The 56,880-nt window shown below is 73.1% G+C and carries 53 protein-coding genes (1 of these 53 only partly in view); 36 read left to right on the top strand and 17 right to left on the bottom strand.

The annotated features are described in order from the left end of the window. From ruvC to ABWI07_RS28220, 8 genes are all read left to right on the top strand, one after another. Positions 1-135, top strand: partial view of a crossover junction endodeoxyribonuclease RuvC gene (ruvC, locus tag ABWI07_RS28255; protein ID WP_235037429.1) — the final stretch only. Its footprint begins 459 nt before the window's first position; the window shows 135 of its 594 coding nt (coding positions 460-594); the start codon falls outside the window, past its left edge; its stop codon occupies positions 133-135. After that, entirely contained in the window at positions 132-740 is a 609-nt protein-coding gene (gene ruvA, locus ABWI07_RS28250) for a Holliday junction branch migration protein RuvA (protein WP_353820304.1), read from the top strand. The genes ruvC and ruvA overlap by 4 nt, the downstream gene beginning before the upstream one ends. Before the next feature lie 90 nt (positions 741-830). After that, on the top strand, positions 831-1,904 hold the full coding sequence (ruvB, locus tag ABWI07_RS28245; RefSeq protein ID WP_353820354.1) for a Holliday junction branch migration DNA helicase RuvB: 1,074 nt from the start codon (positions 831-833) through the stop codon (positions 1,902-1,904). Positions 1,905-2,082: 178 nt separating this feature from the next. Next, complete coding sequence (yajC, locus tag ABWI07_RS28240; protein ID WP_200842437.1) at positions 2,083-2,586, top strand: preprotein translocase subunit YajC; 504 nt, start codon at positions 2,083-2,085, stop codon at positions 2,584-2,586. 41 nt (positions 2,587-2,627) lie between these two features. Then, entirely contained in the window at positions 2,628-4,424 is a 1,797-nt protein-coding gene (secD, locus tag ABWI07_RS28235) for a protein translocase subunit SecD (RefSeq protein WP_308801020.1), read from the top strand. 2 nt (positions 4,425-4,426) lie between these two features. Beyond that, positions 4,427-5,593 carry a protein translocase subunit SecF gene (gene secF / locus ABWI07_RS28230; protein ID WP_149264745.1) on the top strand — a complete coding sequence of 389 codons (1,167 nt, stop codon included), beginning with the start codon at positions 4,427-4,429 and terminating at the stop codon, positions 5,591-5,593. Between the two features lie 9 nt (positions 5,594-5,602). Beyond that, positions 5,603-6,133, top strand: a complete 531-nt coding sequence (locus tag ABWI07_RS28225) for an adenine phosphoribosyltransferase (RefSeq protein WP_200842438.1) — start codon at positions 5,603-5,605, stop codon at positions 6,131-6,133. Positions 6,134-6,235: 102 nt separating this feature from the next. Further along, a complete protein-coding gene (locus tag ABWI07_RS28220) occupies positions 6,236-8,782 on the top strand; it encodes a RelA/SpoT family protein (RefSeq protein ID WP_375708367.1) in 2,547 nt (848 codons plus the stop codon). 62 nt (positions 8,783-8,844) lie between these two features. On the opposite strand, the gene aspS is transcribed toward ABWI07_RS28220, so the two are convergent. Genes aspS through ABWI07_RS28205 form a run of 3 tightly spaced genes read right to left on the bottom strand, consistent with a single transcriptional unit; the run spans position 8,845 to position 12,634 of the window. Continuing rightward, positions 8,845-10,605, bottom strand: a complete 1,761-nt coding sequence (aspS, locus tag ABWI07_RS28215; protein WP_149264746.1) for an aspartate--tRNA ligase — start codon at positions 10,603-10,605, stop codon at positions 8,845-8,847. Next, positions 10,602-11,882 carry a histidine--tRNA ligase gene (gene hisS, locus ABWI07_RS28210; RefSeq protein ID WP_149264747.1) on the bottom strand — a complete coding sequence of 427 codons (1,281 nt, stop codon included), beginning with the start codon at positions 11,880-11,882 and terminating at the stop codon, positions 10,602-10,604. The genes aspS and hisS overlap by 4 nt, the downstream gene beginning before the upstream one ends. Before the next feature lie 11 nt (positions 11,883-11,893). Further along, complete coding sequence (locus tag ABWI07_RS28205) at positions 11,894-12,634, bottom strand: MBL fold metallo-hydrolase (protein ID WP_353820303.1); 741 nt, start codon at positions 12,632-12,634, stop codon at positions 11,894-11,896. 218 nt (positions 12,635-12,852) lie between these two features. On the opposite strand from ABWI07_RS28205, the gene ABWI07_RS28200 reads away from it, so the two are divergent. Next, positions 12,853-13,602, top strand: coding sequence for a peptidylprolyl isomerase (locus tag ABWI07_RS28200; protein WP_149264749.1), 750 nt, complete (start codon positions 12,853-12,855; stop codon positions 13,600-13,602). 73 nt (positions 13,603-13,675) lie between these two features. Then, positions 13,676-14,911 carry a DUF349 domain-containing protein gene (locus ABWI07_RS28195; RefSeq protein ID WP_149264750.1) on the top strand — a complete coding sequence of 412 codons (1,236 nt, stop codon included), beginning with the start codon at positions 13,676-13,678 and terminating at the stop codon, positions 14,909-14,911. A gap of 43 nt (positions 14,912-14,954) precedes the next feature. Here ABWI07_RS28195 and ABWI07_RS28190 read toward each other — a convergent pair whose 3' ends face one another. The 4 genes from ABWI07_RS28190 to ABWI07_RS28175 form a co-directional block, all read right to left on the bottom strand. Continuing rightward, positions 14,955-15,518, bottom strand: a complete 564-nt coding sequence (locus tag ABWI07_RS28190; RefSeq protein WP_149264751.1) for a TIGR03086 family metal-binding protein — start codon at positions 15,516-15,518, stop codon at positions 14,955-14,957. Between the two features lie 65 nt (positions 15,519-15,583). Further along, entirely contained in the window at positions 15,584-16,213 is a 630-nt protein-coding gene (locus ABWI07_RS28185) for a DUF305 domain-containing protein (RefSeq protein WP_353820302.1), read from the bottom strand. Then, positions 16,210-16,863 carry a thioredoxin-like domain-containing protein gene (locus ABWI07_RS28180; RefSeq protein WP_353820301.1) on the bottom strand — a complete coding sequence of 218 codons (654 nt, stop codon included), beginning with the start codon at positions 16,861-16,863 and terminating at the stop codon, positions 16,210-16,212. Before ABWI07_RS28180 ends, ABWI07_RS28185 begins: the two co-directional genes overlap by 4 nt. Before the next feature lie 105 nt (positions 16,864-16,968). Continuing rightward, the gene (locus ABWI07_RS28175) at positions 16,969-17,418 is read right to left on the bottom strand and encodes a hypothetical protein (RefSeq protein WP_353820300.1); all 450 of its coding nucleotides are present in this window, start codon (positions 17,416-17,418) and stop codon (positions 16,969-16,971) included. A 282-nt stretch (positions 17,419-17,700) separates the two neighbouring features. Here ABWI07_RS28175 and ABWI07_RS28170 point away from each other — a divergent pair, with 282 nt between their 5' ends. From ABWI07_RS28170 to ABWI07_RS28140, 7 genes are all read left to right on the top strand, one after another. Further along, positions 17,701-18,963 carry a replication-associated recombination protein A gene (locus tag ABWI07_RS28170; protein WP_200842443.1) on the top strand — a complete coding sequence of 421 codons (1,263 nt, stop codon included), beginning with the start codon at positions 17,701-17,703 and terminating at the stop codon, positions 18,961-18,963. Between the two features lie 105 nt (positions 18,964-19,068). Further along, a complete protein-coding gene (locus tag ABWI07_RS28165; protein WP_149264756.1) occupies positions 19,069-19,485 on the top strand; it encodes a DUF948 domain-containing protein in 417 nt (138 codons plus the stop codon). After that, complete coding sequence (locus ABWI07_RS28160) at positions 19,482-19,802, top strand: hypothetical protein (RefSeq protein ID WP_149264757.1); 321 nt, start codon at positions 19,482-19,484, stop codon at positions 19,800-19,802. The genes ABWI07_RS28165 and ABWI07_RS28160 overlap by 4 nt, the downstream gene beginning before the upstream one ends. A 1-nt stretch (position 19,803) precedes the next feature. After that, entirely contained in the window at positions 19,804-22,473 is a 2,670-nt protein-coding gene (alaS, locus tag ABWI07_RS28155; protein WP_353820299.1) for an alanine--tRNA ligase, read from the top strand. 58 nt (positions 22,474-22,531) lie between these two features. Then, positions 22,532-22,990, top strand: coding sequence for a Holliday junction resolvase RuvX (ruvX, locus tag ABWI07_RS28150; protein WP_149264759.1), 459 nt, complete (start codon positions 22,532-22,534; stop codon positions 22,988-22,990). Then, the gene (gene mltG, locus ABWI07_RS28145; RefSeq protein ID WP_149264760.1) at positions 22,987-24,147 is read left to right on the top strand and encodes an endolytic transglycosylase MltG; all 1,161 of its coding nucleotides are present in this window, start codon (positions 22,987-22,989) and stop codon (positions 24,145-24,147) included. The genes ruvX and mltG overlap by 4 nt, the downstream gene beginning before the upstream one ends. Next, positions 24,144-24,977 (top strand): shikimate dehydrogenase, encoded by an 834-nt coding sequence (locus ABWI07_RS28140; protein ID WP_353820298.1) that lies wholly within the window; start codon positions 24,144-24,146, stop codon positions 24,975-24,977. The genes mltG and ABWI07_RS28140 overlap by 4 nt, the downstream gene beginning before the upstream one ends. 6 nt (positions 24,978-24,983) lie before the next feature. Here the strand turns inward: ABWI07_RS28140 and ABWI07_RS28135 are convergent, their stop codons facing one another. Then, entirely contained in the window at positions 24,984-26,348 is a 1,365-nt protein-coding gene (locus ABWI07_RS28135) for a prenyltransferase/squalene oxidase repeat-containing protein (protein WP_353820297.1), read from the bottom strand. Between the two features lie 159 nt (positions 26,349-26,507). On the opposite strand from ABWI07_RS28135, the gene ABWI07_RS28130 reads away from it, so the two are divergent. After that, the gene (locus ABWI07_RS28130; protein ID WP_353820296.1) at positions 26,508-27,212 is read left to right on the top strand and encodes an HIT family protein; all 705 of its coding nucleotides are present in this window, start codon (positions 26,508-26,510) and stop codon (positions 27,210-27,212) included. Here the strand turns inward: ABWI07_RS28130 and ABWI07_RS28125 are convergent. Beyond that, complete coding sequence (locus tag ABWI07_RS28125; RefSeq protein WP_149264764.1) at positions 27,188-28,126, bottom strand: carbohydrate kinase family protein; 939 nt, start codon at positions 28,124-28,126, stop codon at positions 27,188-27,190. The genes ABWI07_RS28130 and ABWI07_RS28125 overlap by 25 nt on opposite strands. An 8-nt stretch (positions 28,127-28,134) precedes the next feature. Then, positions 28,135-28,626 (bottom strand): NUDIX domain-containing protein, encoded by a 492-nt coding sequence (locus ABWI07_RS28120; protein WP_353820295.1) that lies wholly within the window; start codon positions 28,624-28,626, stop codon positions 28,135-28,137. A gap of 519 nt (positions 28,627-29,145) precedes the next feature. Between ABWI07_RS28120 and infC the strand changes: the two genes are divergently transcribed. From infC to pheT, 8 genes are all read left to right on the top strand, one after another. Then, complete coding sequence (gene infC / locus ABWI07_RS28115; RefSeq protein WP_089316320.1) at positions 29,146-29,694, top strand: translation initiation factor IF-3; 549 nt, start codon at positions 29,146-29,148, stop codon at positions 29,692-29,694. Between the two features lie 182 nt (positions 29,695-29,876). Continuing rightward, complete coding sequence (rpmI, locus tag ABWI07_RS28110; protein ID WP_067468638.1) at positions 29,877-30,071, top strand: 50S ribosomal protein L35; 195 nt, start codon at positions 29,877-29,879, stop codon at positions 30,069-30,071. Between the two features lie 69 nt (positions 30,072-30,140). Next, on the top strand, positions 30,141-30,518 hold the full coding sequence (rplT, locus tag ABWI07_RS28105) for a 50S ribosomal protein L20 (RefSeq protein ID WP_149264766.1): 378 nt from the start codon (positions 30,141-30,143) through the stop codon (positions 30,516-30,518). Between the two features lie 34 nt (positions 30,519-30,552). After that, the gene (locus ABWI07_RS28100; RefSeq protein ID WP_149264767.1) at positions 30,553-31,392 is read left to right on the top strand and encodes a TrmH family RNA methyltransferase; all 840 of its coding nucleotides are present in this window, start codon (positions 30,553-30,555) and stop codon (positions 31,390-31,392) included. 271 nt (positions 31,393-31,663) lie between these two features. Next, on the top strand, positions 31,664-32,155 hold the full coding sequence (locus tag ABWI07_RS28095) for an STAS domain-containing protein (protein ID WP_149264768.1): 492 nt from the start codon (positions 31,664-31,666) through the stop codon (positions 32,153-32,155). A gap of 188 nt (positions 32,156-32,343) precedes the next feature. Continuing rightward, positions 32,344-33,432, top strand: a complete 1,089-nt coding sequence (locus tag ABWI07_RS28090) for a sensor histidine kinase (protein ID WP_353820294.1) — start codon at positions 32,344-32,346, stop codon at positions 33,430-33,432. 133 nt (positions 33,433-33,565) lie between these two features. Then, on the top strand, positions 33,566-34,675 hold the full coding sequence (gene pheS / locus ABWI07_RS28085; RefSeq protein WP_353820293.1) for a phenylalanine--tRNA ligase subunit alpha: 1,110 nt from the start codon (positions 33,566-33,568) through the stop codon (positions 34,673-34,675). Beyond that, entirely contained in the window at positions 34,675-37,155 is a 2,481-nt protein-coding gene (gene pheT, locus ABWI07_RS28080; RefSeq protein WP_353820292.1) for a phenylalanine--tRNA ligase subunit beta, read from the top strand. Before pheS ends, pheT begins: the two co-directional genes overlap by 1 nt. A 52-nt stretch (positions 37,156-37,207) precedes the next feature. Here pheT and ABWI07_RS28075 read toward each other — a convergent pair whose 3' ends face one another. The 4 genes from ABWI07_RS28075 to ABWI07_RS28060 form a co-directional block, all read right to left on the bottom strand. Then, complete coding sequence (locus ABWI07_RS28075; protein ID WP_353820291.1) at positions 37,208-38,002, bottom strand: ABC transporter permease; 795 nt, start codon at positions 38,000-38,002, stop codon at positions 37,208-37,210. After that, a complete protein-coding gene (locus tag ABWI07_RS28070; protein ID WP_149264773.1) occupies positions 37,999-38,766 on the bottom strand; it encodes an ABC transporter permease in 768 nt (255 codons plus the stop codon). Before ABWI07_RS28070 ends, ABWI07_RS28075 begins: the two co-directional genes overlap by 4 nt. Further along, the gene (locus tag ABWI07_RS28065; protein ID WP_149264774.1) at positions 38,763-39,710 is read right to left on the bottom strand and encodes an ABC transporter ATP-binding protein; all 948 of its coding nucleotides are present in this window, start codon (positions 39,708-39,710) and stop codon (positions 38,763-38,765) included. The genes ABWI07_RS28070 and ABWI07_RS28065 overlap by 4 nt, the downstream gene beginning before the upstream one ends. Positions 39,711-39,778: 68 nt before the next feature. Further along, positions 39,779-42,505, bottom strand: a complete 2,727-nt coding sequence (locus ABWI07_RS28060) for an ATP-binding protein (RefSeq protein ID WP_353820290.1) — start codon at positions 42,503-42,505, stop codon at positions 39,779-39,781. 264 nt (positions 42,506-42,769) lie between these two features. On the opposite strand from ABWI07_RS28060, the gene ABWI07_RS28055 reads away from it, so the two are divergent. Continuing rightward, entirely contained in the window at positions 42,770-44,386 is a 1,617-nt protein-coding gene (locus ABWI07_RS28055; RefSeq protein WP_353820289.1) for an ABC-F family ATP-binding cassette domain-containing protein, read from the top strand. Between the two features lie 55 nt (positions 44,387-44,441). Here ABWI07_RS28055 and ABWI07_RS28050 read toward each other — a convergent pair whose 3' ends face one another. The 3 genes from ABWI07_RS28050 to ABWI07_RS28040 are packed head-to-tail and all read right to left on the bottom strand — an operon-like array spanning position 44,442 to position 46,752. Further along, a complete protein-coding gene (locus ABWI07_RS28050) occupies positions 44,442-45,293 on the bottom strand; it encodes an ABC transporter permease (RefSeq protein ID WP_235037430.1) in 852 nt (283 codons plus the stop codon). Further along, complete coding sequence (locus ABWI07_RS28045) at positions 45,290-46,258, bottom strand: ABC transporter ATP-binding protein (RefSeq protein ID WP_149264777.1); 969 nt, start codon at positions 46,256-46,258, stop codon at positions 45,290-45,292. Before ABWI07_RS28045 ends, ABWI07_RS28050 begins: the two co-directional genes overlap by 4 nt. Beyond that, on the bottom strand, positions 46,255-46,752 hold the full coding sequence (locus ABWI07_RS28040; RefSeq protein WP_353820288.1) for a MarR family winged helix-turn-helix transcriptional regulator: 498 nt from the start codon (positions 46,750-46,752) through the stop codon (positions 46,255-46,257). The genes ABWI07_RS28045 and ABWI07_RS28040 overlap by 4 nt, the downstream gene beginning before the upstream one ends. 164 nt (positions 46,753-46,916) lie before the next feature. Here ABWI07_RS28040 and argC point away from each other — a divergent pair, with 164 nt between their 5' ends. The 9 genes from argC to tyrS all read left to right on the top strand — a co-directional run bounded on the left by argC (position 46,917) and on the right by tyrS (position 56,389). Then, positions 46,917-47,945, top strand: coding sequence for an N-acetyl-gamma-glutamyl-phosphate reductase (gene argC, locus ABWI07_RS28035; protein ID WP_353820287.1), 1,029 nt, complete (start codon positions 46,917-46,919; stop codon positions 47,943-47,945). Further along, entirely contained in the window at positions 47,942-49,099 is a 1,158-nt protein-coding gene (gene argJ / locus ABWI07_RS28030) for a bifunctional glutamate N-acetyltransferase/amino-acid acetyltransferase ArgJ (RefSeq protein ID WP_353820286.1), read from the top strand. Before argC ends, argJ begins: the two co-directional genes overlap by 4 nt. A 23-nt stretch (positions 49,100-49,122) precedes the next feature. After that, on the top strand, positions 49,123-50,037 hold the full coding sequence (argB, locus tag ABWI07_RS28025; RefSeq protein ID WP_149264803.1) for an acetylglutamate kinase: 915 nt from the start codon (positions 49,123-49,125) through the stop codon (positions 50,035-50,037). Then, positions 50,034-51,233 (top strand): acetylornithine transaminase, encoded by a 1,200-nt coding sequence (locus ABWI07_RS28020; RefSeq protein ID WP_353820285.1) that lies wholly within the window; start codon positions 50,034-50,036, stop codon positions 51,231-51,233. Before argB ends, ABWI07_RS28020 begins: the two co-directional genes overlap by 4 nt. Continuing rightward, the gene (gene argF / locus ABWI07_RS28015) at positions 51,230-52,147 is read left to right on the top strand and encodes an ornithine carbamoyltransferase (protein WP_353820284.1); all 918 of its coding nucleotides are present in this window, start codon (positions 51,230-51,232) and stop codon (positions 52,145-52,147) included. Before ABWI07_RS28020 ends, argF begins: the two co-directional genes overlap by 4 nt. A gap of 8 nt (positions 52,148-52,155) precedes the next feature. Further along, positions 52,156-52,692, top strand: coding sequence for an arginine repressor (locus tag ABWI07_RS28010; RefSeq protein ID WP_149264804.1), 537 nt, complete (start codon positions 52,156-52,158; stop codon positions 52,690-52,692). A gap of 148 nt (positions 52,693-52,840) precedes the next feature. After that, positions 52,841-54,259 (top strand): argininosuccinate lyase, encoded by a 1,419-nt coding sequence (gene argH / locus ABWI07_RS28005; protein WP_200842439.1) that lies wholly within the window; start codon positions 52,841-52,843, stop codon positions 54,257-54,259. Between the two features lie 53 nt (positions 54,260-54,312). Further along, positions 54,313-54,978 (top strand): DNA-3-methyladenine glycosylase, encoded by a 666-nt coding sequence (locus ABWI07_RS28000; protein ID WP_502912862.1) that lies wholly within the window; start codon positions 54,313-54,315, stop codon positions 54,976-54,978. Positions 54,979-55,111: 133 nt separating this feature from the next. Beyond that, the gene (tyrS, locus tag ABWI07_RS27995; protein ID WP_149264784.1) at positions 55,112-56,389 is read left to right on the top strand and encodes a tyrosine--tRNA ligase; all 1,278 of its coding nucleotides are present in this window, start codon (positions 55,112-55,114) and stop codon (positions 56,387-56,389) included. Positions 56,390-56,880: the final 491 nt, after the last annotated feature.

The following is a 56,880-nucleotide window of genomic DNA, read 5'->3' as shown; positions in this document are numbered from 1 at the left end:
CTGGCCATCTGTCACGTGTGGCGCGGGGGAGCGCAGCGACGGCTCGCGCACGCGCAGCGGTCGCGGATCGAGGAGGCGGCCAGGGCCGAACGGGAACGGCTCGCCGCCCGGAGCAGAGGAGGAAGCGTCCAGTGATCGCCTTCGTCAGCGGCCGGGTGGCCGCCGCGGGCCCCGACGGGGCGGTGATCGACGTGCACGGCGTCGGCCTCTCGGTGCAGTGCACCCCCGCGACGCTGGTCGGCCTGCGGGTCGGCGAGCAGGCCCAGGTGCCGACCTCACTCGTCGTCCGCGAGGACTCCCTCACCCTGTTCGGGTTCGCCGACGACGATGAGCGCACCGTCTTCGAGCTGCTCCAGACCGCCAGCGGCGTCGGACCCCGCCTCGCCCTGGCGATGCTCGCCGTCCACTCGCCGAACGCGCTGCGCCGCGCCGTGTCCACCGAGGACGTGAACGCGCTCACCAAGGTGCCCGGCATCGGCAAGAAGGGCGCCCAGCGCATCGTCCTGGAGCTGCGGGACCGCCTCGGCGGCCCGGTCGGCGACGACGGCGGCGACCTGCGCACGCCCGCCCGCGCCGAGCCGTGGCGCGAGCAGGTCCAGATGGGCCTGGTCAACCTCGGCTGGTCGGCCAAGGACGCCGACGCAGCCGTCGACGCCGTCGCCGCGGACCTCGACGGCGGCGAGACGCCCCCGGTCGCGGCGCTGCTCAGGTCGGCGCTGAAGAAGCTCAGCAAACAATGAGCGGTAGCGAACCGGGGGGTGTGGGGGGTCGCCCCCCACGGAGGGCAGGCCATGAGTGAGAGCGAGTCCGGGGAGGCGTGGGGAGCGGGGATGAGCGGGACCGACGAGAGCGAGCGGCTGGTGTCCGCGGACGCCGACGGGATCGAGGAGCAGCAGATCGAGGCCGCGCTGCGGCCGAAGAAGCTGGACGACTTCGTCGGGCAGGAACGGGTCCGCGAGCAGCTCTCGCTGGTGCTGCACGGCGCGCTGCGGCGCGGCCGGACCCCCGACCACGTGCTGCTGTCCGGCGGGCCGGGTCTCGGCAAGACCACCCTCGCCATGATCATCGCGGCGGAGCTGGGGCAGCCGCTGCGGATCTCCTCGGGGCCCGCGATCGAGCGGGCCGGCGACCTCGCGGCCGTGCTGTCCACCCTCGCCGAGGGCGAGGTGCTGTTCCTGGACGAGATCCACCGGCTGGCGCGGCCCGCCGAGGAGATGCTCTACATGGCGATGGAGGACTTCCGCGTCGACGTCGTCGTGGGCAAGGGCCCGGGCGCGACGGCGATCCCGCTGGACATCGCCCCCTTCACGCTGGTGGGGGCCACCACGCGGGCGGGCATGCTGCCCGGCCCGCTGCGCGACCGGTTCGGGTTCGTCGCGCACATGGACTTCTACGAGCCCGCCGAGCTGGAGGTCATCGTCCGCCGGTCGGCCCGGCTGCTGGGCGTGGAGATCGCCGACGACGCCGCCGCCGAGGTGGCCGGACGCTCGCGCGGCACGCCCCGGATCGCCAACCGGCTGCTGCGCCGCGTCCGCGACTACGCCGAGGTCCGCGCCGACGGGGTGATCACGCGGGAATCGGCCCGCGCGGCCCTGGCGTTGTACGAGGTGGACGAACGGGGCCTTGACCGGCTCGACCGTTCCGTCCTGGAGTCGCTGATGCGCAAGTTCGGCGGCGGGCCGGTGGGCCTGTCGACGCTCGCCGTGTCGGTGGGGGAGGAGCCCGAGACCGTCGAGGTCGTCGCGGAGCCGTTCCTCGTCCGGCAGGGCCTGCTCGCCAGGACGCCGCGCGGACGGGTCGCCACGGCTGCCGCGTGGGCGCACCTCGGGCTTCCCCAACCGCCGACCGCGCCGATGGCGGGCACCCTGTTCGACCTGGACGGGAACGCCGACGGAGCGGAATAGTGATCATCTGGTAACGGGTTGGGAACTTCCCGGCGACGCCGATCGTCGCCTCGTTGCCGGGGTCTCGCGTACTCTCTAGACTCCGGGACTTGGTTCACCGTCTCCAGCCGGCGGTCCCGTTGCACGTGACCGGTCTGGTCACAGGCTGGGCAATCGACATCGGAAGGATGCCCCAGTAATGGGCAGCGACATGATTCTCGCGGCGAACAACGGCGGTAGCGGGGCCTTCAACCTGCTCCTGCTCCTCGCCGTGCCACTGGTCTTCTACTTCCTGCTCATCCGGCCGCAGAGCAGGCGCCGCAAAGAGCAGATGCAGATGCAGAACGCCATGGAACCGGGCGCCCGCGTCCTGACGACCAGCGGTATCCGCGCGACCGTCGTGTCGGTGGACGACGACGGTGTCGTGCTGGAGATCGCCGACGGCGTCGAGGTCCGGTTCGTCAAGCAGGCGATCATGCAGGTCCTCAAGGACGACGACCCCGAGGAGCTCGACGACGAGCACGACGAGGCCGTCGAGGACGCCGAGGACGAGGACGGCGACCGCGTCGACCTGTCCAAGGACGGAGCCGAGGTCGACCTGTCCAAGGACGGCGAGGCCGCGGCCAGCGCGGACGAGGACGGCGAGCCCGAGTCCAAGCCGAAGGGGAAGGCGAAGGTCGAGGCGGGCGACAAGCCCGCCTGACCCCCTCTCAGGCGACGATACGACGGGAAGTACGACGACAAGTGGCTCCGCCCAAGAATGCTCCCAAGCCGGGGCGCACGCTCCTCGCGCTCTTCGCGGTCATGGTGGTCCTGGCAGGTCTGGCGGTCTGGCAGGGGCAGACGAAGCCCAAGCTGGGCCTCGACCTCGCCGGCGGGACGACCGTGACCCTCACGGCCAAGACCCCGAACGGCAAGAACCCCCCGGCCGACCAGATGAACCAGGCCGTCAAGATCATGACGAAGCGCGTCAACGGTCTGGGGGTGTCCGACGCCGAGGTCGCCAAGCAGGGCAGCAACAACATCGTGGTGAACGTCCCCGGTGAGGGGCAGGGCCGCGTCGTCAACCTGATCGGGACGACGGCGAAGCTGCAGTTCCGCCAGGTGTTCGCGGTGGCCGACGGGCGGCCCGCGAACGGGGCGGCGCCCGCCCCGTCCCCCAGCCCGTCGTCGAAGGGGAAGGACGGGGGCAAGAGCCCCTCGCCTTCCGCGTCGGCCTCCCCGTCCGGGAGCGCGTCGCCGTCGACGTCGGCGACCCCGCGCGGCCGGGCGCTGTCGGGGGCGCTGGCGGCCCCGACGCCGAAGCCGTCCGGGTCCGCCGCGGCGTCCCCGGCTCCGTCGGCGTCGTCGCCCCTGGGCCAGCCGTCCGGGCAGCCCAGCGCGCCCGCGCAGGACTACCCGGGCGTCACCGACAAGGCCGTGATCAGCCAGTTCGAGGCGCTCAACTGCTACGGCGACGACCGGCGGGCCCCGGGGTCCAACGACCCGAACCGCAAGTTCGTCGCCGCCTGTGACCAGGACGCGGAGAAGGGCCAGGTCACCAAGTACATCCTCGGCCCCGTCCAGGTCCTGGGCGAGAACGTCTCCTCGGCGAGCGCGATGCCGCCGAACGCCCAGCAGGGCCAGGCCAGCTGGTCGGTCTCGCTGAAGTTCGACGGCAAGGGCGCCCGCGAGTTCGGCGCGGTCACCACCGCCGCCTCCCAGGCCTACCAGCAGAACCCGTCCTCGCCGCAGGCGCAGGTCGCGATCGTGCTGGACGGCCAGGTCGTCTCCGCGCCCAGCATCCGCGAGGGCCCCATCACCGGCGGCACCGCCAGCATCGACGGGCCGCCCGACAGCTTCAACCAGCAGTACGCCACCGACCTCGCCAACGTGCTCAAGTACGGGGCGCTGCCGCTGGAGTTCAAGCAGAGCTCCATCGACGAGGTGTCGTCCACGCTGGGCTCCGACCAGCTGACCGGCGGACTGATCGCCGGCGCGATCGGGCTCGGCCTGGTGGTGCTCTACTGCCTGTTCTACTACCGGGGCCTCGGCCTCGTGGCGGTGTCCAGCCTGGTCGTGGCGTCGGCCATCACCTACGAGGCGGTGGTGATCCTCGGTGAGGGGATGGGCTTCCGGCTCTCGCTGCCGCACATCATCGGTTTGATCGTGTCCATCGGCATCACCGCCGACTCGTTCATCGTCTACTTCGAGCGGCTGAGGGACGAGCTGCGGGCCGGGCGCAGGCTGCGCTCGTCGATCGAGAACGCCTGGAAGCGGGCACGGCGCACCATCCTCGTGGCCGACGCCGTGACCTTCCTCGCGGCGCTCGTGCTGTACTTCCTCGCGGTCGGCGGGGTGGCCGGGTTCGCGTTCGCGATGGGCCTCACGACGCTCATCGACGTCATCGTGGTGTTCTTCTTCACCAAGCCGATGGTCGCGCTGCTGGCGCGCACCAGCTTCTTCGGCCGCGGGCATCCGATGTCCGGCCTCGACCCGAGGCGCCTGCACAAGGCGCAGGACACCGCCCCAGCCGCCCGCACGACGAGCCAGGAGGCCTGAGCATGGGAACGCGTGCGGCCATCTCCCGGATCTACCGGGGCGAGATCAGCGCCGACATCGTCGGCCGGCCGAAGATCTGGTACACGATCTCCGGGCTGCTGCTGGCGCTGTCGATCGCGGGCCTGCTGGTGCAGGGACTCAACTTCGGCGTCGAGTTCAAGGGCGGCTCCGTCTTCACCTTCAAGGCGCCGAGCGCCTCGATCGAGCAGGTGCGCGGCGCCGTCGCCGACGGCGGCCCGCACCAGGTGATCGTGCAGAAGGCGGGCGGCGACTGGCGGGTCACGACCGAGAGCCTGTCCTCGAGCGAGGTCACCGCGGTCAAGACCAGCGTCGCCAAGGAGCTGACCGTCCCCGCCGACAAGGTCAGCACCCAGGTCGTCGGCGCCTCGTGGGGCGGTGAGATCCAGAAGAAGGCGTGGCAGGCGCTGCTCGTCTTCATGATCTTGATCATCGCCTACCTGTCGGTGGCGTTCGAGTGGCGGATGGCCGTGGCCGCGGTGGTCGCGCTCGTCCACGACCTCGTGATCACCGCCGGCATCTACGCCTGGTCGGGCTTCGAGGTCACCCCGGCCACGCTGCTCGGCTTCCTGACGATCCTCGGCTACTCGCTGTACGACGCCGTCGTCGTCTTCGACATGATCAAGGAGGTCACCAAGCCGCTCGGGCCGACCTCCAAGATCACCTACAGCGAGGCCGCCAACCAGGCGCTCAGCAGCACCCTGGTGCGCTCGCTGAACACCTCGCTGGTGGCGATCCTGCCCGTCGGCGCGATCCTGTTCATCGGCACGACCCTGTTCGGCGCGGGCACGCTGAAGGACCTGTCGCTCGCCCTGTTCGTCGGCATGATCGTCGGTACGTACTCCTCGATCTGCGTGGCGACGCCGCTGCTGGTCCAGTTCAAGGAGCGCGAGCCGAAGTACAAGCAGCTCCGGGAGAACATCGCCCGGCGCGAGCAGAGCGCCAGGCGGACGTCGAAGGCGAAGGTCAAGGCCGGCGCCGGGGCCTCCGCCGACACCGCGGAGGACGACCCGGCGGACGACCCGGAGGACGAGGGCGATCGTCCCGCCACCGACGTCCGCAGCGCGGTGACCGTGCGCAAGGTCGTGCAGACGGGGTCGCGGCAGCAGCCGAAGCGAGGGTCGCGGCAGCAGCGCCGCGGCGGCAAGTAGGCGGGGAACGTGGGAGTGGACCTCAACAAGCTGATCCAGGAGCGGATCCGCGACGTCGCCGACTATCCCAAGCAGGGGGTGATGTTCAAGGACATCACCCCGCTGCTGGCCGACCACGTGGCGTTCGCCGGAGTGGTGGACGCCGTCGTCAACCACCACGGCCGCGGCACCATCGACAAGATCGTCGGAATCGAGGCCCGCGGGTTCATCCTCGCCGCGCCCGTCGCCTACCACTTCGGCGCGGGCTTCGTCCCGGTGCGCAAGAAGGGGAAACTGCCCTCGGCGACGGACGCGGAGACCTATGATCTCGAGTACGGGAGCGAGACGATCGAGATCCATCTCGACGCCTTCGAACCCGGCGACCGGGTGCTGATCGTCGATGACGTCCTGGCGACCGGGGGGACGGCCAGGGCCGCCGCCGAGCTGGTCCGGCGGGGCGGCGGCGAGGTCGTCGGACTTTCGGTCCTCCTCGAGCTGTCGTTCCTGAACGGACGCGACAAGCTGGGGAATCTGGACGTTCATTCCCTGGTTACGGTCTAGTACGAAATAGGCGCCGGATACACTGACCCCATCAGGGTCCGGTGGGGACGGGCGCGACCCTCGGCACGCGAGTGCGGCGCCCGGATGGACTAGGGAGGCTGGGTGCCAGGTGAGGTGGTATCGACCGACGCGGTGAACGCCGCCGCCGAGGAACGGCGCGCGCCGCCACCGCCCGACGTCCGGCCGCCCGAGCCCGACGACTCCGCCGCGCGGACGTCCAAGCCCCCCGCGCAGACGTCCGACTCCGCTACGCAGACGTCCAAGCCCGCCGCGCAGACGTCCGAGTCCGCCGCCCCGCCCGCCCAGCCATCGAGATCCGATGTTCCCCCAGCCAAAGGCCCAGGCGCCGCCCCGGACGCCGACGACGCGTCCGGGTCCGCCGTCCCGTCCAGGCCCACGCCGGCCACGATCCCGCCGTCCGCCGCCCGGGTGCGCCGCAGGCTCGCCAGGTTGGGCGCCCAGCGCGGCCCCGCTATGAACCCGGTACTCGAACCTCTGATCAAGACGGTCCGCAACACGCACCCGAAGGCGGACCTCCGGCTCATCGAGCGCGCCTACGACGTGGCCGCGCACTACCACCGCCACCAGAAGCGCAAGAGCGGCGACCCCTACATCACGCACCCGCTGGCGGTCGCCACCATCCTCGCCGAGCTCGGCATGAACACCGAGACGCTCTGCGCGGCGCTGCTGCACGACACCGTCGAGGACACCCCCTACACCCTCGACCAGCTGAGCGCCGAGTTCGGCGACGAGATCGCCGCCCTGGTCGACGGCGTCACCAAGCTCGACAAGGTCAAGTACGGGGAGGCCGCGGAGGCCGAGACCGTCCGCAAGATGGTCGTGGCGATGTCCCGCGACATCCGCGTCCTGGTGATCAAGCTCGGCGACCGGCTGCACAACATGCGCACGCTGCGCTACATGCCGCGGCACAAGCAGGAGAAGAAGGCCCGCGAGACCCTGGAGGTCTTCGCGCCGCTCGCGCACCGCCTCGGGATGAACACGCTGAAGTGGGAGCTGGAGGACCTCGCGTTCGCCACGCTGTACCCCAAGCGGTTCGACGAGATCGCCCGCCTGGTGTCCGAGCGCGCCCCGCGCCGCGACGTCTACCTCCAGGAAGTGATCGAGAACGTCTCCACCGACCTGCGCGAGGCCCGGATCAAGGCCACCGTGACGGGCCGGCCGAAGCACTACTACTCGATCTACCAGAAGATGATCGCGCGGGACGTCAGCTTCGACGACATCTACGACCTGGTCGGCATCCGCGTCCTCGTCGACAGCGTCCGCGACTGTTACGCCGCCCTCGGCTCGATCCACGCGCGGTGGAACCCGGTCCCCGGCCGGTTCAAGGACTACATCGCGATGCCGAAGTTCAACATGTACCAGTCGCTGCACACGACGGTGATCGGCCCCGAGGGCAAGCCCGTCGAACTGCAGATCCGCACCTGGGGCATGCACCGCCGCGCCGAGTACGGCGTCGCCGCGCACTGGAAGTACAAGGAGGAGACGGTCGGCGGCCGCAAGGCCGGTGACATGCAGTGGCTCCGCCAGCTCCTCGACTGGCAGAAGGAGACCGCCGACCCGGCCGAGTTCCTGGAGTCGCTCCGCTTCGACCTGTCGGTCTCCGAGGTGTTCGTGTTCACCCCGAAGGGCGACGTGATCGCGCTGCCGCAGGGCGCGACCCCCGTCGACTTCGCGTACGCGATCCACACCGAGGTCGGGCACCGATGTATCGGCGCCCGCGTCAACGGCCGCCTCGTCCCCCTCGAATCGACCCTCGACAACGGCGACACCGTCGAGGTCTTCACCTCCAAGTCGCCCGACGCGGGCCCGAGCCGCGACTGGCTCGGCTTCGTCAAGAGCGCCCGCGCCCGCAACAAGATCAAGCACTGGTTCTCCAAGGAGCGCCGCGACACCGCGATCGAGTCCGGCAAGGACGCCATCGCCCGCGCGATGCGCAAGCAGAACATGCCGCTGCAGCGGATGATGTCCGGGGAGGCCCTCCTCGCTCTCGCCCGCGACATGCGCTACCCGGACGTGTCGTCCCTGTACGCGGCCGTCGGCGAGAGCCAGGTCTCGGCGCAGCACGTCGTCCAGCGCCTCGTGGACGCGCTCGGCGGCGTCGAGAGCGCCGAGGAGGACCTCGCCGAGATCGCGCTGCCGACGCGCCGCAAGCGCACCCGCCCGGCGGGCGACCCGGGCGTCGTCGTCGCCGACGACCCGGACGTGTGGGTCCGGCTGTCGCGCTGCTGCACTCCCGTCCCCGGCGACGACATCGTCGGCTTCGTGACCCGCGGCCACGGCGTCTCGGTCCACCGCGCCGACTGCGCCAACGTCGAGAGCCTGAAGTCGCAGCCGGACCGCCTGATCGACGTCAAGTGGTCCCCGGGCGAGGACTCGGTGTTCCTCGTCGCGATCCAGGTGGAGGCCCTCGACCGCCCGCGGCTGCTGTCGGACGTGACCCGGGTCCTGTCCGACCAGCACGTCAACATCCTGTCGGCGTCGGTCACCACGACCCGCGACCGTGTCGCCGTCAGCCGCTTCACGTTCGAGATGGGCGACCCGAAGCACCTCGGCCACGTCCTGAAGGCCGTCCGCTCCATCGACGGCGTCTACGACGTCTACCGGGTGACCAGCGGCGCCCCTCGCTAGGAGCGCCGGGAGCAGAGAAAGGGGGCGGTCGCATCGCTGCGGCCGCCCCTTCTTCGTCGAGGTCAGTTCTCGGCGGGTTCGTCCTCGGGGATGACGTCGACGCCCGCCTCGGCGCGCTGCTCCGGGGTGATGGGGGTGGGCGCCGCGGTCAGGGGGTCGTGGCCGGACGCGGCCTTCGGGAAGGCGATCACGTCGCGGATGGACTCCTGGCGGGCGAGGAGCATGACCACCCGGTCCCAGCCGAACGCGATGCCGCCGTGCGGGGGCGGGCCGAACTTGAACGCCTCCAGCAGGAAGCCGAACTTGGACTCCGCCTCCTGCTTGGAGAGGCCCAGCACGTCGAAGACGCGCTGCTGCATCTCGGCGCGGTGGATACGGATGGAGCCGCCGCCGATCTCGTTGCCGTTCAGGACTAGGTCGTAGGCGTCGGCGAGGGCCGGGCCCGGGTCGTCCTGGAAGGTGTCGGCGAACTCGGGCTTGGGCGCGGTGAACGGGTGGTGCACCGACGTCCAGCCGATCTGCTCGCCCTTGTCGTCCTCGACCGGCTCGAAGATCGGCGCGTCCACGACCCAGACGAACTCCCAGGCGGACTCGTCGATCAGGCCGCGGCGGCGGCCGATCTCCAGGCGCGCGGCGCCGAGGAGCTCCTGGGTGGAGTGCCGCTTGCCGGCCCCGAAGAAGACCGCGTCGCCGGGGGAGGCGCCGGTCTTGGCGGCGAGGCCCTCCTTCTCGGCGTCGGAGAGGTTCTTGGCGACCGGGCCGCCGAGGGTGCCGTCCTCCTGGACGAGCACGTAGGCGAGGCCGCGTGCGCCGCGCGCCTTCGCCCAGTCCTGCCAGCCGTCCAGCTCCTTGCGGGTCTGGGACGCGCCGCCCGGCATGACGACCGCGCCGACGTACGGGGCCTGGAACACGCGGAACGACGTGCCGGCGAAGTACTCGGTCATGTCGGTCAGCTCGTTGCCGAACCGCAGGTCGGGCTTGTCGGAGCCGTAGCGGGCCATCGCGTCGGCGTAGGTGATGTGGGGGATCGGGCGGGGGATCTCGTACCCGGCGATCTCCTTCCACAGGCGCGCCACGAGGTCCTCGCCGACCTTGAGGACGTCGTCCTGCTCGGCGAACGACATCTCGATGTCGATCTGGGTGAACTCGGGCTGCCGGTCGGCGCGGAAGTCCTCGTCGCGGTAGCAGCGGGCGATCTGGTAGTAGCGTTCGAGGCCGCCGACCATGAGGAGCTGCTTGAACAGCTGCGGCGACTGCGGGAGCGCGTACCAGTGGCCCGGCTGGAGCCGGACGGGGACGAGGAAGTCGCGGGCGCCCTCCGGCGTTGACCGGGTGAGGGTGGGCGTCTCGACGTTCACGAAGCCGTGCTCGCGCATCACCTCGTGCGCCAGGAACGAGGCCTCCGAGCGGACCTTCATCGCCCGCGCGACGCTCTCGCGCCGCAGGTCGAGGTAGCGGTACTTGAGGCGGATCTCCTCGTTGACGTTGACGTCGCCCTCGATGGGGAACGGCAGCGGCGCCGCGTCCGACAGCACCTCGATGTCTGCGGCGGCGACCTCGACCTCGCCGGTGGGCAGGTCGGGGTTCTCGTTGCCCTCCGGCCGCACGCGGACCTCGCCGACGACCTTGACGCAGTACTCGGCGCGCAGGTCGTGCGCGGTGTCCTCCTCGCGGAAGACGACCTGCGCGGTGCCGGAGGCGTCGCGCAGGTCGATGAACGTGACGCCGCCGTGGTCGCGGCGGCGGCCGACCCAGCCGGCCAGCGTTACCTGCTGCCCGGCGTGCTCCTTGCGGAGCGTCCCCGCCTCGTGGGTGCGGATCATTTGGAGAGCCTTTCCTTCAACGTCGTGGTGAGGTCGGTGAGCGGGACGGCGGTCTGCTCGCCCTCGGCCAGGTCCTTGACCTGGGCGACGCCGTCCGCGATATCTCGCTCCCCGAGGATCACGGCGTACCGGGCGCCCGAGCGGTCCGCGTCCTTCATGGCGCCCTTCAGCTTCTTGCCGCCGAACGCCATGTCGGCGGCGATCCCGGCGCGGCGCAGCTCGGCGACGAGCGCGAACACGCGCCGCTCGGCGGCGTCTCCGAGCGCCACGCCGAACGCCTCGCAGCGGGGCTTCGCGGCGAACGCGGGGCCCTCCGCGTCCGACGACTCGGCCTCCAGCGCGAGGATCGTGCGGTCCAGGCCGAGGCCGAACCCGATGCCGGGCAGGGGCGGGCCGCCGATGTCCTCCGACAGCCCGTCGTAGCGGCCGCCGCCGCCGATGCCGGACTGTGCGCCGAGCAGAGGATGGTCGAACTCGTAGGTGGTGCGGGTGTAGTAGTCCAGCCCGCGGACGAGGGTGGGCGTGTCCTCCCACGCGATGCCGAGGTCGGCGAGCAGTTCCCGGACGCGGTCGTGGTGCGCCTTGCACGCCGGGCACAGGTGGTCGGCCATCAGCGGGGCGCCCGTGAGCTGCTCGCGCACCTTGGGGCGCTTGTCGTCCAGCACCCGCAGCGGGTTGATCTCGACGCGGGCGCGAGTGTCCTCGTCCAGGTCGAGGCCGCGCAGGAAGTCCTGCAGCAGGGCCCGGTAGGCGGGGCGGCACTCCTTGCAGCCGAGCGAGTTCAGCAGCAGCCGCACCCGGGTCAGGCCGAGGGACCGGTACCAGTTCCACGCGATCGCGATCGTCTCGGCGTCGACCTGCGGGTCCTCGCTGCCGATCGCCTCCAGGTCGAGCTGGTAGAACTGCCGGTAGCGGCCCTGCTGGGGGCGCTCGGCGCGGAACGCGGCCCCGGTCGTCCACACCTTCACCGGCAGCGAGCCCTTGTGGAGGTTGTTCTCCAGGACGGAGCGCAGCACCGACGCGGTGAACTCGGGGCGCAGCGTCAGCGACCGGCCGCCCCTGTCCTCGAAGGTGTACATCTCCTTGGACACCACGTCGGTGGACTCGCCGACGCCGCGCCGGAACAGGTTCGTGTCCTCGAACACCGCCAGTTCCAGGTAGCCGTAGCCGGCCAGCCTCGCCTGCTCGGCGAAGGCCTCCCGGATGGCGTAGAAGAGGTCCGCCCGCGGCGGCACGTATTCGCTGACCCCCTTGGGGGCCCGGAAGCTCGAACTCATGATCTTTTAGGTCAGAATCCCTTGTCAGGTCCGTCCGCGGGGACCGCCCGGTTCCCCAGGGGGGACGACCCCCCTGGACCCCCCGGCGAAAGCTCGCTCAGGAACGGATTGGTCGCGCGCTCGCGGCCGATTGTGGTCTGGTCGCCGTGCCCGGGCAGGACGGCCGTCTCGTCGGGCATGGTGAGGCACACCCGGGACAGGCTGGCGAGGATCTGCTCGTACGACCCGCCCGGCAGGTCGGTGCGCCCGATGGAGCCGGCGAACAGCAGGTCCCCGGTGAACATCACGTCCGGGACCTCCTGCGTCTTCGGCGTACGGAACGTCACCGACCCGGGCGTATGGCCCGGTGCGTGGTCGACGGTGAAGCTCATCCCCGCCAGCTCCAGCACCGCCCCGTCGGCCAGTTCGCGCACGTCGTCGGGCTCGGAGAGCTCCAGGCCGCCGAACAGCTGCTGCCCGGGGCCCAGCGACAGGCCCTTGGCGGGGTCGGTCAGCAGGTCGCGGTCGTCGGGATGGACGTAGGCCGGGACGTCCTTGGCGCCGCAGACCGGGGCCACCGACCAGACGTGGTCGAGATGGCCGTGCGTCAGCAGCACCGCGACCGGCTTCAGCCGATGCTCGCGCAGGATCCCCTCGATCCCGGCCTCGGCGTCCTGGCCGGGGTCGATGATCACGCACTCCTCACCCGCGGCGGGCGCCACGACGTAGCAGTTCGCGGCGAACGATCCAGCGGGGAACCCGGCGACGAGCACGGTCGTCCTTCCTTAGAACCATCCCTGTGGGCGTGTTCGAGGGTACCGGCGCGGCCATGGCCACCGCGAACGAGATAGGGCGGCCGACGTGTCGCGGGCCCGACCCGCCGGGGCGCGGGCGGGCGGGAGGCGCTCCCTGAACGCGGAGGCGCTTTTACTGCCGGGTACCGCTACTATGCGCTGCACGTTCACCTGATCACACCGGAGAGGCGAGGCACGTGGCGGCGAAGGACCGCAAGAAGCAGCTCGCGCGGCAGCGCTACGAGCGCCAGCAGCAGCGGCAGGCGCAGGAGGCGGCGCGGGCGCGCCGACTCAAGATCATCACCGCCGCGGCGGTGGTGGCGGTCATCGTGGTGGGCGGCGCCGCGTTCATGGTGCTCAGCAAGGACGACAAGTCCACGGCGGCGGGGCCCAAGTGCACCTACAAGGCGGCCAAGCAGGACGGCGCGCCCCAGGGCATCGGCACCCCTCCGGGCAAGCCCGCCTACTCGGACGTCGTGCAGACGACGATGAAGACCAACCAGGGCGACGTGGAGATGCAGCTGTACGGCAGCAAGGCGCCGTGCACGGTGAACTCGTTCGCGTACCTGGCGCAGAAGAACTTCTTCGACAAGACCACGTGCCACCGTATGACGAGCGGCGGCCTGAACGTCCTGCAGTGCGGCGACCCGACCGCGAAGGGCACCGGCGGGCCGGGCTACCAGTTCGCCAACGAGAACACCGAGGGCGCCACGTACACCGAGGGCACGCTCGCCATGGCGCACAGCAGCCTGCCGGACTCCAACGGCAGCCAGTTCTTCATGGTCTACAAGGACTCGCAGCTCCCGCCGGACTACACGGTCTTCGGAAAGATCACCAAGGGGCTGGACGTGCTGAAGAAGATCGCCGCCGCGGGCTCGGACCCGAAGGGCGACGGCGCGCCCAAGAAGAAGGTAGAGATCCAGGACGTCACGATCGCCGGGAAATAGGCGAACGGGATACTAAGGTGTGGAGGGTCCGGCCGCCGTGAGCGCGTCCGGACCCGCGATTCAGGAGGCAAGGGTGTCCAGCGCGACCGATCCCTGGGGCCGGGTGGACGAGGACGGCACCGTCTATGTCAAGACGGCCGACGGCGAGCGGGTCGTCGGGTCCTGGCAGGCCGGCGCGCCCGAAGAGGCCCTGGCCTACTTCAAGCGCAAGTACGACGCTCTGGTCACCGAGATCGGCCTGCTGGAGCAGCGGGTCCGCACCACCGACCTGCAGCCGGCCCAGGCCCAGCAGAGCATCGACCGGCTCCGCGAGGCCGTCGCCGAGGCGCACGCCGTCGGCGACCTCGACGCCCTCCTGCGCCGCCTCGACGGCCTGTCCGAGCAGGTCGGGCGGCGCCGCGAGGAGGTCAAGGCCCAGCGCGAGCAGCACCGGCACGAGGCGCGCGAGGTCAAGGAGCGCATCGTCGCCGAGGCCGAGCGGATCGCGGTCGAGGAGACGCACTGGAAGAACGGCGGCGAGCGCCTGCGCCAGCTGGTCGAGGAGTGGAAGGCCGCCGACCGCATCGACCGGCCCACCGAGACCGCGCTGTGGAAGCGGCTGTCGTCCGCGCGCAACGCCTTCACCAAGCGCCGCAAGGCCTACTTCGCGACCCTCGACGACCAGCGCGAGGAGGCCCGGCGGGACAAGGAGCGCCTGGTCGCCGAGGCCGAGGCGATGTCGGGTTCCACCGACTGGGGCGAGACGGCCGCCGCGTACCGCGACCTGATGCGCCGCTGGAAGCTGGCCGGGCGCGCCTCGCGGGACGTCGAGGAGGACCTGTGGGCCCGCTTCAAGGGCGCCCAGGACACCTTCTTCCAGGCCCGCAGCGCCGCGTTCGCCGAGCGCGACGCCGAGTTCCGCGAGCACGCCGAGGAGAAGGAGAAGATCCTCGCCGAGGCGGAGCGGCTGCTCCCGGTGCGCGACGTCCGGCAGGCCCGGCAGGCACTGCGCGCGATCCAGGAGCGCTGGGAGGCCGCCGGGATGGTGCCGCGCGACCAGCGCGACCGGCTGGAGGGGCGGCTCCGCAAGATCGAGGAGGCCGTCCGCTCCGCCGAGGAGAACGAGTGGCGCCGCACCAACCCCGAGGCCCGCGCCCGCGCCGAGGCCACCGTCAACCAGCTGCGCAGCTCCATCGAGCAGCTGGAGAAGCGGCTCGGCAAGGCCCGCGAGGCCGGCCGCGCGAAGGACGTCAAGGAGGCCGAGGAGGCCCTCAGCGCCCGCCGCGCCTGGCTGGAAGAGGCCGAGCGCACCCTCGCCGAGTTCTCCTGACCTCCGAGCCGTCCTCTCCGCCGCTGGGCCGCTCTCCCGCTCTCTAGGCCGTGCGCCCCAGGAAGGCGAGCATGCGCGTCTGCTCGTCCGCGCCTCGCGGGGCGGGCAGGGGCGGGGCCAGGTGGCCCTCGGCCCGGAGCGAGGCGGCGACCACCTGGGCGGTGGCGAACGCGTGGTGGACGAGGTCGGGGTCCAGGCGGGCCGGCTGGCCCGTCGCCCGCGCCAGGTCCCAGGCGTGCACCAGCGGCTCCAGGATGTACCCCTCCAGGAAGTCGCCCAGGGGCAGCTCGCCCAGCCCGCCGAACGGGATGGGACGGTCCAGCGCGTCCGGGGTGAGGGACGCCGCGCACTCCTTGCGGGCGGCCCGCCAGCTCATCAGGACGTCGCCCGGGACGAAGCGCGCCGGGCCGGAGTTGACGTCCGGCTCGGGCTCTCCCGTGGCAAGCGCCCGGACCAGGAACTGGCCGCCGGTCACGTGCCCGGCGACGTCCCGGGCGGTCCACCCCGCGCAGGGCGACGGCGCGTCCCACCCGTCGCGGGGGACGCCGGCCACCAGGCCCTCGAAGAGGTCGAGGGCCCGGTGGTAGCCGCTGAGGTTGTGAGCCATGGTGGTCAGTGACCCGCGATCCGACGGCGCTGTCAAGCGCTATGGCGAAGCCGGCGGTCGCCCGATCACACGGCGGCGGCCCCGCGCTGCCGGAGCATCGCGTTCATCTGCGTGATCTCCGCCTGCTGCCCTTCGACCATCGTGCGGGCCAGCCGCCGCACCCTCTCGTGCCCGGTGCGCTCCAGCACCGCCCGCGCCATCCCGACGCCGCCGCGATGGTGGGCGATCATCAGTTGCAGGAACAGCACCTCGGCGGCCCGGCCGGAGGCCTTCTCCAGGTCGGCGAGCCGGCCGCGCGGCGCCATGCCCGGCATCGCGGCCGCGCCGCCGCCGTGGCGGCCGCCGTGACCGGACATCCAGCGCATGCGGCCGGACGGATCGGTCTTCGGCAGGTCCCACTCGTCCAGCCAGGCCGTCATCATGCCGATCTGGGCGGACTGGGTGTTGATGATGTCGTAGGCCAGCAGCCGCGTCTCGGGATCGTCCGTGCGGTCCCTGACGATGAACGACATCTGCACCGCCTGGGCGTGGTGAGCGCTCATGTCGCGGGCGAACCCGGCCTCGGGACCGTCCGTGCCGGGCCGTTCCGAGCGGGAGACGGCGAGCGCGACCAGGACGGCGCCGGCGAGCAGCACCAGGACCGCGAGGACGACGGTGGCGCGCCGCCCCCGCGGCGCCGCGGGGGCGGTGCTCACGGGGTGTCCTTGCCGCCGGAGCAGGCCGCGCCCGGCTCGGGGGTCTGCGGCCCCTTCACGAAGGACCGCAGGAACCGGTCCACGCGCGGGTCGTCGGCCTTCTGGACCCGGACCTGCCGGCCCCAGGCGGTGAGCGTGATGGGCGAGCCCTGGGCCGGGTAGGGGCTGAGCATCGTGTAGTCGGTGGCGCCGACCTTGCCCTTGAGCGCTTCGAGCTGGTCCGCGGCGAGGCCGGGGCGGTAGGTGACCCAGACGGCGCCGTGCTCCAGCGAGTGGACGGCGTGCTCGTTCCGCAGCGGCGCGCCGTAGACGCGGCCGTCGCAGTTCTGCCAGACGGGGTTGTGGTCGCCGCCCATCGGCGGATCGGTGTCGTACTTGACGGCGCCGCCGACGTGGCCGCGGCCGAGGCCGTCCTTCGTCACCAGGCCGGGCAGGGACTCGTCGGCGGACGACCTGGTCTGCATGAACGCGAAGCCGATGGCGACGACCGCCACCAGGCCGATCACGGTGAAGAACGCGATGCCTCCCCACGGGACCTCGCGCTGGGTCAGCGCGTTCTTGGGAGGGCTCTTCCTGGCGCTGTTCTTCGTGGCGCCGTTCTTCGTGGCGGTGTTGCCGCGCGCGTTCTTGTTGCGGGCGCTCTTGGACATGCGGGTGTCCTCTCAGGGGTGCTGTAGGTCGGTACGGACAGGAGGCGGCGCCGCATCGGCAGAAGGGCGATGCGGGCGCGCGAAACGGCCGTGGGGCCGGTCCGTCTACAGCCGGAGAACCTGGAGGGAGGGCGAGAACGCGAGGACGAGCCCGGCGCCGGACGGCGGGGAGAGCGTCCAGCCGAAACGGGCGGGCAGGCGGGAGAGGGGCCTGCGCAGGCCGGCGGCCAGGGCCAGCAGGACGAGGGTGAACAGGACGGCCAGGCACAGGCACGCGTTCATGGGAACGTGAGCCGGAGCCTTCACCGGAGAGAGGGACGCAGCGCCCTGCGCAGGGCTGTGAGAGCCCTGGAGCGCCGATGCCCCGGCACCCGCGTCACCGTGGCCCGTGAGGGCCCAGGGGGCGCCGACGGGAACGCTCACGGCGTGCTGGGTGCAGATCCGCGGCGGCGGCGCGTGGCCCAGCCCGTAGCTGAACACCAGGCCGCCCACGACGAACAGCGCCACGAGCAGACCTGCCGGCCCGTGGCGCGGTCGTGGGGCCGTAGCGGACACCGTCACTCTCCTGATCGCGCCTTCCGGGCTGTTCCAACGCCGCGGCCGCCGTCCGGGTTCCCGCCCGCCGTGCTCCCGCGCGGCCCCCCGCCGCGGACGTCCGGGACCGTCCGAGCCGCGAGATAGTGTCGGAGCGTGACCAGCAGGACGGAATCGGGCGAGCCGGAGGGCCTCTTCGACGCTCCGGAGCGGGACGGGGGCGACGCGGTCCCGGCGGACGCGCGGTCGGAGCCGCCGGCGGCGCCCGCCCGGGGCGGCGCGGAGCAGCCGCTCGCCGTCCGCATGCGCCCCCGCTCCCTGGACGAGGTCGTCGGGCAGGGCCACCTGCTCGGCGCCGGCACGCCGATCAGGCAGCTCGTCGACCGGGACGTGCCGATGTCGCTCGTGCTGTGGGGCCCGCCGGGAACCGGCAAGACGACCCTGGCCACCGTCGTCAGCCATGTCACCTCCCGCCGCTTCGTGGAGATCTCCGCGGTCAGCGACGGCGTCAAGCGCGTCCGCGCCGAGATCGACCTGGCGCGCCGGGAGCTCGGCATGACGGGGCGCCAGACGGTCCTGTTCGTCGACGAGGTGCATCGCTTCAACAAGGCCCAGCAGGACGCCCTGCTGCCCGCGGTGGAGAACCGCTGGGTGTCCTTCATCGGCGCCACCACCGAGAACCCGTTCTTCTCCGTCATCAGCCCGCTGCTGTCGCGCTCGCTGCTGCTCACCCTGGAGCCGCTCGGCGAGGACGACCTGCGCGAGGTGATCCGCCGCGCCCTCACCGAGGAGCGCGGACTGGACGGCGCGGTCGCCCTCGACCCCGCCGCCGAGGACCACCTCGTCCGGCTGGCCGGCGGCGACGCCCGCCGCACCCTCACCTACCTGGAGGCCGCCGCGCTCGTCGTCGACGAGGGCGCGACCATCGACGTCGACGTACTGGAGAAGGCCGTCGACCGGGCCGCCGTCCGCTACGACCGCGAGGGCGACCAGCACTACGACGTCATCAGCGCGTTCATCAAGAGCATCCGCGGCAGCGACGTCGACGCGGCGCTGCACTACCTGGCCCGCATGATCGAGGCGGGCGAGGACGCCCGGTTCATCGCCCGGCGGCTGATCGTGCACGCCAGCGAGGACGTCGGCATGGCCGACCCGACCGCGCTGCAGACCGCGGTCGCCGCCGCCCAGGCGGTGGAGTTCGTCGGCCTGCCCGAGGCCCGCATCAACCTCGCCCAGGCCGTGATCCATCTCTCCCTGGCGCCGAAGTCCAACGCCGTGATCAGGGCGGTGGACGGCGCGCTCGGCGACGTCCGCAAGGGCCTCGCCGGGCCCGTCCCCGGGCACCTGCGCGACGCGCACTACAAGGGCGCCGCGAAGATCGGGCACGGGCAGGGCTACAAGTACGCCCACGACCACCCCGGCGGCGTGGTCCGGCAGCAGTACGCGCCCGACGCCGTGGACGGGCGGGAGTACTATCGCCCCACCAGGCACGGCGCCGAGGCGCGGTTCACCGAGGTCCTCGCGCGGATCCGCTCCGTGCTGCGCGGCACCGCCGACCGGCGTTGATCGATCTTCCCCGGCCGGTGCTCCCGCCATGGGGCCTGGTGGACCGGTAAGGTCTGTCAGGCCATGCCCGGCCCCGTGCCGACCCCACGCGAACGGAAAGCCCTGATGCTCACTGGTGGACAGCTAGCAGCCCTCATCGTGGCGGTGTTCTGGGCGGTGCTGGTCTCGTTCATCGCGCTCACCCTGCTGAAGCTCTCCCGGCTGCTCGGCGAGGCCAGCGAGCTCGTGCACGACATCGGCGACCAGGCCGGCCCGCTGATGGACGACATGGCCCGGACGGTGAAGCGCGCGAACGAGCAGCTCGGCCGCACCGACGTCATCACCAAGCAGGTCGCGGGCGTCACGCAGAACGTCTCGGCCGTCACCACCGTGATGACCTCGGTGGTCGGCGGGCCGCTGGTGAAGGCCGCCGCCTTCTCCTACGGCGTCCGCAAGGCCCTCGGCGGCCGCGACGGCGAGGGGCGCGCCGCGTCCGGCCGCCCGGAACTGCAGGCCCGCTCCTCGGGTAAGGGGCGCAGATGAGGCGGCTGTTCTGGCTCTCGGTCGGCGCGGGCGCCGGCGTCTACGCCACGCACCGCGTCAAGCGGCGCGTGGAGCGGTTCACGCGCGCCCTGTCGCCCGAGAGCGTCGCGGCGCGGGCCGTGTCGACCGGGCAGGGCGCCGGCGAGCGGTTGAGGCTTTTCGCCTCCGACGTCCGTACCGAGATGCGGGCCCGCGAGGAGGAGCTGCGCGAGGCCGTCCGCATGGACCAGGCTCCGCCGGACGGCGGGGGACCGCCGTCCCGCCGCGTGCTCAAGGCGAGATACACGATCATCGAGAACGACAAGGATGGCCACTGATATGGAGTCGGCAGAGGTCGCACGCCGCTTCCTCGGATTCTTCGAGGAGCGCGGGCACACGGTGGTGCCCTCGGCCAGCCTGGTCGCCGAGGACCCGACCCTGCTGCTGGTCAACGCCGGCATGGTCCCGTTCAAGCCGTACTTCCTCGGCCAGCGCACCCCGCCGTCCCAGCGGATGACGAGCGCCCAGAAATGCGTGCGCACCCCCGACATCGAGGAGGTCGGCAAGACCACCCGGCACGCCACCTTCTTCCAGATGCTGGGCAACTTCTCCATCGGCGACTACTTCAAGGAGCAGGCGATCCCGTTCGCCTGGGAGCTGCTGACCCGGCCGCGGGCCGACGGCGGCTTCGGGTTCCCCGAGGACAAGCTGTGGGTCACCGTCTTCCACGACGACGACGAGGCCCTGAACATCTGGCACGACAAGGTCGGCGTCCCCCTCGACCGCATCCAGCGGCGCGGCATGGAGGACAACTTCTGGTCGATGGGCGTCCCCGGCCCGTGCGGCCCCTGCTCGGAGATCTACTACGACCGCGGCCCCGAGTACGGCCGCGAGGGCGGCCCGGTCGCCGACGAGGACCGGTACCTGGAGGTCTGGAACCTCGTCTTCATGCAGTTCGAGCGGGGCCCCGGCGAGAGCAAGACCGACTTCCCGATCCTCGGCGACCTGCCGGCCAAGAACATCGACACCGGCATGGGCCTGGAGCGCATGGCGGCGATCCTGCAGGGCGTCGACAACATCTACGAGACCGACACCCTCTGGCGGGTCCTCGACCGCGCCGCCGGGCTGACCGGCACCGCCTACGGCCGCGAGCACCGGGCCGACGTGTCGCTGCGCGTCGTCGCCGACCACGTCCGCAGCGGGACGATGATGGTCGCCGACGGCATCCGCCCCGGCAACGAGGGCCGCGGCTACGTGCTGCGCCGCATCCTGCGCCGCTCCATCCGCAACCTGCGCCTGCTCGGCGGGCAGGACGCCGGCCTCATGCACGAGCTGACCGCCGTCGCGATCAATGCGATGGGCGAGCAGTACCCCGAGCTGGTGCGCACCGCCGCGAACATCCACACGGTCATCGACGCCGAGGAGGACTCCTTCCTCCAGACGCTGCGCACCGGCACGGCGATCTTCGACACCGCCGTCGCGGACACCAAGCGCTCCGGCGGCGCGACCCTGGCGGGCGAGCAGGCGTTCAAGCTGCACGACACCTACGGCTTCCCGATCGACCTCACCCTGGAAATGGCGTCCGAGCAGGGCCTCCAGGTGGACGAGGACGGCTTCCGCCGGCTCATGAAGGAGCAGCGGGACCGCGCCAAGAAGGACGCCCGCGACAAGAAGACCGGCAACCTCGACGTCTCCGTCCTCGACGAGCTGCTCACCGGCGCCGGCGGCAGGGTCGACTTCACCGGCTACGGCAGCCTCGCCGGCGACGCCCGCCTCGTCGGGCTGCTGGTGAACGGCGCCAACGCGCCCGCCGCCGGGGAGGGCACCGAGGTCGAGGTCGTCCTCGACCGCACCCCGTTCTACGCCGAGGGCGGCGGCCAGCTCGCCGACCACGGCGTGATCCGGTTCGGCAACGGCGCCGTCGTCGAGGTGACGGACGTGCAGGCGCCCCTCGCCGGGCTCATCGTGCACCGCGGCCGGGTCCGCAGCGGCGAGGCGCAGGCCGGCGACACCGCCTACGCCGAGGTCGACGTGGAGCGCCGCCGGGCGATCTCCCGCTCGCACACCGCGACCCACATGGTGCACGCCGGGTTCCGCCGCGCGCTCGGCGAGTCCGCCGCGCAGGCCGGGTCGGAGAACTCGCCCGGCCGGTTCCGGTTCGACTTCACCGCGTCCGGCGCCGTCCCCGCGAGCGTGCTGCGGGACGTCGAGGACGAGGTCAACGAGGTCCTGGTCGGCGACCTGGACGTGCGCGCCTTCCACACCTCGATCGACGAGGCCCGCGCGATGGGCGCGCTCGCGCTGTTCGGCGAGAAGTACGGCGACGAGGTCCGGGTGGTCGAGGTCGGCGACTACTCCCGCGAGCTGTGCGGCGGTACCCACGTCGCCCGCAGCGGCCAGCTCGGCCTGGTCAAGGTGCTGGGCGAGTCGTCCATCGGCGCCGGCGTCCGCCGCGTCGAGGCGCTGGTCGGCATCGACGCGTTCCGGTTCCTGGCCCGCGAGAGCGTCCTCGTGGCGCAGCTCGCCGAGCAGATGAAGACCCGCAAGGAGGAGCTGCCCGAGCGCATCTCCGGCGTGGTCACCCGGCTGCGCGACGCGGAGAAGGAGCTGGAGAAGCTCCGCTCCCAGCAGGTCCTCGCGATCGCCGGGTCCCTCGCCGACGGCGCCAAGGACGTGGGCGGCACCGCGTTCGTGGGGCACCGCGCCCCCGACGGCACCGGCGCCGACGACCTGCGCAAGCTGGCCGTCGACATCCGCGGCCGGCTCATGGCGCGCCCCGCGGTCGTGATGGTCGCCGGCGTGCCGAAGGACCGTCCCGTCGTCGTCATCGCCGTCACCCAGGGCGCGCGCGACCGCGGCCTCAAGGCGGGCGCACTCGTCGGCCTGGCCGCCAAGGCGCTCGGCGGAGGCGGCGGCGGCAAGGACGACCTCGCCCAGGGAGGCGGGGCCAACCCCGCCGCCATCGGCGATGCCCTCGCCGCCGTCGAGCAGGCAGTAGGGGCCGCGTGAGCCCGGCACGACGGGGCAGGACGAACGCCCCTCGCCACCGGCCAGCGGAGGCGAGGGTATGAGAACGGGCGTGCGGCTGGGGGTCGACGTCGGGAGCGTTCGGGTCGGGGTCGCGCGGTGCGATCCCGGGGGGATCCTCGCGTCTCCGCTGGAGACGGTGAAGAGCGGCAAGGGGGACGTCGACCGGCTCGTTGAGCTGGTCGGCGAGCACGAGGCGATCGAGGTCGTCGTCGGGCTGCCCACCTCGCTGTCGGGCCGGGAGGGCCCGGCGGCGCAGGCGGCGCGCAGGTTCGCGGCCAGGCTCGCCGACCGCCTTCCCCCGGAGACGGTCCGGCTGCACGACGAGCGGCTCACCACCGTCACCGCCGAGAGCGGTCTGCGGGCCGGGGGAGTGCACGGCCAGGCCCGGCGCAAGGTGGTCGACCAGGCCGCCGCGGCGGTCCTGCTCCAGGCGGCCCTCGACGCGGAGCGGTTGACCGGACGCCCCCCAGGGGAGATCGTTCAGGGGAGCTCATGAACGACTTGGACCTCTTCTCCGATCCGTACGGCGACGGTCCTCCGCGCGAGGAGCCCTACGGCAGGCGCGACCAGCGGCGCCGGCGCAAGCGGCAGAAGCGCCGCAAGCGCAGCGGGCGCGCCGCGGCGCTGTTCGCGATGGCGTTCCTGGTTGCGGTGTTCGGCACCGGCGGCGTCCTCGGGTTCGCGTGGCTCGACAACAAGTGGAACCCGCCGGACTACAAGGGCGAGGGCTCCGGCAAGGTCACCGTCCAGATCAAGGACGGCGCGACCGGGTCGGTGATCGGCGCGACGCTGGAGCAGCACAAGGTCGTCAAGAGCTCCCGGGCGTTCGTGAAGACCTACAACAAGGAGACCCGCGCCTCCAGCATCCAGCCGGGCTTCTACCAGCTGCGGCTGCGGATGTCGTCGGCCGCGGCGGTGGCGCTGCTGCTGGACCCGAAGTCGCGGGCCGGGAACCAGATCGTGATCCCCGAGGGGCGCCGGGCCGTCGAGGTCTACGAGCTGCTGGCGAAGAAGACCGGCATCTCCGTCAAGGAGTTCCAGGCGGTGGCGAGGCGGCCGAAGAGCCTGGGGCTGCCCTCCTACGCGCGGGGCAAGATCGAGGGGTACCTGTACCCGGGCCGCTACGACCTGGATCCGAACGGCACGGCGGAGCAGATCCTCAAGGAGATGGTGGGGCGCTTCAACAGGGAGGCCGAGAGCGTCGACCTCGTCGGCAAGGCGCGCAAGGCGCGCATGAACCCGGCGACGGTCATGACGCTCGCCAGCCTGGTCCAGGCCGAGGGCGGCAAGCCGAGCGACCTGCCGAAGATCTCCCGGGTCATCTACAACCGGGTCGAGAAGGGCATGAAGCTGCAGTTCGACACGACGGTGCTGTACGCGCTGAACGAGCGGCGGCTCACCGTCACCGAGAAGGACCTGCAGACCGACTCGCCCTACAACACCTACCTGCACCCGGGTCTGCCCCCCGGCCCCATCTCCAACCCGGGGCCGGACGCGATCGAGGCGGCGCTGACCCCGGCGGAGGGGACGTGGCTGTACTTCATCGCCACCGACCCGACGAACAAGGTCACCAAGTTCGCCACGACGGAGCAGGAGCGGCAGGCGATCGAGAAGGAGTTCCGGGCCTGGCAGAAGGCGCACCCGGGCCAGTGACGGACACGACGGGGCACCGCGCCGCGGTGCTGGGGTCGCCGATCGCGCATTCGCTGTCGCCGGTGCTGCACCGGGCGGCGTACGCGGCGATGGGGCTGGACGACTGGTCCTACGACGCGGTCGAGTGCGGCGAGGACGGCCTGGCCGCGCTGCTGGACGGGCTCGGGCCCGAATGGGCGGGCCTGTCGCTGACCATGCCGCTCAAACGCGTCGCGCTCGGCCTCGTGGACACGGTCTCCGACCTCGCGGTGAAGGTCGGCGGCGCGAACACGATCGTCCTTCGGGACGGGCGGCGGCACGGCGACAACACCGACGTGTACGGCATCGAGACCGCGCTCGCCGAGGCGGGGCTGAAGGCCCCGGCCACGGCGCTGGTGCTCGGCGGCGGCGCGACGGCCGCGTCCGCGCTGGCCGCGCTCGCCGGGCTCGGCACGCGTGAGGCCGTCCTCGCGGTCCGCACCCCGGAGCGCGCCGCCGGCGCGGCCGGGGTGGGGGAGCGTTTCGGGATCGCGGTCCGGGTCGTGACGCTCGATGAGGCGCCGGCGCACCTCCCGGCGGATCTCGTGGTGTCGACGCTCCCCGGGCGGGCCGCCGACGCGTACGCCGGGCCGGTCGCCGAGTCCGGCGCGGCGCTGCTCGACGTCGTGTACGCGCCGTGGCCCACGGCGCTCGCGGCGGCCGTCGAGCGGGCGGGCGGCACGGTCGTCGGCGGTTTCGACATGCTGCTGCACCAGGCCGTCCGGCAGGTGGCCCTGATGACCGGCCGCGACGACGTGCCGGTGGAGGCGATGCGCGCCGCGGGCGAGGCGGAGCTCGCCCGCCGCGCCTGACCCGCCTCAGGGCGGCGCCCGCTGGGCGCGGCGCCGCTTCACGGACTCGTCGACGCTGGTGAGGACGATGGGCAGGATCACGCTCAGCCAGAAGTCCTTCCAGCCCCACAGCCCCACGGCGACGCCGAGCGAGCTGCCGGCGCACACCAGGCTCAGCAGGAACGCCGCCCAGTGCCGCTGGGCCAGCCCGACCGGGTCGACGAGGCGGCGGTGCGGGAGCAGGTCGGCCAGCGGACGCTCCCGGGCGTGGGCGCGCTGCACGACCATCGCGTCCGGCAGCCAGTGCAGGACGTCGGCGCTCCCGGCGAGGGGGGTCCGCGAGAGCGCGACCAGCGTCTCCAGCCGCCACCACAGCGTCCACAGCGACGTGCGCCCGCTGCCCGGGCAACCGTTCCAGCGCGGGTCGGCGACCTCCCCGCGCACCAGCGTCCGGAACGCCCGGGCGACGGTCGGCCCGTGCGGGCCGCGCGGGTCGCGCAGCAGCGCGGTGAGCGCGATCGGCAGTCCGTAGTGCCAGAGGGCGAGCCGCCACACCGGCTCCGGCCCGCGTTCGGGCGCGGCGCACGGCGAGACGCCGTAGGTCTCGATCCATGTGTGGTCGTCGTCGGGGTCGAGGTGCTCCAGCAGCCAGTCGTAGGCGTCCAGCAGCCGCTCGGTCCGCAGGCTCGGGCGCGCCTCGGCCAGCGTCACCAGCGCGAAGGCGGTGTGCGTGACGGTGGGCAGGGACGTCTGCGTCGGGCCCCAGGCGGGGCGCTGCGCGGTCCGGTCCGCCGTCAGCCATTCGACGCCGCGGTCGACGGCCGGGTCGTAGGGGTTGAGCTCGCTGAGCGCGCGGAGCGCGAGGCACGTCAGCCACACCCGGGACGGGCAGCCGCGCAGCGAGCCCCATCCGCCGTCGGGGTTCTGGTTGCGCAGCAGCCACCGGTAGGCGCGCGCCAGGTCGGGGGCGTCGTCGCGCAGCTCGCAGCGGGCGCGGGCGAGGAACCGCGCGATCCAGCCGGTCGCCTCGACCACCGGCATGCCGAGGCTGGTCTTGGTGGCCCAGCCGCCGTCGCGCAGCGGGTCGTCGGACCGGGTCTGCCGGGCGGCGAGGAGGGCCAGGCCGTCGTCGAAGTACTCGAACGCGCGCCCCGCCTCGGCGAACGCCATCAGCCCGAGGGCGGTGGCGGTGGTGCCGGGTTCCGGCCGCGCGAGCTCGTGGTACCAGCCTCCGCCCGTGCCGAGCGCGGGCGCGTAGGTGTCGCGCAGGACGTCCAGCGACTCGTTCAGCCGGGCGTCGAGGACCGCCATGTCGATGACGGGGACGGCGGCGCGGCCGCGCCTGGCGGTGGCGCGGGACGGGCGGGGCGCCGGGGAGGGGAGCGGGGACATCTGGTTCACGGTTCGGCCTTCTGCTGTTGTTGTTCCCGGCGGGCCGGGATTTGTACCCCGCGGTCCCGCGTCTGTGCCCGCGCCGCGGCGGGCGCGGGCGCGCGGCACAGGGCACGCTGGAGGGAGACCGCTCCCGCGTTCCGCGATGCTGGAGGTGGCTTGGCCGAGCCGACCGCCCGGGACGACCCTGATCACGACTGCGTCCTGTGCCCCCCGCTGCGGTTCCGCTTCAACGGCATGGCCGGCCTGCCCGGCGAGTCGGGGGTCATCTCCGGCGACCGCGACTTCTTCCTGATCCCGGACGTCGCGCCGCTCACCGAGGGGCACCTCCTGCTGGTGACGCGCGAGCACCACCAGTGCGCCGGGGACTTCCCCAGGGGGATGTGGGAAAGCGCGTGGCGGTGGCGCGACCGCGTCGCCCGCCTCTACCGGGAGGCGTACGGAGCCGGCGACCTGCTGCTGTTCGAGCACGGGCCCGCGAGCCCCCAGGGCGGCGGCGCGTGCATCGACCACGCGCACTGGCACCTTCTCCCCGGAACACCGGGCGTGCGGGCGGTCGTGGAGGGGGAGGGGCGCCCCGGCGCGCCCGCCGACCACGCGACCCTTCGGGCCTGCTACCGCTCCGGCCGGTCCTACCTGCTGATCGAGGAGGGCGGCGCGGCGACCGTCCATCCCGGCGACGGGGTGCGGAGCCAGTTCCTGCGCTGGGCCGTGGCGTCCACCGGCCCCGAGCGGGCCTGGCGCTGGCAGGAGACCTTCGGGCTCCCCGCCAGCAGGCGGCGGTTCCTGCGCACCCTGCGGGCGATGCGGACGGCGGCGGCCGCCCTGCCGGACACCGCTCAGCCGCCCGACAGCCACCAGTAGAGCTCGCACGAGGTCAACCGGTCCCCGAACCCCGCGCGCCGTACACCGGCGGCGTAGCCGGTGGGGTACTCCATCGGCGCCCGCCCCCGCCGGTGGGCGAGCACCCGCTCCAGCGACGTCGGGCCGAACCGCAGCAGCCACAGGGGGGCGCCGGGAACCGCGCGGTCGAGCACCGGCAGCAGGTCCTGCGGTCCGCGGCCGTCGGCCGGCGGCGGATGCCCGAGCAGGCGCGCCAGGGTGTGCGCCTCGGAGACGACGAGGTCGGCCTGCTCCAGGACCGGCAGCACGCAGGACGCCGGGAGCCGCGCGTCGATGTCGTGGGGGACGACGTCGAACGCCACCCGGGTGCCCGCCGCCCGCGCCGTGCGCACCGCCTCGTGGAGCGCCGCGCGGGAGTCGGCGGCCAGCAGCGCGTAGCCGTCCACGGCCAGCACGTCGGCCTCCTCGATCCCGGCCGCCGCGGCGCGCACGTCCGCCGCGGTCAGCCGCCGGGCGGGCGGCTCGTCCTGGACGACCAGCAGCCGGACGCCGGGCCCGCGGCCGCCGTGGTCGTCGCGCAGCATGACCGACACGCCGTTCGGGACGCCGGGCTCGACGACCAGGCGGTCGGCCGCGCCGATCCGGCACAGCTCGCGGCGGATCGCCTCCGTGTAGTCGTCGTCGCCCACCTTGGCCAGCACGTCGACCCGGCGGAAGTAGCCCACCGCGCACCTGGCGAGGTTCACGGCCGTCCCCGCGGCCATCAACCGCGCGGGGGCGTAGCAGAGCCGGTCGGCGCCGAGTTCGGCGAACCGGACCCCCGGCAGCGACGCGCGCACCTCGATCCCCGCGTCCCCGACGACGAAGAGCGCGAAGCGGCGCTCGGCGACGCCGTCGAGACCCGGCCATGCGAGGGGGGATCGCGGCGGCGCCATGTCCCGGTTCAGCCGGCCGGACGCAGGAAGGCTCGCATCACCGGGCGCAGGCTCGGGATGAGTTCGTAGCCGCCGACCTCGCGCAGCGGCACCCAGGCGCACCGGTCCAGGTGGTCGCTCGTGTCCTGGTTCTCCAGCGTGGCGTTCAGGGTCACGGGCCGGCAGCGGCGCGCCGCCGCCACCACCCGGATCTGCCCGCCGGGCGTGCCGCGGTCGGGCATGAACCACTGCCACAGGTGGAACGGCGGCCCCGGATCGATCTTGAGGCCGACCTCCTCCCAGACCTCGCGGCGGATGTGGTCGTCGAGATCGAGGTCGGCCGACTCCTCCAGCCGCCCGCCGGGCACCTCCCAGCGGCCCGGGTGGAACGGGTCGGAGGCGGCCTTGCGGACCAGCAGCAGCCGCCCGCCGGACACGATGAAGGCCTTCTGCGCGAACTGGAGCCGGACCGGCGGCGCGGCGGTGAGGGGGCCGGCGTCGCCGGCGTCGACCGAGGGCATCGCGGGAGACCTCCCAGGTGCCGGCCCCACCGGGCCGTCTCGGCTCCACCGTAACAAGCCGCGGCCGCGTCGCCGAGACGCCCGCCTGGCCAGAACACCCTCACCTCGCGGCGGGGAGCGCGGGCGCGGGAATGGCGGCGCGGCCCGGCCGGTTGTACGGGACGGCGTACCCCGTCAGGACGTCCGCGTCGCGAGGGGCCGCGCGAGGCGTCCGGGCATGGCGCACCGAGTCCCATCGGGTGGTATTCTTGGTGGTCGACCGGCCCTGTGTGCGCGACCAGATGGTGGCGTGTACCGGGCGCTCAAGCGGAGGCCACCTCCCACCTGACCGGCCCAAGGCCGGTGGGTTCTCGGTCCGGCGAACGGGCTTCAGGCTCGTCCCGCCGTCGTTCCCGGGCGGCACTGCCGTTCCCGGGAGACCGAAGGTGGCCCCGCGCGTGAGTCGTGCGGGGCTTTTCTCGTGGAAGCCTCGGGGTACGACCGGTCCAACGAACTTGAGAACGGCCCCAAGGAGGTCCCATCAGCGCCGAACCGCGTATCAACGACCGCATTCGCGTGCCCGAGGTCCGGCTCGTCGGCCCGAACGGCGAACAGGTGGGCATCGTGCCCATCGCCAAGGCCCTTGAACTCGCGCGTGAGTCGGACCTCGACCTCGTCGAGGTGGCGCCCACCGCGCGTCCGCCCGTCGCGAAGCTCATGGACTACGGCAAGTTCAAGTACGAGTCCGCGATGAAGGCGCGTGAGGCGCGGAAGAACCAGGCGCACACGGTCATCAAGGAGATCAAGCTCCGCCCGAAGATCGACCCGCACGACTACGAGACCAAGAAGGGTCACGTGGTGCGGTTCCTGAAGGCCGGGGACAAGGTGAAGGTCACGATCATGTTCCGTGGTCGTGAGCAGTCCCGTCCCGAGCTCGGTTTCCGGCTGCTGCAGCGGCTCGCCGACGACGTCGAGGAGCTCGGCTTCGTCGAGTCGCGGCCCAAGCAGGACGGCCGAAACATGATCATGGTGCTCGGTCCGCACAAGAAGAAGACGGCCCGCGGGCAGGAGTCGGAGACCACCGTCTGACGGCCGGTCCGGGGCCGGCTCCACGGCGGCCCCCATCGCGACCTCGCGGCTCAGCGAAGTTGCGGCGTACGTACATTGAAGCCTGACCTGGCGCGTCCACGGATCGCCGTGCGATGCGCCGATCAGGCGCGCCTCCATGCCGGTCGGCACGGAGGCCGGGAAAGAGGGAGACGACGGCGACCATGCCGAAGACCAAGACCCACAGCGGTGCCAAGAAGCGCTTCAAGCTGACCGGCTCCGGCAAGGTGATGCGCCGCCGCGCCAACAAGAACCACCTGCTCGAGCACAAGCCGACCAAGCGGACGCGCCGGCTGTCCGGCCCCGCCGTGGTGGCCGACGCCGACGCCAAGAACATCAAGAAGCTGCTGCGCAAGTAGCACTCGACCGGGAACATCGCCGACCGGCCGAGGCCAGCATGGCCCCGGCCCCCACGAAGGAGTCAGCACGTGGCACGCGTGAAGCGGGCGGTCAACGCCGCCAAGAAGCGTCGGGTCGTCCTGGAGCGGTCGAGCGGCTACCGCGGTCAGCGTTCGCGCCTGTACCGCAAGGCCAAGGAGCAGCAGCTCCACTCGATGACCTACGCCTTCCGGGACCGCAAGGACCGCAAGGGCCAGTTCCGCCGGCTGTGGATCCAGCGGATCAACGCCGCGGCCCGCGCCAACGGCATCACCTACAACCGGTTCATCCAGGGCCTGAAGGCCGCCGAGGTCGAGGTCGACCGGCGCATGCTCGCCGAGCTGGCCGTGAACGACGCCCCGGCGTTCGCCGCCCTCGTCAAGGTCGCCAAGGACGCGCTCCCGACCGAGGGTACGGAGGCGGCCTGAGCCGGGCGACCGGCACACGGGCGATCACAGCGACATGGCGGGCCGCGAGCTGACCTCTCTCCGATCACCACGGGTGAAGGCCGCTCGGCGGCTCGCCAAACGCGCGTTCCGGCGCCGCGAGAACCGGTTCCTCGCCGAGGGGCCGCAGGCGGTGCGGGAGGCGCTGGAGATCCCCGGCGGGCTGGCCGAGCTGTTCACCACGGCCGAGGCGGAGGCCCGCCATCCCGAGCTGGTGCTCGCCGCCGAGCGCGCCGGAGTGCCGGTGCTGCGCGTCAGCGGCGAGATCATGGCCGAGCTGGCCCAGACCGTCACCCCGCAGGGGCTGCTGGCGGTCTGCGAGTTCGTCGACGTCCCGCTCGGCAAGGCGCTGGAGGCCGGCCCCCGGCTGGTGACGGTGCTCGCGCACGTCCGCGACCCGGGGAACGCGGGGACCGTCCTGCGCACCGCCGACGCCGCGGGCTCGGAGGCGGTCGTGTTCACCGACGCGTCCGTCGACCCCTACAACGGCAAGTGCGTCCGCGCCTCGGCGGGCAGCCTGTTCCACCTGCCGGTCGTCGTCGGCCCCCGGTTCGACACGCTGATCCCGGAGCTGAAGGGCGCGGGCCTCACCGTCCTCGCCGCCGACGGCGCGGGCGACCGCACCCTCGACGAGGCGATCGACGAGGGAGTCCTCGCGCGCCCCACGGCCTGGGTGTTCGGGAACGAGGCGTGGGGGCTGCCCGACGACATCCTGCGGCACGTCGACGAGGTCGTCCGCGTGCCCATCTACGGGCGGGCCGAGAGCCTGAACCTGGCGACGGCCGCGGCCGTATGCCTGTATGCGTCGGCCCGCGCGCAGCGCGCCGCCCAGGGAGCGGGTCCGGGCCGCGCGTGAGACACGCCGCGGTCGCGGACGTTCGATGCGTTCCGTGATCGAATGGCCGCATGCGGTCGCGACAGGTGCCGCCTCGCGACCGGTGAGCTGCGAAGATGGTCTTCGCGTGGACGCGGGGCATGGGGGGCCTGCCGCCGCGCGGGACTCGTTCGCGGGTAGGAGCGGGAACCGCGACCGGCGAGGGATCACGTCGCCGCGATGCCGCGTCTAACCTGTTGATCAGTGCGTTGACCAGGGCGGCGACGAGGCCGCACGGAGTGGGGGCGAGCGTATGACCGAGGAGACCAGGCGAGCCGGAAGGGCGGGCCGGCGTCCCCCGGAGGTGCGGTGCCGGGCCGGCGCGGTCCGGGCGCCGTCCGCCCCGGACGCCTCCGGCGCGCCCGCCGCCGACGGGCTGCGCGTCGAGACCGCCCGGGTGCGGGCCGGCACGGCCGTCGTCGCGGTGGCGGGGGAGATCGACCTGCGCACCGCCGGGCCGCTGCGCGACCGGCTCGTCGAGCTGCACGGCCGGCTGCCCGGGGCCCGGCCGCGCCGCCTGGTGGCCGACTTCGCCGCCGTGCCGTTCTGCGATGCCGCCGGGCTCGGCGCGCTGGTCGCGGCGCACAACCAGATCTCCGCGGCCGGGGGTGAGATCGCCCTGGCCGGGGTCCGGCCCGCGCAGCTGCGACTGCTGAAGATCACCGGCCTGCACCGGTTGTTCGCGATCCACCGCGACGTCGAGGCCGCGCTGTCGGACCACGACTCGCCCACGAGGTCCGGATGAGCCGCGGATGTCCTGATGAGGCCCTCCGCGGGCCGCGGCGACCCCCTGCACGAGGGCTACACATGCCTTGCCGCGAGGCGGTTTCCGGGTCCCGTTAAGGGTCCGACTCGGGCTAGAGTCTCTTTCCGACAGGCCGCGTTCTCACCGGTGTTCTGGAGGCCGCTGTGGGCGGAGAGGAATCCCCTCTCGTGGCCGCGCGCGGACCCGAGACGGGGTCCGGGCCGGGCCCCGAGGGGAGCGGCCCGGACGACCTGCCCGACGGGCTGATGGTCGCGGGCCGGGACGCCCGCGTCGTCGTGTTCAACGCCGCCGCCGCGCGGATCACCGGCATCCCCGCCAGGTCCGCCCTGGGGCGCGACTTCCGCGACGTCCTGCCCCTGCACGACGCCGAGGGCCGCGACTGGTGGAAGTGCCTCGCCCCTTACGACGGGCTGTCCACCCGCACCCGCCATCCCGAGCGCGTGCTCTTCCTTCCCGGCGGCACCGAGGTGCTGGTGACCGCCGCGTACCGGCGCGACGCCGACCGCCGTGTGGAACGGTTCACCGTGTGCCTGCGCGACGCCCTGCACCGCGCCCGCCAGGAGCGCGACCGCGCCGACCTCGTCTCCACCGTCGCCCACGAGCTGCGCTCTCCGCTGACCAGCGTCAAGGGGTTCACCGCGACGCTGCTGGCCAAGTGGCACCGCTTCAACGACGACCAGAAGCGGGTGATGCTGGAGACCGTCAACGCCGACGCCGACCGGGTCACCCGGCTGATCACCGAGTTGCTGGACGTGTCCCGCATCGAGGCGGGCCGGCTGGAGATGCGCCGCCAGGTCGTCGACCTCCCCGAGGAGGTCCGCAAGGTCATCGCGGGCCGGGTCGCGGCGGGGGAGCCGGAGGACCGCTTCCGCTTCGAGACGCGCGGCGAGCTGCCCGAGATGTGGCTCGATCCCGACAAGATGGATCAAATCCTGGGCAATCTCGTCGAAAACGCGGTGCGCCACGGGGCGGGCACTGTCACCATTGTGGTGGAGCCGGACGCGCATAAGGAGGGAGCGGCCGTGTCGGTGCGCGACGAGGGCGAGGGCATCCCGCCCGAGGCCGCCCAGCGCGTCTTCCGGCAGTTCTGGCGCGGTCCCGGCGGCAGCCGCCGCGGCGGCACCGGCCTCGGGCTCTACATCGTCAAGGGCCTGGTCGAGGCGCACGGCGGCGTGATCACCGTGCGGCGGGCGCCCGGCGGCGGCGCCGAGTTCCGATTTACCGTGCCCGCAGGGGCCCCCGACTACGCCGGCTGACCGCGGTCCGTACCCGCGGCACGGCACGGGACCCCTGGGCGGGCCAGCGCGTCACGCGCACGCTTTCCGGATGTCCACCGCCCGCGCACTAGACTGCGGGCGTCCCACGCCGACCGGAGTCGATCACACCACCATGTCTGCACCCAACAAGTCCTATGACCCCGTCGAGGTGTCCGCGCTCCAGCCCGAGGAGCTGGAGCGGGCCCGCGCCGAGGCGCTCGCGGCGATCGCCGCGGCCGCCGACCTCGACGCCCTGAAGCAGGTCCGGCTGGCGCACGCCGGCGACCGTTCCCCGCTGGCCCTCGCCAACCGCGAGATCGGCGCGCTGCCGCCCGCGGCCCGGGCCGAGGCCGGCAAGCGCATCGGCACCGCCCGGGGCGCGGTGGCCCAGGCGCTCAAGGCGCGCCAGGCCGAACTGGAGGAGGAGCGCGACCGCCGCGTCCTCGTCGAGGAGACCGTCGACGTCACGCTGCCGTGGGACCGCGCCCCGCGCGGCGCCCGGCACCCGCTGACCACCATGCAGGAGCGGATGGTCGACGTCTTCGTCTCGATGGGCTTCGAGGTCTCCGACGGGCCCGAGGTCGAGGCGGAGTGGTTCAACTTCGACGCCCTCAACTTCCTGCCCGACCACCCGGCCCGCACGATGCAGGACACCTTCTTCGTCGAGTCGGAGGACTCCGGGCTGGTGATGCGCACCCACACCTCGCCGATGCAGATCCGGTCGCTGCTGTCGCGGCCGCTGCCGGTGTACGTGGTGGCGCCCGGGCGCACGTTCCGCACCGACGAGCTCGACGCCACGCACAGCCCGGTGTTCCACCAGCTGGAGGGGCTCGCGGTCGACGAGGGCCTGACGATGGCCGACCTGCGCGGCGGCATCGACGCGTTCGTCACCGGGATGTTCGGCGAAGGGCTGAAGACGCGGTTCAGGCCGTCGTTCTTCCCGTTCACCGAGCCGTCCGCCGAGGTGGACATGCAGTGCTTCGTGTGCCGGGGCGCGTCCGCGGAGCCGGGCGCCGAGCCGTGCCGCACCTGCAGCTCGGAGGGCTGGATCGAGCTCGGCGGCTGCGGCATGGTCAACCCGCGCGTGCTGGTGGCCTGCGGGGTCGACCCGGACCGCTACAGCGGCTGGGCGTTCGGGCTGGGCGTCGAGCGGACGCTGATGTTCCGGCACGGCGTGGAGGACATGTACGACATGGTGGAGGGCGACGTCCGGTTCACCCTCCCGTTCGGGATGGAGATCTGATGCGGGCCCCGCTTTCCTGGCTGCGCGAGTACGTCGAGCTCCCGGCCGGCGTCACGGGCCGGGCGCTGGCCGCCGAGCTGATCGCGGCGGGCCTGGAGGTCGAGACGGTCGAGCACGCCGGCGCCGACATCACCGGCACGCTCGTGGTCGGCGAGGTCCTGGCGATCGAGGAGCTGGCCGGCTTCAAGAAGCCGATCCGCTACTGCCAGGTCGACGTCGGCGACGCCAACGGCACCGGGGAGCCGCAGAACATCATCTGCGGCGCCGCCAACTTCGCGGTCGGCGACCGCGTCGTGGTCATCCTGCCGGGCGGCGTGCTCCCCGGCGGGTTCGAGATCGGCGCCCGCAAGACCTACGGCCGGATGTCCGAGGGCATGATCTGCTCGGTGACCGAGCTCGGCATCGGCGACGACCACAGCGGCATCCTCGTCCTGCCCCCGGACGCCCCGGTCGGCGCGGACGCGATCGAGCTGCTCGGGCTGCGCGACGACGTCCTCGACATCGCCGTCACGCCCGACCGCGGCTACGCCCTGTCGATCCGGGGCATCGCCCGTGAGGCCGCCATCGCCTACGGGGTTCCGTTCAAGGACCCGGCTGACGTGGAACTGCCCGCGGAGGACGGTAAGGGGAGCCACCCGGCGAGCATCGGGGACCCGTCCGCGTGCGACCGGTTCGTGCTGCGCGAGGTGCGCGGCTTCGACCCGGACGCGCGGACCCCGATGTGGATGCAGGTGCGCCTGCACCGCGCGGGGATGCGGCCGGTGTCGCTGGCGGTCGACGTCACCAACTACCTGATGCTGGAGCTCGGGCAGCCGCTGCACGCGTTCGACCGGGGCAAGCTCACCGGCCCGATCGTCGTGCGCCGCGCCGCGCCCGGCGAGAAGCTGGAGACGCTCGACCACGTCAAGCGGACCCTCGACCCCGACGACATCCTCATCACCGACGAGTCGGGGCCGATCTCGATGGCCGGCACGATGGGCGGGCTCGCCACCGAGATCGGCGACCGGTCGAGCGACATGGTGATCGAGGCCGCGCACTTCGACGCCATGGGCACCGCCCGGATGGCCCGCCGGCACCGCCTGCACAGCGAGGCGTCCCACCGGTTCGAGCGCGGCGTCGACCGCGAGCTGCCGCTGTACGCCTCCTACCGGGCGGTGCGGATGCTCGCCGAGCTCGGCGGCGCGGAGATCGTGCCCGGCGTCACCCACGCCGAGGCGCCGGTCGAGCGGGCCGCGGTGACGATGCCCGCCGGGCACCCCGACCGGGTGGCGGGCGTGACCTACGGCAGGGACGCCGTGGTCCGCCGCCTGGAGCAGGTCGGCTGCACGGTGGCCGGCGACGACGTGCTCACGGTGACGCCGCCGTCCTGGCGGCCCGACCTGACCGCGCCCAACGACCTCGCCGAAGAGGTCATCCGGCTGGAGGGGTACGAGGACATCCCGGCCCGGGCGCCGCGCCCGGCGGCGGGCAAGGGCCTGACCGCGCAGCAGCGGCTGCGCCGCCGGGTGGGCCGCGCTCTCGCCGGCGCCGGGTACGTGGAGGCGCTGGCCTTCCCGTTCGTCGCCGAGAAGGACCTGGACGGCCTCCAGCTCCCGGCGGACGACGCGCGGCGGCGGACGCTGCGCCTGGCGAACCCGATGTCGGAGGAGGAGCCGCTGCTGCGCACCACGCTGCTGCCGGGGCTGCTCAAGGTGCTGGCGCTCAACGTGGGGCGCGGCTTCGGCGACGCCGCGCTGTTCGAGGTCGGCGTGGTGTTCCGGCCGCGTCCGGACGCCCCGGAGCGCGCGCCGCGCCTCGCGGTCGACCGCGGTCCGACGGCGGAGGAGGTCGCCGGGCTGGAGGCCGCGCTGCCGGACCAGCCGCACCGGGTGGCGGTGGTGCTGTCCGGCGACCGCGAGCCGTCGGGCTGGTGGGGCGAGGGCCGTCCGGCGCTGTGGGCGGACGCGATCGAGGCGGCCCGCACGGTGGCCCGCGAGGTCGGCGTCGAGCTGGCGGTGAAGGCCGACCAGCACGCGCCCTGGCACCCCGGCCGCTGCGCGGCGCTGTACGCGGGCGACACGCTGGTCGGGCACGCCGGTGAGCTGCACCCGCGCGTCACGAAGGCGTACGGGCTCCCCGCGCGGTCGTGCGCGATGGAGCTGGAGCTGCGCCGCCTGGGCGAGCCGGTGGCGGTCCGCGCGCCGCACGTGTCGTCCTACCCGGTCGCGATGCAGGACGTCGCGCTGGTCGTCGACTCGGGGACGCCCGCCGCGGAGGTCGAGTCGGCGCTGCGCGACGGCGCGGGCGAGCTGCTGGAGGCGATCCGGCTGTTCGACGTCTACACCGGCGAGCAGGTGGGCGAGGGCCGCAAGTCGCTGGCGTACTCGCTGCGGTTCCGCGCCCCCGACCGGACGCTCACGGCCGAGGAGGCGTCGCAGGCCCGCGACTCCGCCGTCGCCGCCGCGTCCGAGCGGACCGGAGCCGCCCTGCGCGGCGCCTGACGGATCGCGGGCGTGCCCCGGACCCGGCGCGGGTCCGGGGCACGCCCGCGTCTCAGCCCGCGTGGCGGAGGCTCCCGTCGCGGCGGCCCGCGGAGACGAGCCGGTCCATCGAGACGGCCGCGACCGCGTACCAGCCGGCGCCCACCAGCGCCTCGATCCCGAGGAGCCCCAGGACGCGGCCGAGCGGCGCGCCGTCGAGGATGCCGCGCACCGCCTCCAGCCCGTGCACCACCGGCAGCACCTGCACCGCGATCCGCAGCGGGCCGGGCCAGAACTCCACCGGGACGTTCACACCGCCGAACGTCATGACGATCCCGTAGGCGAAGTTCAGCACCAGCCATTCGACGCCTCGCAGCCGCAATGCGATGCCGGCGAGCGCGCAGCCGTATCCGTAGCTGCCGGCGAGGATCAGCACGATGACCGGGACCGCGTACGCGGCGCGCGGCCAGGGCAGCGGGGCGCCGAGCAGCGGCGGCAGGACGACCCAGGCGACGAGCGAGCTGGTCAGCCCTGTCACCGTCCACTGCAGGCCGCGCCCCAGGTACACGGGCAGGTGCCCGGACGGTGCGATGGCCAGCAGCGGCAGCGTCCCCATGGCCCGTTCCCCGGCCAGCGAGATCACCACGATGGTGGACTCCAGGCAGGCCAGCACGACGATGTTGCCGACGAGCACGTACCGCATGGTGTCCTCGTCGCCGACGTAGCGGCCCAGCAGCGCGTAGAACGCGGCCTGGCACAGCAGCCGCACCAGCCATCCGAACGTCCACGTCTTCCACGTGTAGACGGCCCTCATCTCGGCGAACCCCAGGATCAGCGACTCCCGGGCGATCCGCAGCGCGTGCCTCATGCGAAGCCCACCGTCCCCTCCCGCCGGGTCCGGTCCACGTAGTGCCGGGTCAGCCACAGGCCCGCCGCCATCGCCGCCGCGCCCAGCGCGAGGATCGCGGCGACCGACCAGGGCCAGCCGCCCGCGTCGCCCCGGACCGCGCCGCGCAGGAGATCGGCGCTCCACGACAGGAAGACCGCCCGGCTGAGGGGGTGCAGCCAGCCGGGCAGCGCCGCGACCGGGACGAGGATGCCGCCGAGGATGTAGAAGGGGTAGCCGAGGGAGTTCTGCAGGACCTCCCGGGCCCGCGACATCACGAAGACGGCGGACATGAGGGTCGCGGTCCCGATCGTCGCGAGGCAGGTGACCGCGACCGCGAGCAGGAACAGCGCCGGGTCGGCGACCGTCAGCACCCGCCCGAACCCGAGGGCGGCCACCAGCCAGGACTCGGCGAACGCGGCCCCGCCGACGAGCACGACCGCCGCGACCCGCCCGGCCACCACCAGCGCGAGCGGGACGGGCGCGGTGAGCAGCGCGGGCATGCGCCCGGCCCAGCGGTCCTCGGCCACGATGCGCCCGGCGTAGTCGAGGGCGGCGACCCACAGCCCGATCAGCCCGGGCGCCAGCACGGCGTTGGCCGTGACGTCCGGGCGGTGCGCCGTCAGCGCCAGCATGGTCGTCGTCTGCATCGGCACGATGAGCAGGATGAGGGCGTGCTCCGGGCCGCGCCGCGACAGCGCCGCCTGGAGCGCGACGGCGTGCCACACCGCGCGGAGCGCGCTCATACCCGCATCCCCCGGTCGCCGACCGCGCGCAGGTAGACCTCTTCGAGGGTCGGCCGGCCGCGCCGCGCGGTGAGCACGTCGCGCTCCAGCAGCCAGGCCAGGACGCGGCGGGTGCCGTCCCGGTCCGCGGTGTGGGCGCGCCACGCCTCGCCGTCGCGGTGCTCGACGTCCGTGACATCCGGCAGGTCCGCGAGGGCTCCGGCGAGTGCGGCGTCGGGGTGGGTGAAGTCGACGCACTCGCGGTCGCCGAGGAACCGGCCGATCCCGGCGGGGTCGCCGGTCAGCAGCATCCGGCCGCGGTCGATGAGCGTGACCCGGTCGCAGAGCGCCGCGGCCTCGTCCATGTCGTGGGTGGCCAGCAGGAACGTGCGGCCCTCGGCGCGCAGGTCGAGCACGAGCCGGCGGAACGCGCCGGCGGCGACGGGGTCGAGCCCCGAGGTCGGCTCGTCCAGGAACAGCACGCGCGGCTCGTGCAGCAGCCCCCGCGCCAGGTGGAGCCGCTGGCGCATCCCGCGCGAGAACCTCTCCACGGGGTCGTCGGCCCGCTCGGCCAGCCCGACGCGCTCCAGCAGCGCGGCGGCGCGCCGGCGGGACGTCCGGGAGTCCAGCTTGTGGAGCGCGCCCCAGAACAGCAGGTTCCGGCGGGCGCTCAGCCGGTCGTAGAGGCCGCGGTCGCCGCCGAGCACGAGCCCGACCAGCGCCCGGACGGCGCGGGTGTCGGTCACGACGTCGTGGCCGAGGATCCGCGCCGAGCCGCCCGACGGCAGCAGCACGGTGGAGAGGATCTCGACGAGGGTGGTCTTGCCCGCGCCGTTCGGCCCGAGCAGCCCGTGGATCTCGTTCTGCGCGACGGTCAGGGTCAGGTCGTCCAGCGCGACGACGGGGTCCCGGCGCTTGCGCGCGTAGGTGCGGCGCAGGCGGGAGGTGTGCACGGCGGCTTCCATGCTCCGACGCTCGCCGTAAGGCGTGCCCGCGGGCCATAAGGAGGCGCCTTATCCGCGCGGCCGCCGGCCTAGGCCAGGCCGCGGTCGCGGGCGGCGGCGGCCGCCTCGCCGCGGGACGCGACCCCGAGCTTGGCGAGGATGTTGGAGACGTGGACGCTCGCGGTCTTGGGAGAGATGACCAGTTCCTCGGCGATCTCCCGGTTGGAGCGCCCGCGCGCCAGCAGCCGGACCACCTCCGACTCGCGGGCGGTGAGCGGGCCGCCGGACTGGCCCGCCAGGCCAGCGCGGCGGGCGCGTTCGGAGATGCGCCGGGCCAGCGGCGCCGCGCCGAGGTCGGCGGCGATCCCGGCGGCGCGGTGGAACCGTGCGGCGGCCGCCGTCCGGTCCCCGGCCGCGAGGTCGGCGCAGGCGGCGTCGAACAGCGCGCCGGCCAGCGGGTACGGCTGCTTCAGCCGTTCCCAGGCGTCGACCACCCAGTCCCAGGGGGCGGTGCCTTCGGTCAGGGCGGCCACCGCCGCCTGGTGGGCCGCCTCGACCGGGGTGGCGGCGGGCAGCCGCGCGGCGACCTCGGCCACCCGGGGAAGCGACGGTCCGCCGGCGCGGGCGGCGGCCTCCAGCAGCGGCCAGGCGTAGCAGGGCTGGACGGTCAGGCGCGGATGGCGCAGGACGGCGTCGGCGGTCGCACGGGCCGCCGGCCGGTCGTCCTCCGCCAGCCGCCACTCGATGACCATCTGGGCCAGCGGCAGCGTGGTCTGGGGGAACCCGGCGTCGAGCGGCAGGGCCAGGACTTGCGGATCGGGTTCCGGGCCCGCTCCGCGGGCGGCCAGCAGCGCGGTGCGCCAGATCATCATCTGCACGCGGAAGGCGGGGCCGTGGTGGCGGGCCAGCCGCCGCCGGAGCATGCCGGCCGCCTCGTCCCAGCGGCCGAGGCGGTACAGCGCCTCCACCTCGTTGACGGCCAGGGGCAGCCCCGCGCTGTGCGCCAGGCCCGCCTCCTCCGCGGCGGCGACGCCCTCGGCGACCGACGCCAGCGCGTCGGCGAGGCGGCCGGCGTTGAGGTGGCAGTGCGCCAGGAAGTTCAGGGCCCGGACGCGCACGCGCGCAGGGAGGCCGCGCCGCCGGAGCCGCTCCAGGGACGTGATGTCGCCGTCGCCGTCCCACGCCGCGGCGGCCGCGACCGTGACCTCCAGATCCTGGGTCATCGACGACCGGCCGAGGCGGCGGTCCAGCTCGATGCCCTCCCGGCCGAGCCGTTCCGCCTCGCGCGTCTCGCCGTAGACCAGGAGCCGGCCGCTGAGCCGCCCCAGGGCCAGGACGCGGACGGGTCCGGGCTCGGCGGCGAGCCGTTCGGCCCGCCGGAGGTCGTCCAGCTCGGCGTCGTCGCCCTGGTACCCGAGCATCAGCGCGCGGAGGGTCAGCAGCTCGGCCGCGTGCTCGTCGCCCGTCTCGTCCAGCATCCGCTGCACGAGCGGAAGGCCGCGGCCCGGGTCGCCGGCCGAACCGGCGGCCCGGGCCGCCTCCGCCATGACCTCGTGGCGGCCGAGGCCGATGCGGGACGCGGCGCCGGGGACGCGGTCCCACAGGTCGAGGACGCGTTCGAGGAGGTCCAACTGCTCGGCGTGGGCGGTGGCGGCCTTGCGCTCCCCGGCGGCCCGCCACGCGGCGGCCAGCGCCCTGGCGTGGTCGCCGCAGCCCTGCCAGTGGACGGCCAGCGCGCTCGCCGGGGCGTCGCTGAGCTCCGGCGAGCGCTCGATGGCCTCGGCGAACCGCCGGTGGAGGGCGGACCGCTCGCCGGGGAGCATGTCCTCGTGGACGGCCTCCCGGATGAGCGCGTGCCGGAACGCGTACCCGTCGCCGTCCACGACCAGCAGGCCGTGGTCGACGGCCGGGCGCAGCGCCTCGCTCAGCTCCGGTTCGGGCAGGCCGGTCACCGCGGCCAGCAGGCCGTGCCCCGCTCCGGCCCCGGCGGCGCCGACGGCCCGGAGCACCTCGCCGGTCGCCCGGGGGAGGCGGTGGACGCGCGCGAGCAGCAGGTCCCGCAGGGAACCCGGCACCGCGGTGCCGGGGCTCGCGACGATCGCCTCGACGAAGAGGGGATTGCCGCCGCCGCGCGCGTGAGCGTCCCGCACCGCCTCGGGGTCGGCGCCGCCGAGGATGCCGCACACCTGGTCGGCGACCTCGTCCGGGGTGAGGGGCGGCAGGTCCAGCCGGGCCACGTGGGGGAGGCGGGCCAGTTCGGCGAACCACGGCCGCGTGCCGGGCTCCTCGGGGCGGAAGGTGACCACCGGCAGCACCGCGGCGCGCGGCGGGTTGCGGAACAGGAACGTCAGCAGGTCGCGGGTGGAGCCGTCGGCCCAGTGGGCGTCCTCGATGACCAGCGTGACCGGTCCGGCCTCCGCCAGCCGCTCGATCAGGGTGAGGACCCGCTCGAACAGCCGCAGCCGGCCGGCGCCGTCGTCGGGCGGGGGCGTCGCGGCGGTCAGGTCGGGCATGAGCCGGGCCAGGTCCGGCAGGGCCGCCGCCGGGGTCAGCGAGACGATCGCGTCCCGCCCTGCGCTCCGAAGGACCGCGCTGAACGGGGCGTAGGGGAGGCCGGCGACACCGAGGTCGAGGCAGGCGCCGGTGAGCGTGCGCAGGTCCCGGGTGAACTCGGCGACCAGGCGCGTCTTGCCGCCGCCCGCCTCGGCGCCGACGAGCACGGCCGCGGCCTCGCCCGCGCACGCCCGCGCGTACGCCGCGCGTAACGCGCGCAGTTCCGCTGTGCGCCCGGCGAACAGCGGGCTGACGGTCCCCATCTGGACAAGCATGCCGATTCTTAACGCTACTTGTGTTGCGATAAGTCGTCCGGTAATCTGTACCGCGTCACATCGCCGCCCGGTTGGGGAGTCCATTGAGGATCTGAGGTCCGACACCGCGCAGTGGCCGCTATAGGCCCGCGCACGTGACCTCAGTGCGGACTTCTTCCCCGCCGGGCTTTTCCATGCCCGCCGGCGCGTCGCGCGATCCGCGGTGTCTCCATGCGTCCCGCACCTTCTCCCACCCATCCATGGAGGCCGCCCATGTCATTCGCCATCGTGTGCTCGGACCTGTCGTTCGCCTGGGAGGACGGCACCGTCGTGCTGGACGGGCTGGACGCCGCGTTCGGCACCGGCCGGACGGGCCTGATCGGCGTCAACGGCTCCGGCAAGTCCACCCTGCTGAAGATCATCGCCGGTGAGCTGCGTCCCGGCTCGGGCACCGTCAGCGTGGAGGGGGAGATCGGCTACCTGCCGCAGAACCTCGTCCTCGACGACACCGCCACGGTCTCGGACCTGCTCGGCATCACCGCGACCCGCGCGGCGCTGCACGCCATCGAGCGCGGCGAGGCCACGGAGGAGAACTTCACCGCGGTCGGGGACGACTGGGACGTCGAGGAGCGCGCCCGCGCCGAACTCGACCGGCTCGGCCTCGGCCATCTCGACCTGGACCGGACGGTCCCGACGCTGTCGGGCGGCGAGGCCGTGATGACCGGGCTGGCGGCCCGGTTCCTCGCCCGTCCCGACGTCCTGCTGCTCGACGAGCCGACCAACAACCTGGACCTGGACGCGCGCCACCGCCTGTACGAGGCGGTCGCGTCCTGGACGGGCGTGCTCGTCGTCGTCAGCCACGACCGGGAGCTGCTCGACCGCGTCGACGAGATCGCCGACCTGCGCGACGGCGCCGTCCGGTCCTTCGGCGGCAACCTCTCGGCCTACGAGGACCTGCTCGCCGTCGAGCGGGAGGCCGCGGAGCGGACGGTCCGGGCCGCCGAGACCGACCTGCGCCGCCAGAAGCGCGAACTGGAGGAGGCCCACGTCAAGCTCGCCCGGCGCAAGCGCTACGGCAACAAGATGCAGGAGAACAAGCGCGAGCCCAAGATCGTGATGGGCGAGCGCAAGCGGCAGGCCCAGGTCTCGGCGGGCAAGCACCGCATCATGCACGAGGAGCGGCTCGCCGACGCCCGCACGCGGCTCACCGAGGCGGAGGAGGCCGTCCGCGAGGACGCCGGGATCCGCGTCGAGCTGCCCGCCACCCGCGTCCCGGCGGGCCGGACGGTCCTGACCGTGACGGGCCTGACCGCGCCCGAGCCGGAGCCCGGGACGCTGGCGGAGCTGATCGTCCGAGGGCCGGAGCGGATCGCGCTCGTCGGGCCGAACGGCTCGGGCAAGACCACGTTCCTGCGGGCCCTCGGGGGCGACCGCGTCCCCGAGGGCACGGCGGTGAAGCTCGGGGTGGACGGCGTCCGCTACCTGCCGCAGCGGCTCGACGTCCTCGACGAGGCCCTCAGCGTCGTCGAGAACGTCCGCGTGCAGGCGCCGTCGGCGCCGCCGGCGCGGATCCGGGCGGGATTGGCGCGGTTCCTGTTCCGCGGTGCGCGGGCCGACCAGCCCGCCGGGACCCTGTCGGGCGGCGAGCGGTTCCGCGCCGTGCTGGCGTCGCTGCTGCTCGCCGAGCCCGCCCCGCAGCTGCTGCTGCTGGACGAGCCGACGAACAACCTCGACATGGCCAGCGCCGCGCAACTCGGGCAGGCGCTCGCAGCCTACGAGGGCGCGCTGGTCGTGGTCAGCCACGACGTGCCGTTCCTGCGCACGCTCGGCATCACCCGCTGGCTGCGCATGGACCGGGCGTCCGGTCTCACCGAGGTCGAGCCGATGTAGAACACGCGGCGGCCCCCGCGCGGCCGGAACCGCGCGGGGGCCGCCGAAGGGCCGGTCAGGTCAGCACGCGCTTGGTGAAGGTGCGGGTCGCCCCCCACGCCAGCAGGGCCGTCCCGCCGACGATGGCGAGCAGGAACGCCCACACCGGCATGTGCGGGATCTCCGGCGTGAGCGCGCTGCGCAGCCCCTCGCTGACGTACACCAGCGGGTTGAACAGGCTGAGGATCTGCAGCCAGCGGATGTCGTCGAGCGCCGACCACGGGTAGTAGACGCACCCGAGCATCGTCATCGGCAGCAGCACCATCGCGAACAGCACCTGGACCTTCTGCGGGTTCATCAGGGTGCCGAGCAGCAGCCCGCCGGACGCCGACATCAGCGCGCCGACCACCATCACCGCGATCAGGACCGGCCAGTTGTCCACGTGCACCTCGGGCGACTGGCCCTCGGCGTGGATGAACAGGACCGCGGGGAACACCAGCAGCCCGCCGATCAGGCCCTGGACCGCCGCCGCGATGATCTTCTGCACGGCCAGCAGCGGCACCGGCACCGGCGCCAGCGCCCGGTCCGTGATCGACTTCTGCCAGTTCAGCTCCATCATCAGCGGGAAGATCACCGCCATCATCGCCTGCATGATGATCGACGAGCCGACGAGCCCGGGCAGCAGGATGGTGGAGAACGTCGGCCCGCCGGGCCCGCCCGCCATGGCGCCGCCGCCGAGCTTCGGCAGCACGTAGGCGAACACGAACACGAACATGACCGGCTGCACCAGCACCCGGACGAACGTCGACAGGAAGTTCTTGCGCATGACGAGCGCCTCGCGCGCCATCATCGCGGCGAACGTGCGGGGCACCGTGGCCCGCGCCGGCGGCGGCGGTGCCAGAACGGCGGGGGCGGAGGTGGCGGTCACTCGCGGTAGTCCCTTCCGGTGAGGGTGAGGAAGACGGTCTCCAGGCTCGGGCGCAGCTGCGTCGCGTCGGTGACGCCCACGCCGGCGGCCGAGCCGATCGTGACGAGCTCGCCGAGGATGCCGTCGGGCTCGGCCGCGAACACGCGGACCTGGCCGTCGGTGACCTCGACCTTGCTGATGCCGGTCCGGTCGCCGAGCTTCTTGATCTCCTGCGGGGCGGGGGCGTCGTAGGTCACCGTGATGACGGTGTCGGCGCCGGCGCTGGACTTCAGCTGGTCGACAGTGCCGCTGGCGAGGACCTTGCCGTGGTCGACGACCGCGACCCGGTCGCAGAGCGCCTCGGCCTCCTCCATGTAGTGGGTGGTGAGGACGATCGTCTGCCCGCCCGCCTGCAGCCCCCGCAGCACCTCCCAGAGGTTGGTGCGGGTCTGCGGGTCGAGGCCGGCGGTCGGCTCGTCCAGGAACAGCACCTCGGGGCCGTGCATGAGGGCGCGGCAGATCATCACGCGCTTGGCCTGCCCGCCGGAGATCTCGAACGGGTTGCCGCCGCGCTGCTCGGTCAGCCCGAACAGCTCCAGCAGCTCGGCGGCGCGCTTGCGGGCGTCCCGCGCGCCGAGCCCGAAGTACCGGCCGCGGAACTCCAGGTTCTCGGCGACGGTGAGCTCGTTGTCGAGGGTGTTGTTCTGCGAGACCACGCCGATGCGGCGCTTGATCTCGACGGCGTCCTTCACCACGTCCAGGCCGGACACCTGGGCGCTGCCGCCGGTCGGGACGACGAGCGTGGTGAGCATGCCGATCGTGGTCGACTTGCCCGCGCCGTTCGGGCCGAGCAGGCCGAAGAACTCGCCGCGCGGGACGTCCAGGTCGATGCCCTGGACGGCGGGCACCGCGGGGCGCGGTCCGGACGCGGGATAGGTCTTCCTCAAGTCGACCGTGCGAACGGCGGTTTCGGGGGGATTGGTCACGCGCCGTCTCCCTTCGCTTCCTCGTCGGGGGAGTAGTTCTCGAATTTCTGGATCAGCCTGAGCAGGAACCGGCGGACGGCCGCCTCGTCGTCCTCGTCGACGACGTCGTAGAGGCGGGAGAGCTCGCGGCCGATGGGGCCGGACTTCTCGGCCAGGAACCGCCGGCCGGAGTCGGTGATGAGCAGCATCACGCCGCGCCGGTCCCGGTAGGAGCGCTCGCGCCGCACGTGCCCGTTGCGCTCCAGCGTGTCGACGACCGAGGTGACCGTGGCGGGGGTGACCATCAGGCGCTTGGCGACCTCCCCGGGGCGCAGGCCGTCCTCGACGATGAGCAGGCGCAGCAGGAAGAAGCCCGCCGGGCTGATGCCGTGCCGCTCGATGATGCGCCACACGATCGGGCCCGACAGCCGTGAGGCGGCGCCGAAGAGCCGCCCGACCGGCCACTCCTCCACGGGACCGAACAACTTGAGGTCCTCTAGGCCGTGGTTCTCCATGCGAGTGATGTTAGGGCACTGATGTTTAGGGAGGAAATCATTAGATGCCTAAGTACTTGCCCTGTGGCGCTTGTCTCAGCGGTGTGAAAGACGTAACCCGTCGTTGAATAGACATCCAGTCTCATGCATACTCTTGCTTACTGTTATCGAAGGGCAGAGTGGACATGGGAATCCGGACGGCGGTCGCCGGCGCCAGCGGCTACGCGGGCGGCGAGGTGCTGCGCATCCTGGCGGGACATCCAGAGTTCGAGATCGGCGCGCTGACGGCGGGCGCCAACGCGGGCGCCGAGCTCGGCGCGCACCAGCCCCACCTGCGATCCCTGGCCGGGCGCGTCCTGGAGGAGACCACCCCCGGCACGCTCTCAGGCCACGACGTGGTGTTCCTGGCCCTGCCGCACGGCCGGTCCGGGCCGCTCGCCGAGCAGCTCGGCGAGGACGTCCTGGTCATCGACTGCGGCGCCGACCACCGGCTCGCCGACCCCGCCGACTGGGAGAAGTTCTACGGCACGCCCCACGCGGGCACCTGGCCCTACGGCCTGCCCGAACTGCCCGGCCACCGGGACGCGCTGCGCTCCGCCAGGCGCGTCGCCGTGCCCGGCTGCTACCCGACGGCCGTCTCGCTCGCGATGTTCCCGGCGCTCGCCGCCGGCCTCGCAGAACCCGACGTCGTCGTGGTGGCGGCGTCGGGCACCTCCGGGGCCGGGCGGGCCCTCAAGCCCCATCTGCTGGGCAGCGAGGTGATGGGCTCGGTGTCCGCCTACGCCGCCGGCGGCACGCATAGGCATACGCCCGAGATGATCCAGAACCTGAGCGCGGCGGCGGGCGAGCCGGTCACGGTCTCCTTCACCCCGACGCTCGCGCCGATGAGCCGCGGCATCCTCGCCACCTGCACCGCGAAGCTGCGTCCCGGCGTCACCGCCGCCGCGCTGCGCGCCGCCTACGAGGAGGCCTACGCGGGCGAGCCGTTCCTCGGGCTGCTGCCGGAGGGGCAGTGGCCCGCCACCTCCATGACCCTCGGCGCGAACACCGTCCTCGTCCAGGTCGCGCTGGACGAGGCGGCCGGGCGCGTCGTCGTGGTCGCCGCCGTCGACAACCTCACCAAGGGCACCGCGGGCGGCGCGGTGCAGAGCGCCAACCTCGCCCTCGGCCTCCCGGAAGAACTCGGGCTGACCACGATCGGAGTGTCCCCTTGAGCGTCACCGCCCCCCGGGGTTTCCGCGCCGCCGGCGTCGTCGCCGGGCTGAAGGACAGCGGCAACCGCGACCTGGCCCTCGTCGTCAACGACGGTCCGTCCCGCGCGGCCGCCGGCGTCTTCACCCGCAACCGGGTGCGGGCCGCGCCCGTCCTGTGGTCGGAGCAGGTCCTCAAGGGCGCCCGCGTCCGCGCCGTCGTGCTGAACGCGGGCGGCGCCAACGCCTGCACCGGCGCCCCCGGCTTCCAGGACACCCACGCCACCGCCGAGAAGGCCGCCGAGCTGCTGGACGACTCGGCCGGCGAGATCGCCGTCTGCTCCACCGGGCTGATCGGCGAGCGGCTGCCGATGGACCTGCTGCTGCCCGGCGTCGAGAAGGCCGCCGCCGAGCTGTCGCGCGGCGACGGCGGGCTCGCCGCCGCCGACGCGATCCGCACCACCGACACCGTCGCCAAGATCTCGTTCCGGCAGGGCGCCGGCGGCTACATGATCGGCGCGATGGCGAAGGGCGCGGGCATGCTCGCCCCCTCCCTGGCCACCATGCTCTGCGTCGTCACCACCGACGCCGACCTGCCCGCGGAAACGCTCGACCGGGCGCTGCGCGCGGCCACCGGCGTCACGCTCGACCGGCTCGACTCCGACGGGTGCATGTCCACCAACGACACCGTGCTGCTGCTGGCGTCGGGCGCAGCCGAGGTCGTCCCGGACGAGGAGGAGTTCACCGCGCTGCTCACCGAGGTGTGCGGCGACCTCACCCGGCAGCTGCTCGTGGACGCCGAGGGCGCGTCCAAGGCCATCGCGATCGAGGTCGTCGGCGCCGCGTCCGAGGACGACGCGGTCACCGTCGGGCGCTCCGTCGCCCGCAACAACCTGCTCAAGTGCGCGATCCACGGCGAGGACCCCAACTGGGGCCGGGTGCTGTCGGCCGTCGGCACCACCGACGCGGTGTTCGAGCCCGACCACCTCAACGTCGCGATCAACGGCGTGTGGGTGTGCCGGAACGGCTCGTTCGGCGACGACCGCGACAAGGTCGACCTGCGCCCCCGCGACGTGACGATCACCGTCGACCTGTCCGCGGGCCCGCACAGCGCCACCGTCTGGACCACCGACCTCACGGCCGACTACGTCCACGAGAACTCGGCGTACTCGACATGAGCGCGGTGACCTCGGGCGCGGAGATGCGCAAGAACCGGCTGGGCGTCATGAGCAAGGCCGAGACCCTGATCAAGGCCCTGCCGTGGCTGGAGCGGTTCCACGGCACGACCGTCGTGATCAAGTACGGCGGGCACGCCATGACCGACGAGGAGCTGCGCCACTCCTTCGCCGAGGACGTGGTGTTCCTGCGCTACGCGGGGCTGAAGCCCGTGATCGTGCACGGCGGCGGCCCGCAGATCAACGCGGCGCTGGCCCGCAACGGCATCGACTCGACGTTCACCGCCGGCCTGCGGGTCACCACCCCGGAGGCCATGGAGGTCGTCCGGATGGTGCTGACCGGGCAGGTGCAGCGCGACGTCGTCGGGCTGATCAACCGGCACGGCCCGTTCGCGGTCGGCATGTCCGGCGAGGACGCGAACCTGTTCACCGCCGAGCGCAAGCGGGCGGTCGTGGACGGCGCGCCCGTCGACATCGGCCAGGTCGGCGAGATCGTCGAGGTGCAGGTCGGGGCCGTGCGGGCGCTGCTGGACGACGGCCGCGTCCCGGTGGTCTCCAGCATCGCGCGCGGCGACGACGGCGAGGTCTACAACGTCAACGCCGACACCGCCGCCGCCGCGCTGGCCGTCGCGCTCGACGCGGCGAAGCTCGTCGTCCTCACCGACGTCGAGGGCCTCTACGCCGACTGGCCCGACAGCGACGACGTCATCGACAGGCTCACCACCGACGAGCTGGCCGTGCTGCTGCCGGACCTGTCGGCGGGGATGGTGCCCAAGATGGAGGCCTGCCTCGCGGCCGTGCGCGGCGGCGTCCCGCAGGCCCACGTCCTGGACGGCCGGGTCCTGCACTCGCTGCTGCTGGAGATCTTCACCGACGAAGGGATCGGAACGATGGTGCTGCCCAGCCCTCCGGGAGCGACCGGGGCGGAGGAGACCTCATGAGCGATCTCAGGGAGCGGTTCGAGGCGGCGTTCATGCCGAACTACGGCGTCCCGCCCGTGGCGCTCGCGCGCGGCGAGGGCTGCCGGGTGTGGGACACCGACGGCCGCGAGTACCTCGACCTCATCGCGGGGATCGCGGTCAGCTCGCTCGGGCACGGCCACCCCGCGCTCGTCGAGGCGGTGGCGTCCCAGGCCGCGACCATCGCGCACACGTCCAACCTCTTCCTGCACGAGCCGGAGGTGCTGCTCGCCGAGCGGCTGCGGGAACTGCTGGGCGGCGACGGCAAGGTGTTCCTGGCCAACAGCGGCACCGAGGCGAACGAGTGCGCGCTCAAGCTCGCCCTCAAGTACGGGAAGGCGAACGGGCGCCCGTACGTCGTCGCGGCCGAGGACGGCTTCCACGGCCGGACGCTCGGCGCGCTGAGCCTGACCGGCAAGGCCGCGATCCGGGAGCCGTTCGGGCCGTTCGGCATCGACGTCCGCTTCGTCCCGTACGGGGACGCGGGCGCGCTCGAGGCCGCGGTGGACGAGCACTGCGCGGCGGTGTTCCTGGAGCCCACCCAGGGCGAGGCCGGGGTCGTCCCGCCGCCGGACGGCTACTTCGCCGCCGTCCGCCGGATCTGCGACGCGGCGGGCGCGCTGTTCGTCGCCGACGAGATCCAGTCCGCGATCGGCCGCACCGGCACCTGGTTCGCCTTCGAGCACGAGGACGCCAGGCCCGACGTCCTCACCCTCGCCAAGGGCCTCGGCGGCGGCCTGCCGATCGGGGCGTGCGTCGCGTTCGGCCCGCACGGCGACCTGTTCGCCAAGGGCGACCACGGCAGCACGTTCGGCGGCAACCCGGTCGCCGCGGCGGCGGCCCTCGCCGTCCTCACCACCATCGAGAAGGACGGCCTGCTCGCCCACGCCGCCTCCGTGGGGGAGTCCCTCGCCGCCGGGCTCGACGCCGTCGACCACCCGCTGCTCGCGGGCGTGCGGGGCCGCGGGCTGTGGCTGGCGACCGTGCTGACCGGGCCGCACGCGGCCGCGGTGGAGGCCGCCGCCCGCGACGCGGGCTTCCTGGTCAACGCGCTCCGGCCGGACGCGGTGCGCCTCGCGCCGCCGCTGGTCCTGACCGCCGAGCAGGCGGACTCGTTCACCGAGGCGTTCCCCGGTATCCTCGACGCCGCCGCCACCGAGCAGGAGAAGCGACCGTGACCAGGCACTTTCTGCGGGACGACGACCTCACCCCCGGCGAGCAGGCCGAAGTCCTCGACCTCGCCGCGCAGGTGAAGAAGGACCGCTTCGGCCACCGGCCGCTGGAGGGCCCGCGCTCGGTGGCCGTGCTGTTCGACAAGCCGTCCACGCGGACCCGGCTGTCGTTCGCCGTCGGCATCGCCGAGCTCGGCGGCAACCCCCTGGTGATGGACGCGGGAACGAGCCAGCTCGGCCGCGGCGAGACCATCGCCGACACCGCCCGCGTCCTCGAACGCCAGGTCAGCGCCATCGTGTGGCGCACGGCCGGGCAGGAGCGCATCGAGGAGATGGCCGCCGGCACCGCGGTCCCGGTCGTCAACGCCCTCACCGACGAGTTCCACCCCTGCCAGATCCTCGCCGATCTCCAGACGGTCCGGGAGGCCAAGGGCGGCCTCGCCGGCGCCACCCTCGCCTACTTCGGTGACGGCGCCAACAACATGGCGCACTCCTACCTGCTCGGCGGAGCCACCGCGGGGATGCACGTCCGGATCGGCACCCCCGCCTCCCTGCCGCCCGACCCCGCGGTCGTCGCGCGCGCGACGGAGATCGCGGCCGCGACCGGCGGGTCCGTGACGGTCACCGCCGACGCCGCCGCGGCCGCCGCGGGAGCCGACGTCCTCGCCACCGACACGTGGGTGTCGATGGGCCAGGACGGCAAGGACACCTCGCTGTACGAGCCGTACTCGGTGACCGAGGGGCTGCTCGCACTCGCCGACCCCGAAGCGATCGTGCTGCACTGCCTGCCCGCCTACCGCGGCAAGGAGATCGCCGCCTCCGTCCTCGACGGCCCGCGGAGCCGGGTCTGGGACGAGGCCGAGAACCGGCTGCACGCGCAGAAGGCGCTGCTCGTGTGGCTCCTGGAGCGCTCCCGGTGACGACCCCCATGACCAAGGCCGCGCGGCACGCCCGGGTGATCGAGCTGCTGACCCGGCACCCCGTCCACTCGCAGGGGGAGCTCGCGAAGCTCCTCGGGGACGAGGGCGTCGAGGTCACCCAGGCCACGCTGTCCCGCGACCTGGTCGAGATCGGCGCGGTGAAGCTGCGCGCCGACGACGGCAGCCTGATCTACGCCGTCCCGGGCGAGGGCGGCGAGCGGATCCGCCGCGCCCGCACCGGCGCCGCCGAGACCTTCACCGGGCGGCTCTCCCGGCTCGCCGCCGAGCTGCTGGTGTCGGCCGAGGCGTCGGCGAACCTGGTCATGGTGCGGACCCCGCCGGGCGCGGCCCAGTACCTGGCCTCGGCGATCGACCACGCCGAGTGGCCGTCCATCCTCGGCACCGTCGCGGGCGACGACTCCATCCTCGTCATCGCCCGCGACCCCGACGGCGGGGAGGACGTCGCCCAGGCGCTGCTGCGGCTGACCAGTACGCGCGAGCGACGAACCCAGGGGCCGGGAGGCCCCGTTCACGACCCGTCCTGACCCGCGGGACGCGGCGGATTCGCCGTACGCTGTTGCGGACGCCGGCGCCGCGGCGTCCGGCGGGTGCGTCCGTTCCGTACCCGTGCGGGGCGGCGTGGTGAGATGGCAGTTGACCGAACGACCAGTGGTGGGAAGAAGAGGATTCTCCGTGACCAAGGCACCGACGCGGCTGTGGGGCGGCCGGTTCGAAGGCGGCCCGTCGGACGCGCTCGCGCGGCTCTCGGTGAGCGTCCAGTTCGACTGGCGGCTCGCCCCCTACGACCTGATGGGATCGCGCGCGCACGCACGCGTCCTCAACCGGGCGGGCCTGCTCACCGACGACGAGCTCGAGCGCATGATCGGTGCCCTGGACGACCTGGAGGAGGCGTGCCGGAGCGGCGAGTTCCGGCCCACGGTCGCCGACGAGGACGTCCACACCGCCCTTGAGCGCGGCCTGCTGGAGCGCCTCGGCGCCCTCGGCGGCAAGCTGCGCGCCGGCCGCAGCCGCAACGACCAGGTCGCCACCGACCTGCGCCTGTACCTGCGCGACCACGTCCGGCAGATCGTGTCGCGGCTGGTCGAGCTGGAGACCGCGCTCATCGCGCAGGCCGAGCACAACCTCGGCGTCGCCGCGCCCGGCATGACCCACCTGCAGCACGCCCAGCCCGTGCTGTTCTCGCACCAGCTCCTCGCGCACGTCCAGCCGCTCACCCGCGACATCGACCGGCTGCGCGACTGGGACCGCCGCGCCGCCGTGTCCCCGCTCGGCTCCGGCGCCCTCGCCGGCTCCTCCCTGCCGCTCGACCCGCAGGCCACCGCCGCCGAGCTCGGCTTCGACGCCGCCGCGCCCAACTCCATGGACGCCGTCGCCGACCGCGACTTCGTCGCCGAGTTCCTCTTCGCGGCCGCCCTGATCGGCGTGCACCTCTCCCGCCTCGGCGAGGAGGTCTGCCTGTGGGCCTCGCAGGAGTTCCGCTGGATCGAGATGGATGACACCTACGCCACCGGGTCGTCGATCATGCCCCAGAAGAAGAACCCCGACGTCGCCGAGCTGGCGCGCGGCAAGGCCGGCCGCCTCATCGGGCACCTCGTCGGCCTGCTCACCACTCTGAAGGGCCTCCCGCTCACCTACAACCGCGACCTGCAGGAGGACAAGGAGGGCGCGTTCGACGCCGTCGAGACGCTGCTGCTCGTGCTGCCCGCCATGTCCGGGCTCATCGCGACCATGCGGGTCAACACCGAGCGGCTGGAGGCTCTCGCCCCGGACGGCTTCGCCCTCGCCACCGACCTCGCCGAACTTCTCGTCCGGCGCGGCGTGGCGTTCCGCGACGCCCACGAGGTCGTCGGGCACCTCGTCGTCTGGTGCCAGGTCAACGACAAGGACTTCGACGACCTCACCGACGAGGAGCTCGGCAAGGTGTCGCCGCACCTGACGCCGGACGTCCGCGAGGTGCTGAACGTCCAGGGCGCCCTCGCGTCCCGCAAGGCCTACGGGGGGACGGCGCCCGACCGCGTCCGCGAGCAGATCGGCGCCCTGCGCACGCTCGTCAACGGCCACGCCGCCTGGGCCGCCGGCTCGGACTCCTGAACCGGAGAGGGGCGGCCGCCCTGGTGCAGGCCGCCCCCTAGGCTGGTCGATCGGTGAGGCTTTCCCTAGACCACGGTGAGGCGATGGACGCGGCGGTGCTGCCCAGGGAGTTCTTCGACGGCCCGGTGGAGGAGGTCGCGCCCGCGCTGCTCGGGCACGTGATCAGCCACCGCACCCCGGAGGGGGAGGTGGCCGCCCGGCTCACCGAGGTGGAGGCGTACGCGGGCCAGCTGGACCCGGCGTCCCACGCCTACCGGGGGCGGACCCCTCGCAACGAGGTCATGTTCGGGCCGCCCGGGCACGTCTACGTCTACTTCACCTACGGCATGCACTTCTGCATGAACCTCGTGTGCGGACCGGACGGAACGTCCATGGCGGTGCTGCTCCGCGCCGGCGAGATCATCGAGGGTGAGGACATCGCCCGGGCGCGCCGTCCCCGCTCGACCGTCCGCGACCTGGCCCGCGGCCCGGCCCGGCTCTGCCAGGCCCTCGGCGTCGCCCGCGAGCAGAACGGCCTGGACGTGTGCACGCCGGGCGGGGAGATGACGGTCCTCAGGGGCGAGCCCGCCGACCCGGACCTGATCCGAAACGGGCCCCGCACCGGGGTCAACGGTGCCAAGGAGGTCCCGTGGCGGTTCTGGATCGACGGCGACCCGACCGTCTCCCCGTACCGCCCGCACGTCCCGAGGCAGCGCAGGAACATCACCGCGGGCAAGTGACCCGGCCGCGGTCGCTGCCGCGGTCGGCCGGTACCCGCCCCACCGGGGCGGACGTTGAATATCGTTGGCGTGACAGCCGCCCGCCGGTGCAGGGTGGTGGGCACAGGAAAGCAAGCCGGAGACGAGGGAGACCGTGACCGACATTTTGGATGATCTCGCGTGGCGCGGCCTGATCGCGCAGTCCACCGACCTGGACGAACTGCGGGCGCTGCTCGCCGCGGGACCGGTCACCCTCTATTGCGGCTTCGACCCGACGGCGCCCTCGCTGCACCTCGGCAACCTGATCCAGATCCTCACGCTGCGCCGCTTCCAGAAGGCCGGCCACCGGCCGATCGGCCTGGTCGGCGGCGCCACGGGGCTGATCGGCGACCCGAGCGGCAAGAGCGCCGAGCGCGTCCTGAACTCGGAGGAGACCGTCGCCGGGTGGGTCGAGCGGGTCCGCGGCCAGGTGTCGAAGTTCCTCGACTTCGACGAGGGCCCGACCGCCGCGACCATGGTGAGCAACCTCGACTGGACCGGCCCCATGTCGGCCGTCGAGTTCCTGCGCGACATCGGCAAGCACTTCCCGGTCAACCGGATGCTCGCCCGGGAGACGGTCAAGGCCCGGCTCGACACCACCGGGATGAGCTACACCGAGTTCAGCTACGTCCTGCTCCAGTCCATGGACTTCCTTGAGCTGTACCGGCGCCACGGGTGCCGGCTGCAGACCGGCGGCAGCGACCAGTGGGGCAACCTCACCGCGGGCGTCGACCTGATCCGGCGCGTCGAGGGGGGCAGCGCGCACGCGCTCACCACGCCGCTGCTGACCAAGGCGGACGGGTCCAAGTTCGGCAAGACCGCGGGCGGCGAGACCTACTGGCTCGACCCCGAGCTGACGTCGCCGTACGCGTTCTACCAGTTCTGGATCAACGCCGACGACCGGGACGTGGAGAAGTTCCTGAAGTTCTTCAGCTTCCGTCCCCGCGAGGAGATCGAGGACCTGGTCAAGCAGGGAGCCGACCGGCCGGCCGCGCGGGCCCCGCAGCGGGCGCTCGCCGAGGAGATGACCACGCTCGTGCACGGCGCGGACGAGACCGCCCGGGTCATCGCGGCGTCCCGCGCCCTGTTCGGGCAGGGGTCCCTGGAGGAGCTGGACGAGCGGACGCTGCAAGCCGCCCTCTCCGAGGTGCCCCGCACGGAGGTGCCGGCGGGAGAGCTGCCCTCCGTGGTGGATCTTCTGGCGGCGTCGGGGCTGTGCAAGAGCAAGTCGGAGGCCCGCCGCGCCATCGCCCAGGGCGGCGCCTACCTCAACAACGCGAAGGTCGAGTCGGAGGAGGCCGTACCGGCGGCCACCGACCTGCTGCACGGCCGGTTCCTCGTCCTGCGGCGCGGCAAGCGCAACGTGGGCGGCGTCGAGGTGACCGCCTCCTGACGTGCCCTCCGACCGCCCGTCCGGAACCGCTCCGGGCGGGCGGTCGCCATGAGGAGGGCAAACTTCGGTAGATACACGTCACAGTGCGGTTACGACGGCCCCGCACGGGCATGGTTTGAAGACTGAAAACAGTAGATGACCTGGGGATACATCGTCCGCCGGGGCTGATTTGACGCTCCTGGCGGCGGGACCTAATGTTCTACACGCCCCACGGGGGAGCGGGACGCCGACAGGCGGCCGGCCCCGGGGGAAACCCTCTACAGCCCGAAGCGGGTGAGCCATGGCTTGCCCAAAATGGACTTATGAGGTCGAACCGCCCGAAGTTGAATAAATCAGGACGGATTGGGTACGATTGAAGGGTTGCCCCGGAGCCGGGGTCCGCGGGAGCGGGGTTCGGCGCGGTGGGTGTCCGTTTCTTGAGAACTCAACAGCGTGTTAAAAGCCAGTGCCTTTATCGGCTCGGTCGATTGTTCGGCCGGGTCGCCCCGTGC

This window comes from Actinomadura sp. NPDC000600, from assembly GCF_040492135.1.
Taxonomy (GTDB): Bacteria; Actinomycetota; Actinomycetes; order Streptosporangiales; family Streptosporangiaceae; genus Spirillospora.
The sequence above is the reverse complement of the archived record's forward strand: the minus strand, read 5'-3'. Positions and strand labels throughout refer to the sequence as shown.

Coding starts and splice junctions, on each gene's coding strand:
- alaS (WP_353820299.1), top strand. CDS start 19,804: ATGGAGTCGGCAGAGGTCGCACGCCGCTTCCTCGGATTCTTCGAGGAG.
- ABWI07_RS28160 (WP_149264757.1), top strand. CDS start 19,482: ATGAGGCGGCTGTTCTGGCTCTCGGTCGGCGCGGGCGCCGGCGTCTAC.
- ABWI07_RS28070 (WP_149264773.1), bottom strand. CDS start 38,766: ATGAGCGCGCTCCGCGCGGTGTGGCACGCCGTCGCGCTCCAGGCGGCG.
- ABWI07_RS28065 (WP_149264774.1), bottom strand. CDS start 39,710: ATGGAAGCCGCCGTGCACACCTCCCGCCTGCGCCGCACCTACGCGCGC.
- aspS (WP_149264746.1), bottom strand. CDS start 10,605: ATGATCCGCACCCACGAGGCGGGGACGCTCCGCAAGGAGCACGCCGGG.
- ABWI07_RS28020 (WP_353820285.1), top strand. CDS start 50,034: ATGAGCGATCTCAGGGAGCGGTTCGAGGCGGCGTTCATGCCGAACTAC.
- ABWI07_RS28120 (WP_353820295.1), bottom strand. CDS start 28,626: ATGCCCTCGGTCGACGCCGGCGACGCCGGCCCCCTCACCGCCGCGCCG.
- ABWI07_RS28165 (WP_149264756.1), top strand. CDS start 19,069: ATGCTCACTGGTGGACAGCTAGCAGCCCTCATCGTGGCGGTGTTCTGG.
- argB (WP_149264803.1), top strand. CDS start 49,123: ATGCGCAAGAACCGGCTGGGCGTCATGAGCAAGGCCGAGACCCTGATC.
- hisS (WP_149264747.1), bottom strand. CDS start 11,882: ATGAGTTCGAGCTTCCGGGCCCCCAAGGGGGTCAGCGAATACGTGCCG.
- ruvX (WP_149264759.1), top strand. CDS start 22,532: ATGAGAACGGGCGTGCGGCTGGGGGTCGACGTCGGGAGCGTTCGGGTC.
- ABWI07_RS28190 (WP_149264751.1), bottom strand. CDS start 15,518: ATGGCTCACAACCTCAGCGGCTACCACCGGGCCCTCGACCTCTTCGAG.
- ABWI07_RS28125 (WP_149264764.1), bottom strand. CDS start 28,126: ATGGCGCCGCCGCGATCCCCCCTCGCATGGCCGGGTCTCGACGGCGTC.
- ABWI07_RS28010 (WP_149264804.1), top strand. CDS start 52,156: ATGACCAAGGCCGCGCGGCACGCCCGGGTGATCGAGCTGCTGACCCGG.
- mltG (WP_149264760.1), top strand. CDS start 22,987: ATGAACGACTTGGACCTCTTCTCCGATCCGTACGGCGACGGTCCTCCG.
- rpmI (WP_067468638.1), top strand. CDS start 29,877: ATGCCGAAGACCAAGACCCACAGCGGTGCCAAGAAGCGCTTCAAGCTG.
- ABWI07_RS28055 (WP_353820289.1), top strand. CDS start 42,770: ATGTCATTCGCCATCGTGTGCTCGGACCTGTCGTTCGCCTGGGAGGAC.
- ABWI07_RS28095 (WP_149264768.1), top strand. CDS start 31,664: ATGACCGAGGAGACCAGGCGAGCCGGAAGGGCGGGCCGGCGTCCCCCG.
- ABWI07_RS28100 (WP_149264767.1), top strand. CDS start 30,553: ATGGCGGGCCGCGAGCTGACCTCTCTCCGATCACCACGGGTGAAGGCC.
- ABWI07_RS28170 (WP_200842443.1), top strand. CDS start 17,701: ATGCGCCCCCGCTCCCTGGACGAGGTCGTCGGGCAGGGCCACCTGCTC.
- pheS (WP_353820293.1), top strand. CDS start 33,566: ATGTCTGCACCCAACAAGTCCTATGACCCCGTCGAGGTGTCCGCGCTC.
- ABWI07_RS28075 (WP_353820291.1), bottom strand. CDS start 38,002: ATGAGGCACGCGCTGCGGATCGCCCGGGAGTCGCTGATCCTGGGGTTC.
- yajC (WP_200842437.1), top strand. CDS start 2,083: ATGGGCAGCGACATGATTCTCGCGGCGAACAACGGCGGTAGCGGGGCC.
- ABWI07_RS28180 (WP_353820301.1), bottom strand. CDS start 16,863: ATGTCCAAGAGCGCCCGCAACAAGAACGCGCGCGGCAACACCGCCACG.
- pheT (WP_353820292.1), top strand. CDS start 34,675: ATGCGGGCCCCGCTTTCCTGGCTGCGCGAGTACGTCGAGCTCCCGGCC.
- ruvB (WP_353820354.1), top strand. CDS start 831: ATGAGCGGGACCGACGAGAGCGAGCGGCTGGTGTCCGCGGACGCCGAC.
- ABWI07_RS28060 (WP_353820290.1), bottom strand. CDS start 42,505: ATGGGGACCGTCAGCCCGCTGTTCGCCGGGCGCACAGCGGAACTGCGC.
- secF (WP_149264745.1), top strand. CDS start 4,427: ATGGGAACGCGTGCGGCCATCTCCCGGATCTACCGGGGCGAGATCAGC.
- ABWI07_RS28040 (WP_353820288.1), bottom strand. CDS start 46,752: ATGGAGAACCACGGCCTAGAGGACCTCAAGTTGTTCGGTCCCGTGGAG.
- argC (WP_353820287.1), top strand. CDS start 46,917: ATGGGAATCCGGACGGCGGTCGCCGGCGCCAGCGGCTACGCGGGCGGC.
- ABWI07_RS28135 (WP_353820297.1), bottom strand. CDS start 26,348: ATGTCCCCGCTCCCCTCCCCGGCGCCCCGCCCGTCCCGCGCCACCGCC.